Genomic DNA, 56567 nt, shown 5'->3' with positions numbered 1-56567 from the left:
ACGCCGGTGGCTGCACCCATCCATCAGAGATGAAGACACTGTGCCGTTTTCACCATCTGCTCAAGACCTATAGTGACTGGCTCGATGACCAGTACCCCGACCCGAGCACGGGACGGACCCGGCTGATCTTCACCACCCCCGAACGCCGGCACTATCACGGTCCGGGATGGACCGGCGACGATCTCTTTCCGACGTTGAGGTTGATAGCCTTCGACAACCAACGCGGCTCACCAAGCCGGCCACAACCGCCGATAGCACCGCCAAGATCGCAGTCGCGCACCGCTGCCAAACACGCACGCCGGCAACAAGAACGAATCGCCAACCGACGGCAGCGCGAACTGGCAGAGCAACTCAACCGGGAACGCCGCGAAGAACGAGGAAGGAACGAACCGCCACCGACCTACTGATTTCGATCCCGGGGAACGGGCTTGTGATCGACGTGACTAGGCGAGCCAGGTGCGCTGGGGTGTCCAGGACGGGCCGGCGTCAGGTGCGTCGTCGCGGGTGACCGTCGCCTGGATCAGGCCGTAGGGCCGGTCGTCGGCGTTGAACACCTCGTTGTTGTTCTCGAGGCCGAACTTGGAGAGGTCGTAGACAAAATGGTGGATGTTCGGCGCCGACAACTTCACCTCGGCGATGTAGTCGAAGGCCTCCAGAATCCCTTTGCCGATCTGGAACAGTGTCTGCTGCAGGGCCAATGAATGCACCGTGGCGAACTTCTCGATGATGATCTGCCTGATCGCCGGATACACCGCCTCCCAGTCGACGTCGGTGGTGGTGAAGCGCCACTTGGCGACAAGGGAGGTCGACATCACCCGGTCGTTGGTCGGCTCCAGCACGGTGTACTCGTCCTCGAGGAAGTCGTGGAACTCCGAGCCGGTCGACTTGAGGACCACGAGATCCTTCAAACCGCCGATGACCCAGGTCTTTTGATCATCGCCCTTGCCTTCGACGGTGATGTCCGCGGTGCGGACCTCCTGTCCGTTACGGACCCAGGTGTGATCGTGTTCGACACCGTTGACAACTGCCCGCTCCCAGCTGTATTCCTCGACCTCGATCCGCGCGCCGATCACCGGTTCGGTGTTGTCGACGAATCGGTGGGCGAGTGCGAGAGCGTACTTCTCGATGCTCTCGATGCCTTTTTCCTTCGCGTACGCGTAAGCGGTCTGCTTCTGGGTATCGGTGGGCAACACCGTCCGCTGGTCACCGTCGGTGTGGGCGGCCGCGAAATCACCGCGCAGCGAGGTCCCTACGTTGATGTCCTTGATCTCGTGGCGGGGCGAATCCCGATAGATCCGAACAACCCGGTTCTCGGCTTTTCCGTATTGGTTTTCGCCAAGGATGATGCCCATGGGTCTGTGTCACTCACTTTCGGATCAGCTACCCCGATAGGTGGAGTAGGCAAAAGGGCTGAGCAGCAACGGCACATGGTAGTGCCGCGAGGTGTCGGTCACCGCGAAAGCGATCGACACCTCCGGGTAGAAATGCTCAATGTGCCGGGCGGCAAACCATGTTCCGGTGTCGAAGGTCAGTCGGTACGTGCCTGCGACGAGGTCATCGTCGCCGATCGACTGTATCCGGCCATCGGAATCGGTTGTTCCAGACGCTATCTTGACTCCGTCGGATGTGCTGAGTGTGACTTCCACGTCGGCTGCCGGCAGTCCCGTGACCGCGTCGAGCACGTGGGTACTCAAGCTGCTCACCTTGTCACTTCGATCGTCCGCATACTCCAGATCACTCCCAACTCATCGGTGTCGTGATTCTGATCACGAGGTGTACGCATCTTCCTCGGAGGCATATCGCACCGCCGGTTCCAGCATGGCAGTCAGGCGCCGCCGATTGATCTTCGACAGCTCGGTCCGCATCACGCGCCGCTCGGTCTCCGGGCTGTTGCTCATCCGTTCTTTGAGGATTGCCAACAGTTCTCCGGCCGGCCGGCCGTTGGCGAAAACCAGATAGACGTGTCCGAACTTGGCCTCGTACTCGGCATTGCGCTGCCTGAGTTCATCGAGGATCTCCGTGTCCGCGCCCACGACACCGGACTGCTCACTGGCCGAGGAGGCATTGTCAGGTTTGTCGCCGATCCGGGGATGCCCTTCGAGGGCCTCATCGAGGTCGGCTTCGGTGAGTTCGGCCGTGATCATGTCGGCGCGGGCGAACAGCGCCTCTTCATCGGCATAGGGACGCCCGGCAGCCACCCGGAGCGCCCAGATCGTGGACGTACAACATTGGTACAGGGCGTGAATCGCCTGACTCTGCCGCAAACCGTTGAAGCTCTCCAGGCCCCGCCAGTCAACTCGTAGCAAGTTCTGATCCCCTCGTCTCGAAGCCCGTGCGAAGTACCATTCTGCCGCAGACCGACGGCACGAGCGCGGTGATGAGTTCGGTATGCGCGGGACGGTGGTGGTGCGAGGGCGTCATCGTGTGTGATGGGTCGGCGACAGTTCTTGTCGCATCGGCGGACTGATGAGGGGTTGGCGGTGAGTCGCGTGGGAGTCGGTGACGACGAGCGAACCGAGGTGCCGGTAGTGGTCGGTGTGCTGCTGGCGGCCGGTGCGGGAACTCGATACGGGGGACCGAAAATACTTGCCGCAGAAGGGGAATGGCTTCGCTGCGGCGTTCGCGCGCTGGCTGATGGCGGGTGCTCGGAAGTGCTGGTGACCGTGGGTGCTGCCGAGCCAGACCTGCCGGTACCGGCCCGGGAGGTACGGGTGCCGCGATGGCAGGCCGGGCTGAGCGAATCGGTGCGCGCAGGCCTGATTCGGGCCGGTGACCGCAGAGGTTTGACCGGCGTGGTTTTACATGTTGTTGACATCCCGGATGTCACCGCGGGGCAGGTCGCCAGACTGTTGGCGGCGGCAGGTCCGACTCCGGCCTCGCTCGCGCGGGCAACTCACGCCGGGAAGGCCGGACACCCGGTGTACATCGGTGCCGACCACCTCGAGGCCGTGCTCGATTCCCTCTCCGGCGATCGTGGCGCCGGACGGTACCTCGCCACCCGGGACGACGTGATCGACGTCGACTGCGGCGACCTCGGCACCGGCCTGGACCACGACTACCCGGACCACGACCACCCGGACCACGACTACCCGGACCTCTGATTCCAGAAAAACAAAAACCACATGTTCCGGTCCTTCCCGGTTGCGCTGCAACTCGGGGAGATGACCGGAACATGTGGTTTCAGAGAGCCTCAGCCCCGGATGGTGAACCCGAGGGCGCCTTCACCGAAGCGGCGGACCACGACCTTGGCGGCTTCGAGCGGTACCTCGAAGCCGTCTCGGGCGAATCCGGTCAGCGTCGCGAAGTACGTGTCGCCGGTGGGTTCGAGCGCGACCTCGGCGAGCATCTCGCCGGTGGTCGGCTCGCAGACCGCCCAGGTGAACCGCGTTTCGTCGGCCCAGCCCTTTTCACACGATCGGACGTAGTCGGGGTCGGTGATACCGGCCAGCGCCAACGCCGGCCGGTCCGACACCCGCTCGTCATCGCGGTACGCGCGCAGATACCACGCGCCCGCGTTGATCTCGACCGCTTCGATGGCTGCGGTCCTACTTGAGCTCGAACAGGACGGTGCCCTGCGTGACGGCTGCGCCGGCTTCGATGCTCAGGCCGGTGACGACGCCGTCCTTGTGGGCGGTGACGGGGTTTTCCATCTTCATGGCCTCGAGCACGACGACCAGTTCACCGGCCGCGACTTCCTGACCTTCGACGACAGCCACCTTGACCACGGTGCCCTGCATCGGAGCGGTGACGGAATCACCTGAGGCGGCAGAAGCGCCACCCTTGGCACGGGTACGCGACTTCGGCTTCTTCTTGACCGCGCCGTTGCCACCACCGTTGCCGATGGCCAGATCGCCGGGCAGGGAGACCTCGAGGCGGCGTCCACCGACCTCGACGACAACCGTCTTGCGGGGCTCGGTCTCGTCCTCTTCGATCGGCTGTGCGCCGGCGTAGGGTTCGATCTGGTTGTCCCAGTCGGTTTCGATCCACTTGGTGTAGATGTCGAAGCCCTGGCCGTCGCCGATGAACGCGGGGTTGGACACGATGTGGCGATGGAACGGCAGCACGGTGGCCAGACCCTCTACCTGGAACTCGGCCAGTGCGCGACGTGACCGCTCCAGTGCCTGCTCGCGGTTCTCGCCGGTGACGATCAGCTTGGCCAGCATGGAGTCGAACTGTCCGCCGATGACGTCGCCTTCGACCACACCGGAGTCGACGCGCACGCCGGGGCCGGTCGGCTCCTTGTAGACGCTGATCGGTCCGGGGGCGGGCAGGAAGCCGCGACCGGCGTCCTCACCGTTGATGCGGAACTCGAACGAATGCCCACGCGGTGTGGGATCCTCGGTGAACTCGAGCTTCTCGCCGGCGGCGATCCGGAACTGCTGGCGCACGAGGTCGATGCCCGCGGTCTCCTCGGTGACCGGATGCTCGACCTGCAGGCGGGTGTTGACCTCGAGGAACGAGACCAGTCCGTCGTTGCTGACCAGGAACTCCACGGTGCCGGCGCCGTAGTAGCCGGCCTCCTTGCAGATGGCCTTGGCGGAGGAATGGATGCGTTCGCGCTGCTCGGCGGTCAGGAACGGGGCCGGTGCTTCTTCGACCAGTTTCTGGAAGCGGCGCTGCAGCGAGCAGTCGCGGGTGCCGGCGACGATGACGTTGCCGTGCTGGTCGGCGATGACCTGGGCCTCGACGTGGCGGGCCTTGTCGAGGTAGCGCTCGACGAAGCACTCGCCGCGACCGAAGGCCGAGATGGCCTCACGGGTGGCCGAGTCGAACAGTTCGGGGATCTCTTCGATCGTGTAGGCGACCTTCATGCCACGGCCGCCGCCGCCGAATGCGGCCTTGATGGCCACGGGCACGCCGTGTTCCTCGGCGAAGGCGACGATCTCGTCGGCATTCTTGACCGGATCCTTGGTGCCCGGTGCCATCGGCGCGTCGGCCTTCAACGCGATGTGGCGCGCGGTGACCTTGTCGCCGAGGTCGCGGATGGACTGCGGCGAGGGGCCGATCCAGGTGAGCCCGGCGTCGATGACGGCCTGGGCGAACTCGGCGTTTTCGGAAAGGAATCCGTACCCGGGGTGGATCGCGTCGGCGCCGGACTTGGCAGCGGCGTCGAGGATCTTGTCGAACACGAGGTAGGACTCGGCCGATGTCTGTCCACCGAGGGCGAACGCCTCGTCGGCAAGCTTCACGAAGAGAGCATCCGCATCGGGTTCTGCGTACACCGCGACGCTGGTCAGTCCGGCGTCTTTCGCGGCGCGGATGACGCGGACCGCAATTTCACCGCGGTTGGCGATGAGGACTTTCGTGAGTGCTGTGCTGGCGTGACTTGGCACTGGATCTCCTGTCGGGCGCTGATGTCTGCGCGTTGGTGACACTGTGTTGGATATCGATGTTGGATATCGACGTCTTGTGGTGTGGCGCACTGGTCCATCTGTGGATGGACGACAGCACTCCAGAGGAGTCTAAGCACCTCTTGGATCTGTCTCGACTCCAACCCACGGATCGCTCGTTCGGTCCGCTTTAGCTACTCGTGAGTAACCGAGAAGGCGGTTGTTCGGTCACGTTTCCCTACTCGCGGGTAAGGATCCGAATGTGCTCTGATCACCGATCTGCTTGAGAAAGTCACCGAACCGGGACAGATAACGACCGACCTGGTTATGGGTCCGGCCCTGCGACGGGAACCGGGCCGAGATACGCAGACCAGAGGCCGTCCGGTTGATCCAGATGTACACCTCGTCGCTGGAATAGTTGTGGCTCCGCAGAACTCGTGCCCGACCGGCATCGGCCTCGGCGTGGCCGGGCGCGAAACGCAGATCGATGAACGACACCACGAACTTCGGCTCGGGAAAGTCCGCACCGGCCGCCGGCGACACCTGGCTTTCAGACGGTATCGAGCTCCGCTGCGCTTCGTCTCCTGTACGGGTCGAGCTCCGCTGCGCTTCGTCTCGCTTCACCTCCATGAGGATCTCGCCGACCCGGAGGAACGGGAGATTGGCCGCTTTGCGGACGCGCCGCATCTCCTCGGAGGCCCGCCCGATCAGCTGCCCGAAGTCGGAGACCCCGGACGTGTCGAGTCGGAAGGGGACGGTTGCCACGAACCAGCCCAGCGCGCCGAACCACTGTTGATCGCCGCGGGTATGGCGGGGAATCACACAGCGCAGGACCGGGCCGCCTCCGAGTTCTGCATAGACCGCGGCCAGTGCCGCGAGCACACCGGACATCAACGAGCCACCGGCCGCCGAACACACCGCGGTGAACCGGTTCGTCTGCTCGTCATCGAGCAGGGCGCCGGTCAGTGAGCCCTGCGGCACCAGGTCCGAGAGCGGATGCGTCGCACCGGTCTCATCTGAGCCGTCGGAGTACTCGGGGTCGTCGGCCAATTCGAAGGAAGGCAGCTTGCCGCCGGTGTCACGGAGGAAGTCGGCCCAGACCGCGACGGCTTCGTGATCGACGCCGGCGGCGTCGGCCTCACGCCGCTGATAGGCGCTGAAGTCGACGTAGGAACCCACCACCGGCAACGCATGATCGGTCCGGCGCCGCGCGGCCGAGTAGAGCGCGATCAGTTCGTGCTGCGCCATGATCAGCGAATAGCCGTCGACCAGTGAATGGTCCGCGGCGAACAACAGCGTGAACGACTTCTCCCGGGCAACGGTGGCGAAAATGTAGGCGGGCCACTGCAGCGGTGCGGTGGCCCGGTCGAATGTGCCGGCGAGCTGGTCGAGCAAGGGGGCTGCTTCGGAGTACCAGCCCACCCGGCCCATCTTGAGCTTGACCGTGCCCGGTCCGGTGGTCAGCCGGGACAGGTGGTCGCTCCAGATCACCACATGACTGCGCAGGACCTCGTGCCGGTCGATCCACATCGTCAGGGCGGCGCGGATGGCCGGAATCGAGAGCGGTTCGTCGAACTCGATCGCCAGTCCCAGCCAGGACTCGCGGCCACCTTCCCGGTGGGTCCGGAGCCGATGCTCGAACGCGCCGCGCAGATGGAGTTCATGATTGTGCGAGGTAGGACGCGAATCCTCTGTCCAGTGCACCATTCCGCCCTCGGTGTAAGGGCTCCATTCGACCAGCCCGCCCGGTTCGACGGGCTGGTCCATCATCTGGATGAACTTCATGACCCCATGGAGCGGGCGGGAGGTCTCAGATGTGCCTTGATCCGGGTGAGCATGGCGGACATCCCGCGCAATCGCAGCGGACTGATGGCCGAGTCGAGCCCGAGCCGCGTGTAGAAGTCGACCGGGATCGCGAGGATCTCCTCCGAGCTGGCGCCGTTGAGCCCCTGATACAGGATCGACGCGAAACCGCGGGTGGTCGGTGCCTGCGGCGGCGCGCTGAAGAACAGCCTCACCGAATCCGGGTCGCTGTTGTCGACCGAGAGGAACAGCGGGGACTGGCATTCGGGAACCGGTTCCATCGCCGCCTCGGCGAGGTGCTCGGGCAGTTCGGGAAGCTCGTCAGAGAACTCGAGAAGGAGCTGGATCTTCTCGGAATCCGACAGGGCGGCGAAATCCTCGACGATTTCGTCGAGCGCCGCGGTCATCTCTGGCCGCTTTGGGTGCCCGGTTCGTCGCCGGTCACGATGGGAGCGCGAACGGCGTTGCCCCATTCGGTCCACGATCCGTCGTAATTCCGGACCTTGGTGAATCCGAGTAGATGGGTGAGCACGAACCAGGTGTGCGACGACCGCTCACCGATGCGGCAGTAGACGACCGTGGGGTCGTCGGCGTCGAGGTCTGCGTAGATCTTGTCGAGTTCGGCACGGGACCTGAACCGGCCGTCGGGAGCGGCGGCCTTGGCCCACGGGATCGACACCGCGGTGGGGATGTGACCTCCGCGAAGTGCACCTTCCTGCGGGTACTCGGGCATATGGGTGCGCTCGCCGGTGTACTCCTGCGGCGACCGGACATCGATCAGGGGTTCGGTGCCGATGACTCCGTGGACCTGCGCGGCGAATGCTCGGATGACCGAGTCGTCGCGGGTCACGACCGGGTAATCGGATTCGGGGTAGGCGGGCACATCGAAGGTGATGTCGCGGTCCTCGGCGAACCAGGCGTCGCGGCCGCCGTCGAGCAGTCGGACGTCTTCGTGACCGAAGAGGGTGAACACCCAGAGCGCGTAGGCAGCCCACCAGTTGCTCTTGTCGCCGTAGATGACGACGGTGTCGTCGCGACGAATACCCTTGCTGCGCATCAGTTCTGCGAACTGCTCACCAGAAATGTAGTCGCGGATCACGGGGTCGTTGAGATGAAGGTGCCAATCGACCTTCTGTGCGGTCGGGATGTGCCCGATGTCGAACAGCAACACATCTTCGTCTGACTCGATGATCTTCAGGCCATCGGTCCCCAGGTGAGCGCTGAGCCATTCGGTGCTCACCAGGCGCTCCGGGTGTACGTACTCGGCGAAGCCGGGGTTGTTGTCGGTCTCGACGGTCACGGGATTACTCCAAATCGACTCAAGCATGGGTGGCTGGTTTACCCCATGAGACTAGTGCCCGCAGCGCGCGCTGGTTGCAGGGAGTTTGATGTCGGTCAGGAATCGGCCGAGTTCGTCGAGGAATTCGCCGATCACCGCCTGCGCGGCCGGTGTTCCGGGATAGCGCGTGCGCAACGAGAGCCCCCGGTCGGTGCGGGAGATCCAGAACTGTGCGTCGTCGGCCGTGGTGACGTTGGAGATGTGCTGCGCACTGATCTCCTCGTGCGCGGCCGAACCGGGCAGCGGGCGGTAGTCGACAAACGACACCATGAAGATGTCGTTGCGTTGCGGATTCAGACCGCCCATCGCGGCGAGGACGTGGGGCACCGGGACCTCACCGAGGCTGACCGCGGTACGCAGAGCCGGACCCGTCCGCTGAACCGATTCGACGAAGTCGTCGGTGGCGACCACCGTCAGTGGGGCGTTGGTGGTGAACCATCCGACGGCACCACGCCACTGTTCGGAGCGGCGGGTGTGCAGTGGGAAGAGTAGCGACATCTGCGGGCCGCCCCCGAGTCCGCGGATGCACCGCGCCATCGCCGCCAGGACGCCGGCGAACACCGTTGCGCCGTTGCGACGGCAGAACGCCTCGAACTCGGCGGTCGCCTCGGCGTCGAGCAGTTCGCGGAGGTCCACTGCCTGCGGCGCCACCTGCCCCTTCGGCAGGCCGAGGTCGAGGGGGAAGCCAGGCGGGGTGTTGTCGTGTTCGTCGAAGAACTTCAGCCAGGCGCGCATTCGCGGATCGCGGGGGCCGATGATGGCCGCTTCCGACTCGGCGGCGCAAAAATCGACGTAACTGCCGGCCATCGGCAAGGAGTCCGCTGCCGACCCATCGGGGTCGTCGAGGCAACCCTGATAGAGCTGATGGAGGTCGTCGATGATGATCGACATCGAATAGGCGTCGACGTGGACGTGGTCGAATCCGCAGATGATCGTGGACCGTTCGGTCCGGTCGATCGCCCCGAGCAAGAACGCCGGGTACTCGAAGGGATGGCAGGCGGTGTCGAGTGCATCGCGTAGTAATGCCTGCAATTCCTCGGATGTCGAGGTCGTCACCGTCGGAGTCGGCCGCAGGATCAGTCGCGCCGGGTCGTGGACCTCACGATCGATGTGATCATCACGACGGACGAAGGCGCTGTGCAACGTGCCGTGTCTGCTGATCAGCAGTCGGTAGGCGTGCTCGAGTGCGGCCGGGTCGATCGGTCCTTCCACATCGAAAGCCGCTGCCAGCCATACGCTTCCGTCTTCGACGGTGCTCAGATGGAACTGCTGGTTGAACGAGAGGGGTACCGGGGATCTGATCGCCGCGCTGTGTGTGGAGACCACCGTCCACCGCATCAACCCGCCGGGTGCGGGGGAGTAGTGGTCAATCGTGGTGACGTGCAAGCGTGGACTCCTCTGGGCAGCGTTCGGGTACAGCGTAGTCCCCGTCGCGGGCCACGCTGTTGATCACGTTCCGCAGGTGCTCGTGATATCGCTTGACCTGGAGTTGGGCGACCGTGGTGTCGGGTGTCTGGCTGCCGAGGTAGAGACGCGAGTCGTCGCGGTTGAACCACATCGACGCATTGGCCGTCCGACCTTCACCGGTGAAGAGGACGCCGCGGTCGTAGGCGGGTCGTCCGGCCCCGGGGAACCAGCGAAAGTCGATGTAGGACAGAAGATTCGGGCTCTTCACGACGTCTTCGGGTGAGGCGCCGGCCGCCAGGAGTGCGCCCAGGACCACGGGGGTCGGCACTGCGGCAAGGCGTTTCGCACGGGCGTAACCTGCCTGAGCGGTCGGCAGGAGGTCGGTGAACGAGCCGGACTCCGAGACGTTGAACGCCACCGGCGCGAAGGCGCAGAACCAGCCCTGGGACAGCGCGAAATCGTCGAGCATGCGGGTGTTCAGGACCGTGATGCCGAAGTAGTCCGCCCGAGAGGCCAATTCGTATTCGGTGATGGCCACCGCGGCGTAGATCCCACTGACCAGCGTGGTGCCGACGCCCTTGCAGACGTTGTCGAACCGCGCGATACCTTCCGAATCGAGCAGGTCGAGTTCGATGGGCCGAACCTGGGCCGTCTCGCCCGGATCGAGTCCGAGATCGAGGGGGAACCCCGGCATCCTCCGGTCATGCGCGGCGAAGATCTCGAGCCACTCCACCACCTCCGGCGAATCGGCGGTGAACGACTGTGCTGCTTCGGCTTCCATCCGCGTATAGTCGAGAAAACTCCCGGTCGGCGCAGATACGAATCCGGCTGGTTCGGCCGAACGGATCTCGGCGTCGTACAGCTCGGCGATCTCGGCGAGTGCGAGCGCCATCGATGCGCCGTCGGTCAGGGCGTGGTCGCAGCCGTAGTAGATGGTGAAGCTGCCCGGCCTGCTGATCGCGCCGAACGCGAACCCCGGCCAGTTGGTCGTGGTGGCCTCGGCTCCGAAGCGTCCGTGCAGGTACTCGCGGAACTGCGACTCCTCGCCGAACGAGCCTGCCACACTGACGTCGAAGTCGATCGCGGCCGGGTCGACAATGTAGCGGGTCACCTCGATCCCGTTGGTACCGAAGTAGGTTCGCAGCCCGTCGTGCCGGCGGACGAAGGCGCACAGTGCCCTGGTCATCGCGGCCTGATCGAGATCACCGTCGATCTCGGTGCCCGAGCCCAGGTATGCCTTGTGATCATCACCGGCACGGGCAACAGCGTGAGCGGCGCGGACGTGGTTCTCCTGCAGAAATGACACCGGACCCGCATCCGCCGGTGCCTGACCGGCGAGCCTGGCTGCGTCCCCGGTCGGATGCCATTCGAGCAGGGTGCCCCCGGCGGGTGTCCACCAGTCCATCGCAGTGATGATCACAGCTTCTAGCTCCTGTCCATGCCGGGAACTTGTCTCGCGTTCCGAGTGTCCGCGCAATCGGTCGGGTACCCCGCAACGCTTCGCGCCACACCGGACAGGAGGGAGGAACCGGCGAACCCGTTGCGGGCGGTGACCCGGTTCGAGCCGTCGAAAGTGCAAGGCGGCGTTCACTGCATCGACGGAGATCAAACGGCAGGCGGGCCACTGGGGGATACGGGGCTGCTGCACGAGCCGATCGGCAGAGGATCGACCACCTGGGGGACTGCACCACCGGTTTCTGGTGAACGGGGGCAGGTGGTTATATGTTCGGCCCGGACCACAGGTCGGTGACACTGACGCCCACCCGATCGAGCAGGGTGCGCACCAGTGGCAGGCTGATCCCGATCACCGAGGACGGGTCGCCGTCGATGCCGTCGATGAACCAGCCACCGAGACCGTCGAGGGTGAATGCCCCGGCGACCTGCAGTGGCTCACCGGTGGCGACGTACGCGTCGATCTGGGCATCGGTGGGGGAACCGAAGCGAATGGTGGTTGTGACGCTGCCGGTTTCGGTGGAGGCGATCTCACCGTCGACCAGCCGCAGCAGACAATGTCCGGTGATCAACTGGGCCACGGTGCCGCGCATGTCGGCCCACTGGGCGCGAGCGACCTGCGCGGAATGTGGTTTGCCGCTGAGCGCCCCATCGCGGAGCAACATGGAATCGCAACCGATGAGAACAGAATCCGCAGTCAGATCGGTGTCGAGGCGGCCGACCACGTCGAGCGCCTTGGCGCGGGCCAGCATCGTCACGATCGCCGAGGGCGAGGACGCGTTGCCCGCTTTTGCGAGCAGCGCGTCCTCATCGACCTCGGAGACCGACACCACCGGGCTGATCCCGGCGGCGTCGAGAATCTTACGACGCGCGGGTGACGCCGATGCCAGGACGAACCGGGTCATCGGCGGTCACCGCGCGTCATGGGAGATCAGTAGTCCCAGCGCAGGTTCGGGAAAGCGCTGGGCGCCAACCCACCGGCCGGCCGAAGCCGGTCGGTGTGGGATCCCCAGAGATTGCGGGGGCCGGGGTCGGCAGGCTCGCCCGATCCGCTTGCCGCGGCGAGCACGCCGACCAGGGCGGCGACCTCGACGTCGGTCGGGTTGCCCTTGACCACGGTGAGGAATGGTGCTGCGGGAGCGGCGGTCTCGTCGCCCGCTGGTGTGGTGTGTTCGCTCATAGGGGGATGTTTCCGTGCTTCTTCGGCGGCATGTTCACCATCTTGCGCTCGAGGAGCTTGAGCGCGGTGGCGATCTGGCCGCGGGTGTGCGACGGCGGGATCACCGCGTCGACGTATCCGCGCTCGGCGGCGACGTACGGATTGACGAGGGTGTCCTCGTACTCCTGCTGGAGCTGCAGGCGCAGCGCATCGACGTCCTCGCCGTTGGCGGCGGCATCCTTGAGCTTGCCGCGGTAGACGAAGCCCACCGCGCCCGAAGCGCCCATGACAGCGATCTGCGCGGTCGGCCACGCCAGGTTCACGTCGGCACCCATGTGCTTGGAGCCCATGACGTCGTACGCGCCGCCGTAAGCCTTACGGGTGATGACGGTGATCTTGCCGACCGTGGCCTCGCCGTAGGCGTAGAGGAGCTTGGCGCCGCGACGGATGATGCCGTTGTATTCCTGTTCGGTTCCGGGCAGGAAGCCCGGGACGTCGACCAGGGTGATGATCGGAACGTTGAACGCGTCGCAGGTGCGCACGAACCGAGCGGCCTTCTCGGAGGCGTCGATGTCGAGGCAACCGGCGAACTGGGTCGGCTGGTTGGCGACGATGCCGACGCTGCGTCCGTCGACGCGACCGAACCCGACGATGATGTTCATCGCGCGCTCGGCCTGCACCTCGAGGAATTCGTCGTCGTCGAGGATGCGGCGGATGACCTCGTGCATGTCGTACGGCTGGTTCGGGGAGTCCGGGATGAGGGTGTCGAGCTCGAGATCCTCATCGGTCAGGGTGTCCTCGATCGAACCGGCGGCAGGCGCGGCGACCGGCAGGCGGGGGGCTTCGCCGCGGTTGTTGCTGGGCAGGTAGCCCAACAGTTCCTTGACGTAATCCAGGGCGTCCTCTTCGTCGGTGCCGACGTAGTGCGCCACACCGGATTTCGCCATGTGGGTGTGGGCGCCACCGAGGTCTTCCATCGTGACGTCCTCACCGGTGACGGTCTTGATCACGTCGGGACCGGTGACGAACATCTGGCTGGTCTTGTCGACCATCACGACGAAGTCGGTGAGTGCGGGGGAGTACACGTGTCCGCCGGCCGCGGCACCCATGATCAGCGAGATCTGGGGGATGACGCCGGAGGCGCGCACGTTGCGGTGGAAGATCTCGCCGTACAGACCCAGGGAGACAACGCCTTCCTGGATGCGCGCGCCGGCGCCTTCGTTGATGCCGACCAGCGGGCGGCCGGTCTTGATCGCCAGGTCCATCACCTTGACGATCTTCTCGCCGTAGACCTCGCCGAGGCTGCCGCCGAAGACGGTGACGTCCTGGCTGAAGATGCAGACCTCGCGGCCGTCGATGGTGCCGTAGCCGGTGACCACGCCGTCGCCGACCGGACGGCGATCACCCAGTCCGAAGTTGGTGCTGCGGTGGCGTGCCAGGGCATCGAGTTCGACAAACGAACCGTCATCGAGAAGGTGCGTGATGCGCTCACGTGCAGTGAGCTTGCCCTTCTCGTGGGTTTTCTCAACTGCTGCCTCGCCGACCGGGTGCTTTGCCTCGGCCAGGCGATTGTGCAGGTCAGTGAGCTTTCCGGCAGTTGTGTGGATGTCCGGCGCCGCTTGCGCGTCCTGGGGGGAACTCGTCATGGCCTTGATGCTATCCACACTGTGTGAAGGGGGTGCGCGCCGGGCTAACCTGAGGGTTGACTCACATTTGAGGTGGTACCGCAGAACACAGATGTTTCGGCGTGGTCGAAACGCCGGGTGAGCGCCGGGTATCGCCTGGCGGAGCACCCTTACGCTGATGGCATGAACCAGGCAGTCCGACGTGACCCGATCGATGAACCAGCTCTCCGAGAGGCGGTGGCCGGGACCCGATGGAGTTCTGTGAGCGTGGTCGAGGAGACCGGTTCGACCAATGCGGATCTGGTGGCACTGGCCGCAACGTCGGACTGTGCCGGGTCGGTGATTGTCGCCGAACACCAGAGTGCGGGTCGCGGTCGCCACACCCGGCAGTGGGTGAGCCCGCCACGCTCACAGGTGGCGATGTCGGTGGCGGTGGCCGCCGATGGCCGCAACGCTCCGGCCGCGCTCGGCTGGTTGCCGCTGCTGGCCGGTCTCGCCGTGGTCGAGGGCATCGGGGCGGTCACCGACCTCGAACCGGTGCTCAAATGGCCCAACGACGTCCTGCTGCCCGCACCCGGCGGCACCACCGAGGGCATCGGCGGACGGAAGGTGTGCGGCATCCTCGCCGAACTGACCCGCGGGCCGTCCGGCGCGGTGGCGATCGTCGGGATGGGGATCAACGTCAGCCTCACCGAGGCCGAACTCCCGGTCCCCACGGCGATCTCGCTCGATCTCGCGGGCGCCGATGTGAACAGAGCGGATCTTGCCGCGGCCGTGCTCATCGCCCTGGATCGCCGGTTGCGCCAGTGGCCGGACGACATCGACGGACTCCGGCAGGACTATCGCGAGCGCTGTGCCACGCTCGGTCACCACGTGCGGGTGGAATTGCCGCTGGACAGACAACTCGAGGGGGTGGCGGTCGAGATCGACACCACCGGGCGGGTCGTCGTGCAGGATGCGGACGGAGACCGGGTCGCGGTCTCGGCCGGCGACGTGACCCACCTGCGCATCACCGACTGACCCCCCGGTCCCGCGAGCTCGTGGCGAGCTCGCGGGAGGGGCGATCAGATCAGGGGCGTTCCATGCTCTTGGTGCCCATCGCGGGGATCAGGAACATGATCGGCAGCCCGATCACGGCGTGGACGATCGCGGTCGAGATGCCGGTGGTCCATTCGCGCGAGAGCAGCAGCGGGATCAGGATCGCCGCGACGACGAGCAGGCCAACGATCCACTTGAAGAAGTCGTTGGGCGCCGGCGTCGCGAGCTGCAGGACGTACCAGAGCGCGCCCGCGAAGAGCGCGCAGAGGAATGCCACGACGGCGAACCAGTATTCGTCGTTGGCCATCGGATTCCAGACACCGAGCGCGCCGGTTTCGTTCACCCGCGTGATGATGAGCCGGATGATCCAGGCGACGAGCCAGGCCGCGAGGCCGGTGACCACGGCGGTGGCCAGGACGCCACCGACGAACATCGTCGGATTGACCTGTGGCCGATTGGGTTTCGGACGCCGCTTCGGCGCTGCCGGCCGCGCCACCGGCGCCTGATCGTCCCGGTATTGCTCGGCGGGATACTGCTCGTAGGGTTGCTGGTAGCCCTGTTCGGGGTACGCCTGGCTGTATGCCTGCGGATCGGGGTCCTGTCCGTGGTCGTAACGCCGGGTGCGTGGGTTGTTGGGGTCATTCGGGTACATCGGGCACCTCCCTGCAGGTGAGTCTACTGATCACCGACACCTGCGGTGTTCAATGATGAGGCGACAACCGTAACCCCTTCCAGAGCTCGCACCTCGCGTCAGGTGTGGCCGGCGGGTGGTTTGATTGCGGCACGTCCAGATGTGGCGCACCGGCGCGTCGGCTTACATGCGTATCGAGAGGGAAGGCCTGTTGATGGGGTATCCGGAGAGCATCCTGGCGCAGGGTGAGCGCGTCGTCCTGCACCATCACCCGCATTGGAAATGCCTGCTGATGCCGACCGTGGTGTTCGTTCTGGGCACGGCCCTGGCGGGTGTGGCGGGCGGATACCTGTCGACCTCGGATGTCAGCTCGTCCACGAAGACGGTCCTGGGCATCATCCTCGCGGTGGCGTGGCTCGCGGTGGTGCTCTGGTTCTTCGTCCGTCCGTTCATCAGCTGGCGGACCACACACTTCGTGCTCACCGACCGTCGCGTGACCTACCGCAACGGCATCCTGACCCGATCCGGGATCGACATCCCGGTTCAGCGCATCAACTCCGTCGAGTTCCGGCACGGCATCATCGACCGGATCTTGCGGACCGGGACGCTGATCATCGAGTCGGCCTCCGAGGATCCGCTCGAGTTCACCGACATCCCGCAGGTCGAGCGCGTCCATTCCCTGCTCTATCACGAGGTCTTCGACACCGCCGACGGCGACGACTTCCGTGGGCGCCGGTGAGTGTCGTCGCCGACTTTTCGGGCACGGACATGAGCGTTGACGGCCCATCCGGGCGCGGTGGGCCTAAGTTGATCAGGTGACCGACGTTCTGCTCGCCGAAGACGATGAAGCGATATCCGCGCCGCTGGCGCGTGCGCTGACCCGCGAGGGTTACGGCTGCGAGGTTGTCACCACCGGGACCGACGCACTCGAACGCGCCGCCAGTGGGCGGTTCGAGCTGCTGGTGCTCGACCTCGGCCTACCCGAGATGGATGGTCTCGAGGTGTGCCGCCGCATCCGGCAGACCCGGCCACAACTGGCCGTGCTGATGCTCACCGCCCGCACCGATGAGGTCGACTTCGTCGTCGGTCTCGATGCAGGGGCAGACGACTACGTCGGGAAGCCGTTCCGGCTCGCCGAACTGCTGGCCCGGGTCCGGGCGTTGTTGCGCCGCAAGCACACCGCCGATGTCGTGCTCGAGGCCGGTGACATCCACCTCGACGCCCGCGGACGACGCGTCCAGGTCTCCGGCGTGGACACGACACTGGCCAACCGGGAATTCGACCTGCTGCGCTATCTGATGGAGCGGGCCGGCGAGGTGGTCAGCCGGGAGGAGATCCTGACCGAGGTCTGGGGCACCCCGGATCTGTTGTCGTCCAAGACGCTCGACATGCACATCTCCTGGTTACGGCGAAAGATCGGCGACGACCAGCCCAACCGGCGCAAGCGGATCGTCACCGTCCGCGGTGTCGGCTTCCGCTTCGATCCCGACTAGACCGTGCGCGGTCGCATACTCCGATCGATGATCGGCATGGTCGTGGGCATCGGGTTGCTCCTCGGCGTGCCACTGATGGTCACTGCGTGGTGGTGGGTGGGTGACACCGCGCAACAGGACCTCGACGATCGGCTCAAACGCATCTCCACAGAACTGCTCCTCCAGGAGGGCTCGGACGGCACGATCACCGGGGGTCTGGACCGGGAGAAGTTCCGTCTGCTGATCCCGCCCGAGGGTCGGTTGGTGATCACGTATCCGGTGAGGACGCCGACCGGGACCGAACAACGCGAGGTCGGCATCGGCACCGAGTTCGATGAAGAGCCCGCCACCGAATCGCTCGCCCTGGGCGAGGCCGGGTCATTGACCCTGTCGATCCCGCAGAACCAGGTGCGCAGCAGGCAGTGGGCTGCCGTGGGCGTCGTGTCGCTGGTCGTGACGATGTCGGTGATCGCCGGGATGGTGGTCGCGGCGGTCACCGCCGGGCGCCTGGCCGATCCACTCGAAGACGTCGCGAAGCGGGCGGCGCGGATGGCACAGGGCGACTACGGGACCGAGGGCCGGCACTACGACATCGAGGAGCTCGACCGGATGTCGTCTGCACTCGACGCCGCGAACCGGGAGATCATCACCCGGCTCGAACGCGAGGGCCGGATCGTCGGTGAGGTGTCCCATCAGCTCCGTAGTCGGCTCACCGCGATCCGGTTACGGCTCGAGGAGTTGTCGATCCATCCCGACACCGATGTCGTACATGAAGCGGAAGCGGCTTTGGCACAGGTGGAACGACTGACCAGTGAGCTCGACGAGTTGATCACCGCGGCCCGCGGCGAACAGGTCGCGATGCTCGAACCGGTCGACATCTCGAAGCAGGTCGCTCTGGTGGTATCCGACTTCCAGCAGGCGTTCGCGGTCGAGGGCCGTGAGTTGATCGCGCAGACGAGCGGGCACGCCGAAGCCCGGGCGACCCCCACCCGGTTGCGGGAGGCGCTGGCGGTGCTCGTCGACAACGCACTGCAGCACGGTCAGGGCAGGACCGTCGTCGACACCCAGGAGTTGCCGGGCAGCGGAATGATCCGGATCTCGGTGTCGGATGAGGGGCCGGGCGTGACCGACGAGAGTGCACCGCACGTATTCCAGCGGGGCTATTCGGAGGGAGGCTCGAGTGGCGTCGGACTGTCGCTGGCGAGGTCGCTCATCGAGGCCGACGGCGGCCGGCTCGATCTGCTGTATCGCCGTCCACCGACGTTCGCGATCGTCGTGCCCCGATATGACATCGGGGAGCACGGTACGGATGCATCGCGCAGCCGGGCCGAACCCAGGTGAAACCGGGGAACGTTCAGCTGTGGCCGAGTTCGCGGGGTGTCGGTTCGAGGCCGGGGGTCACCGATTCGGCCGCATCCAGGTCGGATTCGGGGAAGGCGAAGCGGCGCAGTGCCCAGAAGCGGAAGGCCATCTGGATCAGGTTGCCGATGATGTAGCCCAGGACGAAGTCCATGATGACCAGTTTGGTGACGTCCACCGAGCTACGGATGTCGAAGAGGTTGTTGGCGACGAACAGGGGGGCCGCCTGTAACACGACACCGACGCCACTGATCGCGAAGAACAGCATGGCCTCGTGGTGTGTTTCGCGTCCGCCACGATTCTTGAACGCCCACTCGCGGTTCAGGACGTAGCTGACGATCGTGGCCAGTACGCCGGAGATGATCTTGGCGATGACCGGCTTGGTGTCCAGGACGGTCAGGCTCAGCGAATAGAAGATCGCCATGTCGAGGATCATCATCGATCCGCCGATGATCGCGAACTTGATCAGCTCGTGGTGACGCATCGCCAGCGCTCGGATCGGCGCTGGAGTACGGGACAGCAGCCCGTCGATGAATGACACAAGGATGCAGTCTACGAAATAACCACCCGTCGAAACGAATCTCCGAGCGTATGGGCTGCCCGTGTCATCCATCGAGGTCCGAACATGACACGATTGGTAGCCGTGACGAGTGATCGAAACCCAGCCCCCGAATCGATCGTGGCAACGGTTCCGCCGGCGCCCGCCCCGGCATCGGCAGGACGCGGGACCGCGGCGAGCGGAAGCCGGACCGCGGCGGCCTCGGGCATGCCGGTGGTGACCATGATCGGTGGCGGTCAGCTCGCCCGGATGACCCATCAGGCAGCGATCGCGCTCGGACAGCGGCTGCGGGTTCTGGCCGCCTCCGCCGACGAACCCGCCGGTCAGGTGACCCCCGACCTGGTTGTGGGTTCACACACCGACCTCGACGATCTCCGGGCCGCCGCTGCGGGCTCCCATGCGCTGACCTTCGACCACGAAGGTGTACCCGTAGAACTTCTCGAGGTTCTGGTCTCCGAAGGCGTCAAGGTCCTGCCGCCGCCGACGGCGTTGATCTACGCCCAGGACAAACTGAAGATGCGCCGCAAACTGGCCTCGCTCGGCGCGCCGATTCCCGATTACGTCGAATTGGCCGGCCCCGATCTGCAGGCTGCGCTCATCGAATTCGGTGACCGACATCACTGGGAGATCGTCCTCAAGGCGATCCGCGGCGGCTACGACGGGCGGGGTGTCTGGCTGATCGAGAATCGGGAACAGGCGCTCGAGGTCCTGGCGAAGGCACCCGAGGGAACCGCACTGATGGCCGAGCAGAAGGTGGCGCTACGTCGGGAACTGTCCGCGATGGTCGGGCGCTCGCCCTTCGGGCAGGGTGCGGTCTGGCCGGTCGTCGAAACCGTGCAGCGCAAGGGTCAGTGTGCCGTCGTGATCGCGCCGGCACCCTCCTTGGACGCCGACGTCGCGGCACAGGCGCAGCGCCTGGCGTTGTCGCTCGCCGCCGAATTGGGTGTCGTCGGTGTGATGGCGGTGGAGTTGTTCGAGACGCGCGATGGCGACCTGCTGGTGAACGAGCTGGCGATGCGTCCGCACAACAGTGGTCACTGGAGCATGGACGGCGCGGTGACCGGGCAGTTCGAACAGCATCTGCGAGCCGTGCTCGATTACCCGCTCGGTGACACCGGCACCCTCGCGCCGATCACCGTGATGGCGAACATCCTCGGGGCCGAGGAGGCGCCGGAGATGTCCATGGACGAACGGCTGCATCACCTGTTCGCCCGGATTCCGCAGGCCAAGGTGCACCTCTACGGCAAGGGCGAGCGGCCGGACCGCAAGATCGGGCACATCAATGTGCTCGGCGCGGCGTCGGACGACATCGACGACCCGGCCGATGTGGCACGCGTGCGGGAGATCGCCGAACGGGCGGCACACTGGATGTCGACCGGGATCTGGACAGATGGATGGGATGTGCACGGTGAGTGAAACTGCAGGGGCGGCCTCGGGGCCGCGTGTCGGCCTGATCATGGGCAGTGATTCCGACTGGCCGACGATGGAGGCCGCCGCCGAGGCGCTCGCTGAGTTCGGGGTCCGATTCGAGGTCGGCGTCATCTCGGCGCACCGCACACCGCAACGCATGCTCGACTACGCCAGAGATGCTGCCGGTCGCGGCCTTTCGGTGATCATCGCCGGCGCCGGTGGCGCCGCCCACCTGCCCGGCATGGTGGCGTCGGCAACCCCGCTGCCGGTCATCGGTGTGCCGGTGCCGCTCAAGTATCTCGACGGCATGGATTCTCTGCTGTCGATCGTGCAGATGCCCGCCGGGGTACCGGTGGCCACCGTGTCGATCGGTGGGGCGCGCAATGCCGGCCTGCTGGCTGTGCGCATCCTGGCCGCGTCCGATCCGGCTCTGCGGGTCAGGATGGAACGGTTCCAGGCCGATCTGCACGACATGGTCCTGGCGAAAGATCAAGCGTTGCAGGAGAATCTGCTCGGCGGATAGCGCCGAACGACACTCGCCCAAATCAACTCGACCCGGTGATCAAACGTCGACGGAACAGGTCGAGTACGTCGTCGAGCGCCTGCCGCGTGGGTTGGCCGGGCTCGTCGATGAGGTGCTCGGTCAAGGGCGAGTGCGGTGGCATCGGCGACGGCCCGGCCGCACTGTCGTCGAGTTCGATCGCCACGAACGCATCGCCGAGTTCTCTGCGCAGGTATTCGAAGCGTCGTGGGGGACAGATGCGGTCGCCTTTGAATCGGACGCCGAGCACCTGAAGTCCGTTCGCGCATCGCCGCTTGACGGTCTCGAGTTCTTCGGGCGAGATGTCGATGTTGCCGGCCAGTGCGTTGACCGGCCGAAAAGGCAGCGACGGCTGGGCCAGCACGGGTGCCAGCAGCCGGTCGTCGGTGGCCATCGCCAATGCGAATCCGCCGGTGAAACACATGCCGATCGCGCCGACGCCGGGCCCACCGCAACGAGTGTGTTCGTGGGCGGCGAGGGCGCGTAGCCAGGTGACGACAGGTGAGGACTTCCCGGTTGCCAGAGTGGTGAACTCGCTGCTGATGCAGGTCGGGACGAGCGTTGCGGCCATTTTCGCCAGGTCTGCGGGTCCGGAGTTGTTCGGATCCAGCCCATCGATTCCGAAAAGGCTGGGAAGTACTGCGGTGCAGCCGATCTCGGATACCTTGCGAGCGAAGTCGAGCACCTTCGGCGTGATGCCCGGCATTTCGGCGACGATGATGACCGCGGGCCCGCGCCCGCGCCGGTAGATGGTCCTGGTCTCGCCGAAGTGCGTGAAATCGGTCATCTCGAAATCGGAGAGTGCAGCTGCCGGTGAGGTCTGTTCGCTCATCTGATGATCGCCTTTCGACAGCCGGTCCTCGGGTGCGCCCAAGGCTAGCTTTCGGCGCTGCCCGGTGGGGCTCGAACAGACTTCAGTTACCCGGCAGTAACTGAATCTATCGCCGGTATTAGAATTGCGGCGAAGGAAAATCGCACTGGCGCCTACTAGGAGTGTTCTGATGGCCGGCAATCCCGACTTCGATCTGTTCAAGCTCGCTGAAGAGCACGATGAGCTGCGTTCCGCGATCCGGGCGCTTTCGGAAAAGGAGATCGAACCGCACGCGGCGGACGTCGATGAGAAGTCGCGCTTCCCGGAAGAGGCCCTCACCGCGCTGACCGCCTCGGGATTCAACGCCATCCACGTGCCCGAGGAATACGACGGCCAGGGCGGTGACTCGGTCGCGGCATGCATCGTGATCGAAGAGGTCGCCCGGGTGTGCGCATCGTCCTCGCTGATCCCGGCCGTGAACAAGCTCGGCACGATGGGGTTGATCCTCAAGGGCTCCGAGGAGCTCAAGCGGCAGGTCCTGCCGACCCTTGCCAGCGGCGAGGCGATGGCTTCCTACGCGCTCTCCGAGCGTGAAGCGGGTTCCGACGCCGCCTCGATGAAGACCCGCGCCAAGGCGGTCGGCGACGACTGGGTGCTCAACGGATCCAAATGCTGGATCACCAACGGTGGTAAGTCCACCTGGTACACCGTCATGGCCGTCACCGATCCCGACAAGGGCGCCAACGGCATCTCCTCGTTCATCGTCCACAAGGACGACCCCGGCTTCACCGTCGGGCCGCTGGAGAAGAAGCTCGGCATCAAGGGTTCGCCGACCGCCGAGCTGTACTTCGAGAACTGCACCATCCCGGGTGACCGCATCATCGGCGAGCCGGGCACCGGTTTCAAGACCGCGCTCGAGACCCTCGACCACACCCGCCCGACCATCGGTGCACAGGCCGTCGGTATCGCACAGGGCGCGTTGGATCAGGCGATCGCCTACACCAAGGACCGTAAGCAGTTCGGCAAGTCGATCAGCACCTTCCAGGGTGTGGAGTTCATGCTCGCCGACATGGCGATGAAGGTGGAGGCCGCCCGTCTGATGGTCTACACCTCGGCAGCACGCGCCGAGCGTGGCGAGAAGAACCTCGGGTTCATCTCGGCCGCTGCCAAGTGCTTCGCCTCGGATGTGGCCATGGAGGTCACCACCGACGCGGTGCAACTCTTCGGCGGCGCCGGTTACACCCGCGACTTCCCGGTCGAGCGGATGATGCGCGATGCAAAGATCACCCAGATCTACGAAGGCACCAACCAGATCCAGCGCGTCGTGATGTCGCGCGCGCTGCTGCGCTGACGCCCGCGGTTTCGGTGTTCTCTGGTCCACCCGTGGTCTGATGCGACAGACCGCGGGTGGGCACTAGATTGGGCCAGATGAGCACCCAGCGGATACTCGAGCGCTGGCACAGATTTGCCGAGCCGCGGCGTCTCCTGCTCGATACCCTGTTGGCCGGTGCCATCGCACTGTTGACCGTCGTTCCCGAGTTGTGGGAAGAGATGGGCGATCGGGTTCTCTGGCGGATCCTGCTGGGAGCCATCGCCTGTGCGGCGCTGGCGTTCCGCCGAACCAGTCCCGACATCGCCGGTCTGGCGATCGCCGGTGTCTCGTTTGTACATGTCGCGGTTGACCAGAACCTGAGTCCGGCGGTCGGTACGGCCGCGCTGATCGGTCTGTATTCGATGGCCGCCTACGGCTCGGTCCGGGGCACCGGCGCCGCGTTGGTTCTCGGGATATGCGGCGGCGTCGCGGCTTCGGGCCGGTTCTTCTCCGCTGCCAGGGAAACACCGGAATTCGACTACAGCCTGGTCGACGCCGCATTCTTGGCCGCGTTCGCCGCCGGTGTGTGGGCGGTCGGGATGCTGCGCCGGACGCGGATGCGTGAGGTCGCGACATTGCGGGAGCGGGCGCGGCTGCTGGAACTGGAGCGGGCCCAGGAGGCCGAACTCGCCGCGGTCGGTGAACGCACCCGCATCGCGCGCGAGATGCACGACATCATCGCCCACACCCTGACCGTTGTTATCGCCCAGGCAGATGGCGGACGCTATGCGGCCCAGCAGGATCCGGACGTGGCGGTCAAGGTGCTCGCGACGATCGCCGACAACGGCAGGCAGGCGTTGGCGGATATGCGAGCGCTGCTCGGGGTCTTGCGAGATGACGGTCCGCGCGACATCCGTGCGATTCCGGGCATCGCCGATCTCGAGGACCTGGTGGCGACGGTGCGGTCGGGCGGATTGCCGGTCCGGTTCCAGACGATCGGTGAACCCCGCGACGTGTCGGCGGGGTGTGGGCTGACCGCCTACCGGGTCGTCCAGGAATCCCTGACCAACATTCTCAAACACGCCGGCGATGGAGCCCGCGCCGACATCGAATTGCACTGGGGAGATGAGGAATTGACGATCACGGTCACAGACGATGGCCGCGGGCGCGGGGACGCCGTCGTCGACGGTGGGGGCAAAGGCGTGCTGGGGATGCGGGAACGCGCTGAATTGCACGGTGGCTCACTGCAGGTCGGCAACCGCGCGGACGGAGCCGGCCATGAAGTACGCGCGATCCTTCCGTTGGGCGATTCCCGATGACCGAATCGATCCGGGTCGGCCTCGTCGACGATCAGGCGCTGGTACGGGCGGGCTTCGGCATGGTCATCAACTCACAACCCGACATGGCCGTGGTGATGGAGGCCGCAGACGGCGCCCAAACCCTGGCCCGTCTGACCGAATGCGACGCCGATGTCCTGCTCATGGATGTCCAGATGCCCGGGGTCGACGGGATCTCGGCGACCCGGCAGATCCTGGAGTCCGGTGGCCCGGCGCCGAAGGTCCTGATCCTGACCACCTTCGACACCGACGAGTATCTCTTTGCGGCGATCGCCGCCGGAGCCAGCGGCTTCCTGCTCAAGGATGCCCAGCCCGAAGAACTACTCGCGGCGATCCGCACCGTACACGCCGGTGACGCCGTGATCGCGCCCCGATCGACGCGGCGTCTGCTCGAACATGTGGCCGGAACCGTATCCGGGCGATCGGAACCGGCGGCGCAGTGGTCATCACCGCCGGTACCGGCAGACCTGATCGATGCCCTCACCCCGCGCGAAACCGAAGTCCTGCAGGCGATCGCGATCGGCAAGACGAACGGCGAGATCGCAGCCGACTTCCACCTGTCCCTGGCGACGGTGAAAACGCACGTCGGCCGGATCCTCGCGAAGACCGGATCCCGCGACCGGGTTCAGGTGGTGCTGTTCGCGTTCCGCACCGGCATGGTGGGGATCGACGACATTCTCCGGCTGCACGCGTAGTCGCATCAGCCGACATCAGACCCCGGTCTGATGGTCGGTTGACGCACAAATCCGCCTTCGCGCCGATGTCTGCGCACAACTCTCGGCAATACGTTTGTCCGACAGGTCATTTGACCATGCAGCGGACAATGGGAGGTTGGGCAATGTCAGAAGCAGTCGCCGCGCGGGCGATAGGTGTACGCAAGTCGTACGGCCAGGGCGATGCGGTGGTCCACGCACTGCGTGATGTGAGTATCGAGGTGCCGGCCGGCCGGTTCACGGCGATCATGGGGCCATCGGGTTCGGGAAAATCGACTCTCATGCATTGCCTGGCCGGACTCGACACCCCGACCTCGGGAACGGTGCGGATCGGCGAGGTGGATCTGGGGCACAGCGGCGACTCCGAGCGAACGCGGCTGCGGCGCAGGGAACTCGGCTTCGTCTTCCAGGCGTTCAATCTGCTGCCGGCACTGACCGCCCGAGCCAACATCGTCCTGCCACTGACCCTTGATCGGCGCACACCCGATCAGGCCTGGTTCGACGAACTCGTCGACGTGCTCGGCATCGCAGATCGCCTCGACCACAGGCCGAGTGAACTCTCCGGCGGCCAACAGCAACGCGTCGCGATCGCGCGGGCGCTGCTGGGCCGGCCCCGGCTCGTCCTGGCCGATGAGCCCACCGGCAACCTCGACAGCACGTCCGGGGCGCAGGTTCTGTCCCTGCTGCGTGACAGCAGCCGCCACGGCGGACAGACCATCGTCATGGTGACGCACGATCCGGTCGCGGCGAGCTACTGCGATCAGGTCTTGGTGATGGCAGATGGGCGACTGGTCGATCACATCGATTCACCCACTGCGGATTCCGTTCTCGACTCGATGGTTCGGCTTGGTCCGGCAGCAGCGCGGACGGCCGGTGGGTTGTGATGAGGGCGTTTGTTCTGGCGCAGATGCGGATGCACCGGGGCCGGTATGTGGCCTCGGCTCTGGCAGTGGTGTCCTCCGTCGCGTTCGTGGCAGCGACGTTGACGCTGACGGCGAGCGCCACCGCGTCGATGCGGGATTCGGTTGCCGGGCAGTTCTCCGGCGTCGACGCCGCGGTCCTGGTCCCGGGCGAGTTCGCCGAACGCACCACCTCGCAGGTCGCCGCCGTGCCCGGTGTCGCTGCGGTGGCGCTCGACCGGGAGCGTCTGGTCAGTGTGACCAGCGGCGACAAGTCGTACAACCAGGTGAACCTCGGCACGATGGCGCGCGATGAGGGGCTCCGCCGGCAACAACTCTCGGTCGGACTGATGCCCAAGGGGCCGTCGCAGGTGGTGGCCTACGCGGGATCGAATTTCGCGCTCGGACAACGGCTCTATGTCCGGCCCGATGTCGGCGCGGGCGCCGACCGGGTCGCCACCGAGATGACTGTGGTGGGGTTGCTGAGATCCGATGGCGCGGCGGCCGGCCCCACGCAACTCTTCGGGTCCCCGGAAGCGGTGTCGGCGGTCGCTCCCGGACGGGCGGACGAGCGGGCCCAGGATGTGGTCATCCGGATCGCCTTCGACGGATCCGCTGATCCCGTTGTCGTTCTCGGCACCCTCCGGGCACAGGTCGCGCCGGTACCCGGCGCCGAGGTGGTCACCGGAACCGAGGCCGCCGACAGGGTTCTGGCCCGATATACCGGCGAGAACGATCTGTTGGCCACCGTCCTGTTGGGCTTCGCCGCCATCACCGCCCTGGTGGCCTGCCTGGTCATCTCCAATACCTTTGCGGTGCTGGTCTCTTCGCGTACCCGTGAGCTGGCGCTGTTGCGTTGCATCGGTGCCGAGGTGTCGCAGGTGCGTGCTGTGGTGCGGCTGGAGGCCCTGGTCCTGGGCGTGGTCGCCGCGGCAGGCGGTGTGGTGCTCGGCATCGGAGGGGCGGCCGCGGCCACGGCGATCGTCCGGATGACGGGTGCTGCGATACCGCTGACCGACCTGTCGATCCCGCTCGCGGCGACGGTGGTGCCGCTCCTGCTCGGAGTGGTGATGACGCTGGTGGCCGCCTCGGTACCGGTCCGTTCGGCCACCAGGATCCCGCCACTGGCCGCATTCGCCACCGGTGACGAGAGCGCGGCGGGCGGCGGGAGGCCGGTTGTTCGCCTGTGGTGCGCCGGGGTACTCGGGATCGCGGGTGGTTCGACCCTGGTACTCGGACTCGTCCTCGGATCAGGTGTGGTGGCCGGTGTCGGAGGTGCGATGACATTTCTGGCGGTGATGCAGGCCGGCGTCGTGGTGTTCCCGCCGCTGATCCGCAGCGTCGGTCTTGTCGGCGCGCGGGCCCTTCGGCGGACCGCGGCCGGCCCGGTTGCCGAACTCGCGGCCGCGAATGCCGGCAGGTCACCGCGCCGGACAGCGGCCACGGCATCGGCGTTGATCATCGGGATCACGCTGACCACCATGATGGTGACCGGTGCACAGACGGTCCGGTCGAGCGCCACCGCACTCATCTCCGATATGCACCCGGTCGACCTGATCGTCTCCTCGGGTTCGCCACTGTCCGGTGAACTCGTCAACGCGATCAGGAAGACGCCGGGCGTGGCCGGCGCGGTCACGGTGACCCGCACGGACATCATGGTGAACGGCGTCCCGCTGGCGGTGGGCGCCGTGGATCCGGTGCACTTACAACAGGTCATGCGCAGTGACCGGGCCCCGTCCCCGGATGAGATCGCGGTGGAGCCCGAAGACCGGTCGCTCGTGGGTGTCGCGGTGGGGCAGCAGGTTTCGGTGATGGCCGGTGGCCTGAACCGGATGATGACGGTGGTCGACGGCGAGAGCGGTTCCTTCGCGGACCGGGACGTCGTGCGCGCGGCGCCCGTGCCCACCGGACTCGCGATCCGGCTCGACTCGGTCGGCGCCGAGGGGGAACGGGTTGTCACCGCGCTGCGTGATCTGGTCGCGGGCAGCGCGCCGGACGCGACATTTTCCGGTGGTGCCGAGATCGCGCAGCAACTGGACGAGGTCGTCACACTCGTCCTGCGAATCGTGTTGGCACTGTTGGCCGTCGCGGTGGTGGTGGCTCTGATCGGGGTGGGGAACACGATGGCGCTGTCGGTGATCGAGCGTCGACGGGAGAACGCGCTGCTGCGGGTGGTCGGGCTCAGCCGCCGCGGGGTCGCGGCCATGTTGCTGGGGGAGGCCGCGACGATCGCCGCGGTGGCCTCGGCCGTGGGTGTGGCCCTGGGAACCGGATACGGTCTGGCCGGCGCGGCCGCGGTGCTCGGACCCGACCGCTTCGCCGCGCCGGATATGCCCTGGGGCGTACTGGTGGGGATCGTGGTGATCGGTGGGATGGCCGGTCTCCTCGCCGCGGCGCTGCCGGCCCGGCAGGCGCTGCGGGCGGATCCGGCTGCCGCACTGTGACATCTGGGGTGTTCAGGACTTGACATCGAATAGAACGGATGTTCGACTGGTCACATGCGATGGGACGGGCAACTCCTCGACGCCGAACCCGAAGCGGGTGAGGACTCGGCCGCTCCGGCCCTACCGGGACTGGAGCGGGCCGGTCTGGTCAGATCGGTACAGACGCCTGACTTCGACGGTGTGACATTCCACGAAGTCCTCTGCAAGAGCGCACTCAACAAGGTGCCCGAGGCGTCGCAGGCTCCGTTTCGGTGGACCATCAATCCGATGCGAGGATGCCTGCACCAATGCGTGTACTGCTTCGCGCGGGGGACACACGAGTACCTCGATCTCGACGCCGGACGCGACTTCGACACCCAGATCGTGGTGAAGATGAATGTGGCCGCGGTCTTGCGTAAAGAGCTCTCGCGCAGGGGCTGGAAGCGGGAACCGGTGGCACTCGGCACCAACTCCGACCCGTACCACCGGGCTGAAGGACGCTATCGGCTGATGCCGGGGATCATCGGCGCGCTGGCCGATTCCGGGACGCCGATGTCGATCCTCACCAAGGGGACACTGCTGCGGCGCGACCTGCCGCTGTTGTCGCTTGCGGCGCAGAAGGTTCCGGTGTCGATCGGGATCTCGTTGGCGTTGCTCGACGAAGACCTGCGTAAGCAGGTCGAGCCCGGCGCCCCGTCGGCCCGGGCCCGACTGGACCTGATCACCGCAGTCCGTGACGCCGGATTGGATTGCCACGTGATGGCTGCGCCGATCCTGCCGCAGCTGACCGATTCGCGCGGGGCACTCGATGAATTGTTCGGAGCGCTGGCCTCCGCCGGCGCCACCTCGGTGACCGCATTCCCGATGCATCTGCGTGGCCCCACGCGGAACTGGTATCTGACGTGGCTCGGCGAGAACCATCCGGCACTGATGAAGAGCTACCGCCAGATCTACGGGCGCGGGGCCTATCCGGCGCCGGAATACCAGCGGTGGCTGCGCGACCGCACGGCTCCGCTGATCGAGAAGCATGGACTCTCCGCGACTCCGGACGATGTTTCCGGGGACGTCGCGCACAACCCCCTTCGGGGCGCGGCGTCGGCACCCGCGCCGGCGAACGAGCCAGAGCCCACGCTGTTCTGAACGCGCTCGGTTCAGCCGGACCCGGGTCAGACCAGCGTGATGGTGACCTTCTCCGTGGTGACCCGCGCGGCCAGCTTGTCGTCGTCGGGATGGGCCACCTGCACCAGCGAACCGCCGGCGACCAGTGGCATCAGCAGATTGGTGATCAGGTGGTCGGTGGTGTCCCAGGTTCCCGTGGTCATGACCCGTGAGCCCGCCCCGATGCCGAGATCGGCGGCAGAAGCGGTGGCCGCAGAGACGATCTGCGCCACGGTTCGATCGTCGAGAGCCGGATCGGCCGGTCCACCCGGACGGAACTGGTCGCCGTGTACCCGCACCGATGCCGCATAGTCGGTCAGGCCGATCGGCAGATCACGCATCGGCATCCCGAACGGGTCGAGCGAGACCACTGCGATCTCGGGCGCCTGCTCCATCGTGTCGAGGGTGTCCATCGAGCAGAACGCCAGTGCCGCATCGTCGCTGTATCCCAGGCGTACGTGCATTCCGGCCCACCACGCGCCGAGCAGAACCCCGGCGGTCTGCCAGTGTGCGGGCAGATCGACGGCCACGACATCTCCTGGTATCAATCCGAACTCGTCGCGAATCATGTTCGCGGTCTTGGCCGCCCAGTTGGCAGCGGTCAGACCGGACAGTTCGGTCCGTTCACCGGTGGCGTCGTTGTAGTAGGTCAGGAGCGGCTGGGTGCCGTCTCTGGTCAGCGCCGGACTCAGGGCGGCGTCTGCAAGGGTCATCAATTGACACACTCCGGGCCGGTTCCACCGGCGGTGATTCGAGGGGCGGCTGGGGCAGGGGGTGCGGTGTCGCCGGTGGATTCCCGGGGCTCCGGTGAGCCGGAGTCATTGATCGAACCCGGTCCGGTGTAGCTGTCGGTCAGCAGGACCCGCACCGTGTTCGGCGGCAGCGACGGATCGGCGACGATCTGCAGTCCACCGAGGTCCTTGGCCACGGCCTTCGCGCCCGAGTCGTCGGCGTCCGCCGCGAGTACCCGGCTCTCGACGGTGTCGTCGAGGTCGTTACCCGTCTCGCCGGGGAGGTATCCCTTACCGGCGACGATCCGCGAGACGTTGGTGGCCAGTCCGTCGACCGTGCCGGTGTTGATGACGTCGACGGTGTAGTCGGCGGCCACAAACGTGGTCTTGCCGGAGGCGTCCTTGTCGCCGAGCAAACCGGCGGTGAAGGTCTTGACCGCGGCCGGGTCGACCTCGACCACACTCTGCAGTCCGTCGTCGCTCCAGCCCTGTTCCGTGACCACCGGGATGGTGGCGAACTGGACGCGGCCCCCGGACAGATCCTTGAGCTGCTCGACGAACTTGATGACGTCCCAGTTCTGGTCGATCACCACCGACCGCGACACCGCGTCCTGCAGGTCGGACAGTTTGCCGGGGCTCGACAGGGTGCCGGCGGAGAGGACCTTCTGTGCCAGCGACGCCATGAAGACCTGTTGGCGCACGATGCGGTCGAGGTCGCCGCGTGGCAGGTCGTGGCGCTGACGGACAAAACTCAGGGCCTGCGATCCGTCCAGGGTCTGCTCTCCGGCGGGGAAGTCGGCACCCGAGAAAGGTTCGGAGACGGGCGCTTTGAGACAGACGTCGACTCCACCGACCGCGTTGGTGAGCAGGACGAATCCGAGCAGGCCGATTTCGGCGTAGTGGTCGACCTCGACGCCGGTGAGATCGGTGACGGTGTCGATCAGGGCGTCGCGTCCGGCCTCCACCGACTTCTTGTCGGCTTCCTCGAGATCCATACCGTCGTTGACCAGCTCGCCCCGTCGTTCCTCCTTGGCGGAGCCGTACGCGGAGTTGATCTTGGTCATCCCGACACCGGGGACGTCGACGTACGAGTCGCGGGGAATCGAGATCGCCGTGGCCGAGGATCCGTCGTTGGGGATCCGGATGAGCAGGATCGTGTCGGTGTTGGTGCCGACATCGGCGGCGGAGTGCAGCTGCGCCAGTTCCTTCTCCGAGAGAGGGTTGCCGCGGGCGTCGGTGCGGGAGTCGGTGCCGACCATCAAGATGTCGACGGCGCCGTCCTTGCCGCTGCCCAGGCTCAAACCGTCGAGCTTGGTGATGCTGTTCTCGAGGTTGGTCATCTGGTTCCAGGCGAATCCGGTCGCCACCAGAACGGCGACCGAGACCGCGGCCACCGCGATCCGGGTGATCGAACGGGCCGGCTTGTTGTCCTCGACGGTCTCACCCGTGACCGGGGTGTCCGATGTCGGGGGAGCCGCCTTCGGCCGACGACCGTCGGGTGTGGTGGGGCGGCCTCTGCGGGCCTTCTGTGGTGGCTCGCCGGCCCCCTCGCGCAACGGTCGCCGGGGGCGATCGACGTCGTCCTGTCGGCGCCGGGGCCGTCGCTGTTCGGGGGGCACTGCGTCCCGAGGATCGGTCGGCGAGGCGCGCCGGCGCCCACCCGGCGGAACGGGCTGGTCCGAAGCGGCGCGTTGTGGGCGGCCTTCGCGCGGTGATCCGCTGCGACGCTCACCTGACGGTCGATCCGAAGAGGGACGGTCCACGGCGGGCGGCGCTCCTAGTCTCTGTGCTGGGGTCGAGCAGGTACGGGCAATGCTCTGGCGGCGCGCTGTGAACGCGGACCGCCAGTTCGACTTTTGCAATGCTACGTGCGAATGTCACGCCGTCGCCGGAGCTGTACCGGCGCGCCCGTGATGATGTTGTTCACGTTGGTGAATCGGGCCTCGATGCGCGGAGCCCGACCGAACCGGACATGATGGTCCGTATGCAAAGGCAATTGGGATCTGTGGTGGTGACGGGTGGCGGCGGTCAGTTGGGCAGCCGGTTACGTGTTCAGGGGGGCGCTCTCGTACGCCCTCTGACCTCGGCAGATCTGGACATCACGGACCCGGTGGCGGTGGATTCCGTGCTGGGCGGTCTCGGACCGGACGACGTGGTCATCAACTGCGCTGCCTATACCGCCGTCGACGCCGCCGAGACGGATCGGGACCGCGCCCACGCGATCAACGTCACCGGGCCCGCCAACCTGGCGGCCCTGACCGCCTATACCGGCGCCCACCTGATCCACATCTCGACCGACTACGTCTTCACCGGTGTCGCCGACCGTCCGATGGAACCGGACGATCCGACCGGACCCAAGTCGGTCTACGGCCAGACCAAGCTCGCCGGAGAGGTCGCGGTCCGCGCCGGCGACCCGTCGGCCACCGTGGTCCGCACGGCGTGGGTGTACACCGGCGCGCCCGGCTGCAATGACTTCGTCGCGACCATGCGCCGCCTCGAGGGCGAACGCGACACGGTGTCGGTGGTGACCGACCAGGTCGGATCACCGACCTACTCGGCGGACCTGGCCGACGGTCTGCTGCAGCTCGCCGCACAGATCTGCGCCGGCGGGTCACCGGCGACCGGAACGATCCTGCACGCCACGAACGCCGGCAGTTGCAGCTGGTTCGACCTGGCACAGGCCGTTTTCGCGGAGATCGGCGCCGACCCGGCGCGGGTGCTGCCCACCACGTCGGAAGCCTTCCCGCGCCCGGCGCCACGTCCGGCGTACTCGGTGTTGTCCGGTCAGTCCTGGCAGAAGGCCGGATTGACACCCCTGCGGGACTGGCGCTCGGCTCTGGCCGCCGCGGTCCGCGCTTGACCGGCGGGCAGGGCGTGATGGGTGGGACTCACGAGGTGTCCGGCTACCCTGTGGCGGTGACTGATGAGCAGGTTTCCGACCGCGTCGCAGTGGTGACCGTGACGTATTCGTCCGGCGACTACCTGGCGCGATTCATCCAGACGCTCGATGACGCGATGACCGGTACGCCGGCGGTGATCATGGCAGACAACGGATCTGATGACGGTGCGCCCGAGCTGGCCGCCGAGAGGTACGACCACGTCTCGCTGCTGCACACCGGCGGCAACATCGGCTACGGCGGAGCGGTCAACCGCGCCGTTGCCGAGGTGGATCCGGCCATCGAATACGTGATCGTGGCGAACCCCGATGTCGAGTGGGCGCCGGGTTCGATCGACCGGTTGTTGGACGCGGCGGATCGCTGGCCGCGGGCCGGGGCACTGGGCCCATTGATCCGCGAACCGGACGGCACGATCTATCCGTCGGCGCGGCGGGTTCCGAACCTGGTCTCCGGAACCGGACATGCGATCTTGGGGACGATCTGGAAGTCCAATCCCTGGACCGCGGCGTACCGGCAGGATGCCGTCGACGTGTCCGAGCGCGCCGTGGGGTGGTTGTCCGGGTCGTGCCTGCTGGTGCGGCGTGAGGCCTTCGATTCCATCGGCGGTTTCGATTCCCGCTATTTCATGTACATGGAGGACGTCGATCTCGGTGACCGGCTCGGCCGGGCCGGCTGGCTCAACGTGTTCGTACCCGACGCGGAGGTTCTGCACACGAAAGGCCATGCGGCCGGACGTGATCCGGGAAAGATGTTGCCTGCACACCATCGCAGCGCGTATCGGTTCCAGGCCGATCGGCACCCGCACTGGTGGCAGGCGCCGCTGCGGCTCGCCCTGCGCGCAGGACTCGCGGCGCGCTCGGCGGTGGTTGTTGCGGCGGCCAAACATGCTGCCCGCAAGGAAAATTCAGTAAACAGCTCGACGACCGACAGCTCGACGAAAGGTGCAAAGTGACCCCAGATGATGGTGTGACATCCCCGGCGACCGACGCCCTGACAGATGATGTCCAGGCCGTTATCTTGGTCGGCGGCAAGGGAACTCGCCTGCGTCCGCTGACGTTGTCGGCGCCCAAGCCGATGTTGCCGACGGCGGGTGTGCCGTTCCTGACCCACCTGCTCGCCCGTATCAAAGCGGCCGGGATCAAACAGGTCGTGCTGGGAACCTCGTTCAAATCGGAGGTCTTCGAACAGCATTTCGGCGACGGGTCGAAGATGGGCTTGTCGATCACCTACGTGCACGAGGCCGAACCGATGGGTACCGGTGGCGGTATCCGTAACGTGCTCGGGCACTTGACCGCCAAGACCATCCTGGTCTTCAACGGCGACGTCCTGTGTGGCACCGATGTCCGCTCCATCATCGACACCCATCAGACCTCCGGCGCCGAGGTGACGTTGCATCTGGTGCGGGTCGGGGATCCACGGGCATTCGGTTGTGTGCCAACCGACGAGACGGGCCGGGTCACCGCGTTTCTCGAGAAGACCCAGGATCCGCCCACCGATCAGATCAATGCCGGCTGTTACGTCTTCAACCGTTCGGTCATCGAGCAGATCCCCGCCGACCGGCCCGTCTCGGTGGAACGCGAGGTCTTCCCCGGACTGCTTGCCGACGGGGCGCATGTGCAGAGCTACGTCGACTCCGGTTACTGGCGCGACATGGGTACCCCCGAGGACTTCGTCCGCGGCAGTGCCGATCTGGTGCGCGGTATCGCGCCGTCGCCGGCGCTGAGCGGGCCTCGCGGTGAATACCTGGTCCACGAGGGCGCCGGTGTGGCCCCGGGAGCGTTGCTCATCGGCGGCACGGTCGTCGGCCGTGGGGCCGAGATCGGTGCCGGCGCACGACTCGACGGCGCCGTCATCTTCGATGGTGCGGTGGTCGAGGCCGGCGCGGTGATCGAACGCTCGATCATCGGCTTCGGGGTCCGGGTCGGACCGCGTGCCCTGATCCGGGATGGCGTGATCGGCGACGGCGCCGACATCGGGGCCCGCTGCGAACTGCTTCGCGGGGCGCGGGTCTGGCCAGGGGTGAAGATCCCCGATGGTGGAATCAGGTTCTCGACAGATGTCTGACACCGTCGCCTCGCCATCGTTCAAACGCTTTGTCGTCCTCGGTGATTCGTTTGGCGAGGGTGTGGGCGACGTCGAGCCCCGCTGCCCGAACGGGGTGCGGGGCTGGGCTGATCGGGTGGCCGAGGTGATGGCCCGTGCCGATCCGGAGTTCCGGTATGCGAACCTGGCGATCCGCGGGCGGCTGTTGTCGGCGGTCGTGTCCGAACAGCTCGGTCCGGCCGTGGAGATGAAGCCGGACCTGGTCGCCATCAGTGCCGGCGCCAGCGACCTGTTGCGGCCGAACGTCGACATCGACACGCTGATCGAGGATTACGACGCAGCGATCGGCCGGTTGCAGGACACCGGCGCGAGGGTGGTCACCTTCACGGTCCACGACACCGGTAACAAGCCGGTGTTCGGGGCGCTGCGTGGCCGATTCGCGGTTTACAACGAGTTGCTGCGCGAGGTCGTCGACCGTCGCAACCTCACGCTGGTCGACTTCTGGCGGATGCGGGCGTTCCGCGAACGCGGTATGTGGGAGTTCGACCGGATGCACATGTCGACGGCCGGACACGTGTACATGGCCATCGAAGTGCTCGACGCGCTCGGCGTCGAACACGATCTGGTTCCGGTGGAACTCGGTCCGCCACAACCGGTCTCGCCGACACAGCGGCGTCGGGACAGTCGGCAGTGGACGGTCGAGCACGCGATGCCCTGGGTGGGCCGCCGGCTCCTGGGCGTGTCCACCGGCGACACGATCGCACCCAAATACCCCGAACTCACCGCGATGACACCGAGCACCTGACCACACGGCGCCCAGCCAAAACCGGGTGGCTAGTCGGCGGCGGGTGCCTTGGCCGCTGCCAGGAGTCCCCGGCCGAGTGGGATGACCACCGGCAGCAGCGAATCGTCGTCGGCGATGAGCATTGCCGCTTCGCGCGCCGCGAGCGCCGCCTGATCGGACGTGGCCGGGTCGGCGACGGTCCCGTCGGCCGAGGCGTTGTGGACGACCAGTACCCCGCCATCGCGCAGCAGTCGGAGTCCTTCGGCGACAAACCGCGGCTGGTCGGTGACCGCGCCATCGATGAACACCAGGTCGTAGCCGCCGTCGGAGAGGCGGGGGAGCACCTCGGCCGCGCGGCCGTTGATCAGCCGAGTGCGACCGGGACTGATGCCCGCGGTGTTGAACGACATCTTTGCCGCGCGGTGGTACTCGCCTTCGGAATCGATGGTGGTCAGCACGCCGTCGGTGCGCATGCCGTTGAGGAGCCACAGTCCGCTGATCCCGGCGCCGGTGCCGACCTCGACCACGGATTTCGCGTCGACCAACCGGGCCAACAGCGACAGTGCGGCACCCACGGCCGGGGTGATCGAGGGCGCTCCGAGTTCGTCGGAACGCTCGCGGGCCAGGCGTAGCGCCTCGTCTTCGACGATCGCGGCCTCGGCGTAGCTGCTCAGCACTGCTGGGTCGATGACAGGCGGCGGGGAATCGGTGTTGGCGGGCTGGCTCTCATCGGACACAGATCTGAGGTTAGCGCCGCCCGCCGGATTGGCCGCCTAGGCGCGCTGAGCAGCGGTATCCGAAGTCGATCGCCATGGTCGCGGGACTCTCAGGGAACACTCAGGCCGCTCATAGTGCGTACACACCCCGGTCGGACAGGGTCAGGGGGAACAACCGGCCAGGTGTCGGCGTTGCCTCCGGTAACAAATCTCGACTATCAGTGCGCGTATCAAATGGCCGGAGCATTCCACCGGTCCTGGGAAGAGAGTTGATCAGATCGTGACAGAGACCAACCGCGAAGACGGTAACGGGACTCTCGCTGTGTTCGACACCAACGATTTTTCAACAGAAGCACAGGCCGGGACGGCGCGTTTCGACGCCACCGGCGACGCGAACCTGATGCCGGCCTGGGATGAGCTGGTTCGGGAACACGCCGATCGGGTCTACCGGTTGGCCTACCGGCTCTCCGGCAATCAGCATGACGCCGAGGATCTGACACAGGAGACCTTCATCAGGGTCTTCCGGTCACTCTCGAGCTACAAGGCCGGCACATTCGAGGGCTGGCTTCATCGCATCACCACCAATCTGTTCCTCGACATGGTCCGGCGCCGGAACAAGATCCGGATGGAAGCGCTTCCCGAAGACTACGACCGGGTACCGGGCAACGACCCGGATCCCGAACAGATCTTCAATGACGCCAACCTCGACCCCGATCTGCAGAGCGCTCTTGACTCCCTGGCGCCCGAATTCCGTGCTGCGGTGGTCCTGTGTGACATCGAAGGTTTGTCGTACGAGGAAATCGCCGCAACCCTGGGCGTCAAGCTCGGCACGGTTCGCAGCCGCATCCACCGTGGCCGGCAGGCCATCCGCGGACACCTCGCGGCGAGTGGTCACCACTCGGGGAGATCGGTGATGACGCCGGACTCCTGATCCACCTGCCCGACCGGGAACCCGAGGGGATGTGAATTCGTTATCGATGTTGGACGTGGACGCGGCAAGATTGCGTCCGAGTCCGTAGAGTCGAGGCGAATTGTCGAGATGCCCCGCGGGATTGTCCTGTCCGTCAAGGAATCCGGTGGGCACGGAAGAGGAAGGAGTGATTGCGGTGAGTGAACGCACACCCGAAGACTCCGGCCCCGCAGATTCGAACGGCGCCGAACCAACGGGCAACGGGGATCGTCCCGAGGCCATGCGGAACCGGCGACGGTCGCTGGGATGGTTCCCGGCGTCGTCGATGGTCTCGGCCAACAAGAACTATCGAGCACCCGGCAGTATCGGCGGACGTCGATTCCTGTCCACCGAGCATCTCGCCACCGAGGCGGTGGCCGCCTACGTGGACGGCGAGCTGCGGATGAATGCCTACATGCGTGCCTCTCAACATCTGGAGTTGTGCGCGCAATGCCGCGCAGAAGTCGATGCGCAGAGTTCGGCGCGCGCCGCACTGCGACGCTCCGGAGAAATCGTCATGCCCGCAGGTCTGCTGGGCGCGCTCAACCAGATCCCGACCCGCGAGATCGACCTGCGCGCGACCGCCGATCCGTCGCACGCCGCGCCCGACGAGTCGCTGCGCGATGCGCCGTCCTTTCCCCCGCATCGGGACCAGCGCCGGCGTAACCGCTGACGATGGCCGCCGCGATTGTCCGCTGCGGCGGTGCCGCGATTGTCCGCTGCGGCGGTGCCGCGATTGTCCGCTGCGGCGGTGCCGCGATTGTCCGCTGCGGCGGTGCCGCGATTGTCCGCTGCGGCGGTGCCGCGATTGTCCGCTGCGGCGGCGCCGCGATTGTTTTGTGCTGACCGCCGGGTAGCCTCGGTGAGGATCGATCGGCGGTGCCGGTGGGTCTGCGACCGAATAGCCGCGAGCGAGGGGTTCGAGTTTTTCATGAGACCGGATGACCGGGCGGCCCAGTGACCGACACTGACAAGTACGGCCCCGGCGCAACACCTCCTTCCTCCTCGCCGGACAACATCGGCGAGGCCCCACGTCTGGGTCCGCGACCCAACGAGCGTCCACCCGTGCCGCCGCAGACCGCCGCGGTGTTCGGGCGACCGGAGGGTGTCAGCGGCGCGTTCGCGCCGTCGGAGAACACTCCGTCGCGCAGCCCCCAGCCGGTCGTGTCGAATCCCGATCCGGTGTTGCGCGAGGCGTTTTCCCGGCCCGACGGCGCAGACTCCCTGCAGCGAGACCCGGACGAGGTCGCGGGTGAGGTGGACGCTCGATCCGAACCCGAGGACCCGTGGCGCGATCCCGATGCCGCTGCCGGCCTCGGTGCACCGGCCGTGCAGACCGAGGTGCCCCCGGAACCGACCACACCCGGCCCGAAGCTCGGTGTACGCGAAGTCCTCTTCGACCGGAAGGTCAGCTGGCAGGCCCTGGCAGTGCTCGCCGTCATCGCAGTGCTCGTCGGCGTGGTCGGCGGACTGATCGGCCGACTGACGGCGGAGGTCACCTCACCACTGCACTCGGACACGGTGAGCCTGTCCGGTGGCGACGACGACAACGAGGCCGAACCACGCAGCCAGGTGGCGCGCGTGGCCAAAGCCGTCGAGAAGTCGGTGGTCATGGTCGACGTGCGGCTGCCCAACGGTGGTGGCACCGGGTCCGGCGTTGTCATCGACGACGAGGGGTACATCGTCACCAACAACCACGTGATCTCGATGGCCGCCAACGACAGCAACGCCAAACTCGAGGTGGTCTTCTCCGACGGCACCCGCGTGCCGGCGCGCATCGTCGGCCGCGACATCCGTACCGACCTCGCGGTCCTCAAGGTCGACAACGTCGACAACCTCACCGTCGCGAAGCTGGGCGACTCGGACAAACTGCAGATCGGCGAAGAGGTGGTGGCTTTCGGAGCACCCCTGGGCCTTGATCGCACGGTCACCAGCGGCATCATCAGCGCCATCGATCGTGCCGTACCGCTTCGGCCGGACGAGACGTCGGACACCGATGCGGTCATCGATGCCATCCAGACCGACGCCGCCATCAATCCCGGCAACTCCGGTGGTCCACTGGTCGACGACCAGGGCCGGGTCATCGGCATCAACACCGCTGGCCTGGCACCGAACGGCGGTTCGATCGGCCTCGGCTTCGCCATCCCGGTCAACGAGTTCCTGCCGGTGGCGCAGGCGCTGATCAAGGATGGCCGGGTGGTCCACGCCCAGATCGGTGTGAATGCGAGTTCCGTCCGCAACGACCAGGTTCTCGGGGCCCAGATCCGCAATGTCGTCGAGGGTTCGCCCGCGGCGCGGGCGGGAATCCGCGAAGGCGACGTGATCACCGAGTTCGACGGCCGGGTGACCGACGACGCCGACGAACTGACGGTGGCCGTTCGCACATCCGAGATCGGCAAGCCGGTGAAGTTCGAATACTGGCGCGACGGCCGGACCTTCGAGGGAACCGTCACCCCCGCCTCTGACTGAGAGCCGGTGACCGAGTCCCGGACAGCTCCTCCGATTCAGAGGTTCTCTGGCAGGTTCCTGTCAGATCGCCCGGTCGATTCGACAGCGGCTCACTTACCAGTAATCTGGAACCCGTGTTCAGCAGCGTTGGGTGGGGCGAAATCCTGATCTTGATGATCGCGGGTCTGGTGATCCTCGGTCCCGAGCGGCTGCCCGATGCGCTGAAGTGGACGCTGAAGTCGGTGCGCCAGGCCCGTGACTACGCCACCGGCGCCACCAGTCAGCTCAAAGAAGACCTCGGGGCTGATTTCGAGGACCTGCGCAAGCCGCTGGCAGAACTCAACGAACTGCGGGGGATGAGCCCTCGCAAGGTCATCACCAAGCATCTGCTCGACGGTGACGATTCGTTCTTCACCGGCAATTTCGACGCGCAGACCAAGGTCAAACCGGTATCCCAGCCGTTGCCCACCACCGACGAGAACGCCAAGGTCCTCTCGCCGGGTTCCCTCGAGAAGCCTGCCGCGCCGTCGTTGTCCAAGACGCCGACTGCGGCGCCCGCCCCGGCTGTCGAGGCGACCGGCGTGGACCGCTGGGACGCCACCTGATCGGTCGTCGGGCTTCTCTGATCCGTACGCGGTACCGGGATGCGTGAAGGGTTTCGCCGTACACCCCACGGGATAGTGTGGACCGATGGATGATTCGCCGGGCCCGTCGGAAGTCGACCGGACGCTGGGGCTGCTCTGGCGCCATCAGGTAGGTCGGCCTCAGGGGTCGCGCGGACCGAGACAGCGCGTCAGCGTCGACGAGGTGATCGCAGCCGCCATCGCACTGGCCGACGAGGAGGGGCTCGCGGCACTGTCGATGCGGAAGGTCGCCCAACGGCTCGGACTGGGGGCGATGTCGATCTACACCTACGTCCCGGGCAAGAACGAACTCATCGGACTGATGGTCGACGAGGTCGCCGGAGAGGTCGACTACCCGGCCCACACCGGTGATCTACGAGATCGAATGGTCGCGGTCGCCCGGCAGTTGTGGGACGAATACCACCGGCACCCATGGCTTTTGCACGCGCAGAGGGCCAGGCCGTGGATCGGCCCCAACGGGTCGGCGCGCTTCGAATGGCAACTCGAGGCGATTGAAGGAGTGGGCCTGGACGATCTGGAGATGGACAACACGATCGCGGTACTGACCGGCTTCGCCGAGAGTTCGGCCCGCGCGTCCATCGAAGCGGCCGGTGCGCGCACCGAATCCGGGATGACCGACGTCCAGTGGTGGGAGATCAATGCGCCCGTCCTGCAGCGGCTGATGGCCGGAAGCGACTACCCGATCTCGCGGCGGGTGGGGCAGGCCGCCGGCCAGGCCTACGAATCGATGGGCGATCCGGCCCGGTCGTTCGAGTTCGGCCTCGCGCGGATCATCGACGGAGTGGAACTGCTGCTCCGCCGATGACCGCGGTCCGGCCCCGGCGGGTCAGAGTAGCGGTTTGCCGACGCTGCGGGCGGTGTCGATGCCGAGGTTCATGCCGGCCAGGCCCCGTTTGCGGACGGCGATCTTGTCGGCCACCTGACGGAGTGCGGCACCGGCCGCGGATTCGGGAGCCGAGAGCACCAGCGGCACACCCTCGTCGCCGCCTTCGCGCAGGGCGGGGTCGAGCGGGATCTGGCCCAGCAGAGGCACCTCGGCGCCGACCGCGATGGTGAGTCGTTCGGCGACCTTGGCGCCGCCACCGGAACCGAACGGCTCCATCCGGCTGCCGTCGGGAAGCTCCATCCACGACATGTTCTCCACGACACCCAGGATCTTCTGTCGCGTCTGCAGAGCAATCGCGCCGGCGCGCTCGGCGACCTCGGCGGCGGCCTGTTGCGGGGTGGTGACCACCAGGATCTCGGCACCGGGGATGAGCTGTGCCACCGAGATGGCCACGTCGCCGGTGCCCGGCGGGAGGTCGAGCAGCAGGATGTCCAGGTCGCCCCAGAACACGTCGGCGAGGAACTGCTGCAGTGCCCGGTGCAGCATCGGCCCACGCCAGACGACCGGGGTGTTGCCGCTGGTGAACTGGGCGATCGAGATGAACTTCACGTTGTGGCTGATCGGCGGCAAGATCATCTTCTCGACCTGCGTCGGCTTGGCGTCATTGCCCAGCATCCGGGGGACCGAGTGACCGTAGATGTCAGCATCGAGCACACCGACCTTCAACCCGCGATCAGCCAGCGCCGCGGCCAGGTTGACGGTGATGCTCGATTTACCGACACCGCCCTTGCCGGAGGCGACGGCGTACACGCGCGTCAGCGAACCAGGCTGGGCAAACGGGATGACCGGCTCGGCGCGGTCGCCACGCAGGCTCTTACGCAGTTCGGTGCGTTGCTCGTCGTTCATCACGTCGAGTTCCACCGACACCGTTCCGACACCGGGCACGTCGGCGGCGGCGGTGCTCACGCGCTGCGTGATCTCGGTGCGTAGCGGACAGGCGGACGTGGTCAGGTAGATCTCGATGGCCACGCTTGCGTCGGCGGCGATCGAAATCGATTTGACCATGCCCAGGTCGGTGATGGGTTTACCGATCTCGGGGTCGTTCACTTTGGCCAGAGCTGCGCGAATCGCTGACTCGGTCGGCAATGTTGCTTGTGTCATCAGGCGATCAGTTTACGCGCGCACCGAAACTCGCCGGATCCGGCCGGTCGGGACGGGGCCCAGCGGGCCACCATCGATCAAGGAGCGGGCAGCGTCGGCAGCAGCGACTGCAGTTCCGGTGGGAGGCAGACGATCACGCATGGCCCGGGTGTGGGCGGCGGTGACGAGCTCGAAGATGAACTGCTGCTCGGGCTCTCCGACGGGCTGGAGCTGCTGGAGGAGGACGACGAAGACGACGAAGACGACGAACTCGAGCTCGAACTCGGCGGTCGGGGATCCGGCAGCGGGCCCGTTTCGGTGGGCGCGGCGTTGGTGGCGTATCCGGTGGCCCAGGAGAGCACGTTGGCCACGTACTCCATCGAATTGTTGTACCGGAGCACCGCGCTGACCCGCACCTTCTCCGACATGATGTCGGTGACCCCGGAACAGAGGTAACGGCCGGCGGAGTACGTGGCGTCGAAGATGTTGTTGGGATTGACGATGCCGTCGCCGTTGGCGTCCGAGCCCCAGGCGGCCCAGGTCGACGGGATGAACTGCATCGGGCCCATCGCCCGGTCATGTTTGATGTCGCCGTCCACACGCCCGCCGTCCGTGTCGGTGATCACGGCATTGCCGGCCACCGTGCCGTTGAGCACGGGACCGGCGATCGTGGTCAGCGTGGTACCGGAACTGTCGACGTTGCCGCCCCCGGCATGTCCGGATTCGATTCGGCCGATGGCCGCGAGCAGGAACCACGGCAGCTTGCACTGCGGGGTTTCGGCACCGACTCGTTGCTCGGCGAGTTTGTAGGCGTGCAGAACGATCCCCGGGATCCCGAGCGGTCCGGCCGGGAGCGCTGCGGCGGGTATTCGTTGGGGTTCTGCCGCCGAGGTGGGTGCTGCGGCGGCCTCGGGCGGCGGAGGCGGCGGAGTGAAGGCCAGATCAGGACGAGCGGCCGCGGGCAGTATCTCCGCGGCCAGGACGACGTCGTCCACCTCGGTGTCGGCAGACAACGCCGGCGCCGGACCGATCTGGGAACTCGAAGTGACCGCAGCCAGCACCCCGACACCGATGACCGCACAACCGGTCAGCATCTGGATTCGACCCCACTGCACGCGAATGCTCCTGGTTCATCTCCCCGACACCCGGAATGGAACCGGGCGAATGTGAACCACGATACATATTTGTTACTGACGTGCATGTGAAAATCGATTTGTCACGGGTGGACAACTATTGGCGATCCTGCGGTTGGGCGAGACCGCCGGGCCGGACGTCAATCGGGATGCGGGGCACCGGTTTTCCTGGACTCCTCGGCTTTGGCCTTCTCGCCGAGTATGCGCTCGGACAATTCGGTCAGCAGATCGTCCAGTTCGCGCCGCAGGTAGTCGCGGGTGACGGTGTCGCCGACCGCGAGCCGGACCGCGGCCAGCTCCCTGGCCAGGAACTCGGTGTCGGCCTTGGTCTGCTCGGCCCGGACCCGGTCTTCCTCGAGCGAGACCTTGTCGCGGTTCTCCTGACGATTCTGGGCCAACAGGATCAACGGGGCGGCGTAGGCGGCCTGGGTGGAGAACGCCAGGTTGAGCAGGATGAACGGGTACGGGTCCCACTGCAGCGTGACAACCGCGAGATTCAGGAAGATCCAGACGATGACGAGGATCGTCTGGATGGCGAGGTAACGCCCGGTGCCGAGGAACCGGGCGACGCGTTCGCTGTAGACGCCGACCACGTCCGAATCGAGATTCAGACTCCACCGGTGCCGCTCCCCGGGGGTGTCCAGCCGACGTGCCGACCGTGCACTCTGCCGCTCGGCACGGTCCTTCACACGAGGCTCCGACCCGTTTGAACTCATCACCGCATCCTTTCGGTGGTGGCGTCATCGTCGACATCGTCGTCGGCCTCGGTCTCGCGCCAGTCCTCGGGCAGCAGATGGTCGAGGAGATCGTCCACCGTGACCGCGCCGATGAGATGCCCGTCGTCGTCGAGAACCGGTCCGCAGACGAGGTTGTAGGTCGCGAAGTAGCGGGTCACCTTCTCCAGGGAATCCTCGGACCCCAGGCAGGGGAGCCGATCGTCGAGGATGCCACCGACCAGATTGGCCGGCGGCTCTCGCAGAAGCGCCTGGATGTGCACACAGCCGAGATACTTGCCGGTCGGTGTGGAGGTGGGTGGCCGCACCACGAAGGTGAGGGACGCCGAGGCGGGGGTCAGGTCGGGGTCGCGGGCCCGGGCCAGCGCCTCGGCGATCGTCGTGGAGGCGGTCACCACGAGTGGTTCGGTGGTCATCATGCCGCCGGCGGTGTCGGGTGAGTGGCGCATGAGCCGGCGCACCGGTTCGGATTCCTGCGGATCCATCAGCTGCAGCAACACCTCGGCCTCGGTGTCGGGCAGGTCGCCGAGCAGGTCGGCCGCGTCGTCGGGGTCCATGGCCTCGAGGACGTCGGCGGCCCGCTCGACCTTCATATGGGTGAGCAATTCGGTCTGGTCGTCCGAGGGCAGTTCCTGGACGACGTCGGCCAGGCGCTCGTCGTCCAGCGCGGAGGCGATCTCCAGGCGGCGTTTGGCGGGGAGTTCGCGCAGCGCATGGGCGACATCGGCGGCCCGCATGCCATCGAACTGCGAGAGGATCTGGGCCACACCCTGCCCGGGCAACGCCAGTGCGCTCTGCGTCAGGCCGAGGACGTGGTTCCACTCGACCACATGGGTCTCACCACGTCGGCCGAGCCGGGTCCGCGCGCCGCGGACCGCCACCCGGGAGATCACCCAGTCCCGCGTGCGTCGGCGCTCGATCGCCACGTCGACGACCGTCAGATCCTCACCGTGCAGATGCTCGAGGTCCGGATCATCAACACGTACACGCGATTCGACGATCTGGCCGAGGACGAGCGCTTCACCCGGACGGATGATCAGGCGGCGCAGGCTCACGGTACCGGTGCTCAGTGTCACGGAGTTGGGTTCGATGGCGGTGACCCGCGGCATCGGTACAAAAATGCGACGCCGAGTGGTCAATTCCACCGCCAGTCCCAGGACCCTGGGTTGTCCGGTGCCGAACCTGATCGAGACCACCACGTCGCGGACCCGACCGATGGATTCACCATCCGGTCCGATCACCGCCAGACCGGCCAGCCTGGCCACGAATGCCTTGCTCACCGCTGCCATGGACGTAAGGGTAGTTGGGCACCTTCGGCCTTCCCGGTAGCGCCACCGGTACGGCCACGTTCATGACGGATATCGGCGCCGGGCAGAATCGGACATGCGCAGAATCAATCCCGGGCAGAATCAGACGTGGTCGCATCGAGCATCCCCGTTCGGACCACCCGGGGTGTGATCCTGCGTAGCTCTTGTCGCCAGCAACTGAACGAACGCCACGCCATCGTCCCGAGGAGTCACATGCCCGCCGCCGCCCGCCGGTCCATTCTCGCCGTCCCCGCCAGCAGTTCGCGGATGCTCGAGAAGGCCCGTGGTCTGCCCGCCGACGAGATCTTCCTCGACCTCGAGGACGCCGTGGCACCCGGTGCGAAGGCGGACGGGCGTGCTGCCGTGGTCGCGGCGCTCGGGGCCTCCGACTGGGCGGGACAGGCCAGGGTCGTCCGGGTCAATGACTGGACCACACCGTGGACCCTCGACGACGTGGTGACCGTGGTCCGCGGTGCCGGTGCCCACCTGGATTCGATCCTGCTCCCGAAGGTGACATCGGCCGCGCAGGTGACCGCACTGGACCTGCTGCTGCGCCAACTGGAGATCAACGCCGGACTGCCGGTCGGCGAGATCGGTGTGCAGGCGCAGATCGAGAATGCCCAGGGGTTGGCGGCCATCAACGAAATCGCCTCGGCCAGTGACCGATTGCGTTCGCTGGTACTCGGCCCGGCCGACATGATGGCCTCCCTGGGCATGCGCAGCCTGGCGGTGGGCGAACAACCGCAGGGCTACACCCGGGGAGATGCGCATCATCACGTGTTGATGACGATCCTGGTCGCGGCCCGCGCACACGGTCTGACGGCCATCGACGGGCCCTACCTGAAAATCGATGACGCGCAGGGCTTCCGGGCGGTCGCCGAGGCGTCGGCGGCGCTCGGCTACGACGGCAAGTGGGTGGTCCATCCGAGCCAGATCGAGATCGCGAACGAGGTCTTCAGTCCGCGGCAGTCCGACTACGACACCGCTGAGAACCTGCTCGAGGCGTACGCGCACGCCACGTCGGCCGCCGGTGGCGAACGTGGTGCGGTCCGCTTCGAAGGTGAGATGATTGACGAGGCGAGCCGGAAGATGGCCGAGGTGATCGCCGCCAAGGGGCGGGCCGCGGGCATGACCCGGACATCCGCCGACGCGTCCTCGACGAACTGAAGCAGCATCCGGGCCGACCGAGTACGCAGACCCGATAACCAGACCCCCGAGCACCCAGACCCCCGAGCACCTCGACCAAGGACACGGTGACGATGAGCAATCCGATGCGACCCACTCCACGACCAGGGCTGCCCACACCGCCGAAGGGGTGGCCGATCGGTTCGTACACGACCTACGCCGAAGCCCAACGCGCGGTCGACTTCCTCGCCGACGAGAACTTCGAGGTTCAGGACGTCACCATCGTCGGCGTCGACCTGATGCAGGTCGAACGCGTCCTGGGGCGACTGACCTGGGGCAAGGTGATCGGTGGCGGGATCGTCTCCGGCGCCTGGCTCGGTCTGTTCTTCGGCCTGCTGGTGGGAATCGTGGTCGAGGATCCCTTGATGCCGTTGATCGTTGGCCTCGTCGGCGGCGTCATCTTCGGTGTCGTGTCGACGTCGATCCCGTATGCCGCCACCAGGGGGCAACGGGATTTCGCGTCGACGATGCAATTGGTCGCCGGCCGCTACGACGTGCTGTGCGATCCGAAGAGTGCCGAACGGGCCCGCGACATGTTGACCCGCCTTCAGCCGTAGCCGGATCCCGGCCCACGGGGGGTCCGCCCGATCCGCCGAATACGCTGCGACACGCCTGGAACGACGTGGCCTTGCCCTGGACGACCACTTCTGGGTACAACTATGTCCATAGTGCTGCGCGTCACTATTTGACGCCTATAACGTGAGTGCTGGGCATTCAGGTGTGTGCTTGGAAGACCGCACGCACCTCCAACGCATCGAGGAGGCTGCGTGAAGCGCACAGGCGATCGCCCCGTGGACGGGAAATTGTCCACCGGTTTTGACGGAGCGGCGTCCCAGGGTCCGGGGACGAAGAAATACGGCGGACTCAAGAAATTCGGATTGTCGTGCGCTGCAATCGCTGTGGCTCTCCCGGTGATCAGCGCCTGCAGTTCCGGTTATACCGCCGGAACGATCAACATATATGCGCCAGCGGACGGCGCCACATTCATCGAAGAGGCCGCAAATACCTGCACCGCGAACTCGAATGGCGAATACAAGATCAAGACGGTCGCCCTTCCCAAGGCCGCCGACGACCAGCGGTTGCAGTTGGCGCGCAGGCTCGCCGGGAACGACAAGGGCCTCGACCTCATGGGTATGGACGTGGTGTGGACCGCCGAGTTCGCCGACGCGGGCTGGATCGAGCCGGTCCCAGATGACCTGGCCGCCAAGGTCACCGAGACCACGCTCGGCGGTCCCGTCGAGACCGCCTTGTGGAAGACCGACGACGACGAGCAGAAGCGTCTCTACGCGATCCCGACCTGGACCAACACCCAGCTGCTCTGGTACCGCAAAGACGTTCTGCAGCAATATCTGAACCGGCCCACCCCGCCGGCCACGTGGGATCAGATGCTGGTCGAGAACGAAGAGATCCGCAAAGCCGGTGGGCCGAGCTACATCATGGTGCAGGGCAAGCAGTACGAGGGACTGATGGTGTGGTTCAACTCGGTTCTGGTCAGCGCCGGGGGACAGGTCCTCGATCCCGACGACCCGGAGAAGCAGACCCTCAATGACACCCCCGAGCACCGGGCCGCCACCCTGAAGGCGTTGCAGACGCTCAAAGCCGTTGCCACCGCGCCGGGCCGGGATCCCTCGATCACGAACAGCGACGAGTCTTCGGCGCGGCTCGGGATGGAAAGCGGCCTGGCCACCTTCGAGGTCAACTGGCCGTTCGTGTTCCCGTCGATGCGGTCGAACTCCGCCGCCGGAGACGTTGCATTCCTGAAAGAGGTGCAGCAGCAGTACGGACCGATGTTCGCCGATCCGGACAACCCTCCTGCCGATTCGGAACTCGCACCGGCCAACGAGCTCGTGCAGACGAAGTTCGATTTCGCCCGCTACCCGGGTGTGGAGGCCGACCAGCCGTCGAGGGTGACGCTCGGCGGGGTCAACATCGCGGTCGCCGACACCTCGCAACAGAAAGAGTTGGCGTTCAAGGCCGCTGAGTGCCTGACCGACGAGCAGTCCCAGAAGCTGTACTCGATCAGCGGTGGTACGCCTCCCACGATCGAGTCCATCTACAGTGACCCCGAGTTCCAGGCCGCCTACCCGATGGGCGACGCGATCAAGGCGCAGCTGGAGACAGATTCGGCCGCACTGCGACCGGCCTCGCCTGATTACCAGGCGATTTCGACGCTGATCACCGCAAAACTCAGTCCGGTCGGCTCGTGGGATCCGGAACCGATGGTCGACATACTCGCCGAGCAGGTCGACAAGGCCATCCAAGGGGAGGGACTGATCCCATGACCGCAACTCTGGACCGGGAATCCGCGCCGAGCAAGAAAAAGAAGAAGCCGCCGCTCAGTGAGGGCAAACGGGCCGAGCGGCGCCTCGGCCTCTGGCTGATCACCCCGGCGGTGATCATGATGATCCTGGTCACCGGTTACCCGATCGTGTACGCCTTCTGGCTCAGTCTGCAGAAGGCCAGCCTGTCGGCGCCCGGCGACGACGAGTTCATCTGGTTCACCAATTACGGAACCGTCCTGACCGACAGCTATTGGTGGACGGCACTGAGCATCACCCTGTTCATCACCGTGGTGTCGGTCGCCATCGAGTTGGTTCTCGGCATGGCGATCGCACTTGTCATGCACCGCACTCTCTTTGCCAAGGGCGCGATCCGCACAGTGGTGCTGATCCCGTACGGCATCGTCACCGTGGTCGCGGCGTTCTCGTGGTACTACGCGTGGACGCCGGGTACGGGTTACCTGGCGAATCTCCTGCCGGAGGGCAGCGCCCCGCTCACCGAGCAGTGGCCTTCGCTGGCGATCATCATCCTCGCCGAGGTCTGGAAGACAACACCTTTCATGGCCTTGCTGCTCCTGGCCGGACTCGCGTTGGTCCCGGACGATCTGCTCAAGGCGGCGCAGATGGACGGTGCCGGGGCATGGACCCGGTTGTGGCGCATCATTCTTCCGTTGATGAAGCCCGCGATCCTGGTGGCATTGCTGTTCCGCACGCTCGATGCCTTCCGCGTGTTCGACAACATCTACATCCTGACCAGGGGCAGCAACAACACCTATTCGGTCTCGATGTTGGGTTACGACAACCTCTTCAAGGCGTTCAACCTGGGAGTCGGCTCCGCGATCAGCGTGCTGATCTTCCTGTGCGTGGCGATCATCGCGTTCATCTTCATCAAGTTGTTCGGGGCCTCGGCGCCCGGCTCTGACAACGAGGGGCGGTAGGCACCGGTGAATATTCTGATGGGACGCCGGATCGGATGGTCGGTCGTCAACCTGCTGGTACTGGTGTACGCGCTGATCCCGGTCCTGTGGATCGTGAGTCTGTCGTTCAAACCGCCGGGCTCGGTGAAGGACGGCAACTTCATCCCGACCGAGTGGACCTGGGACAACTATTCCAGCATCTTCGAGACCAGCGCATTCACCTCGGCGCTGCGTAACTCGATCGGCATCGGGTTGATCACCACGGTGATCGCCGTGGCGCTGGGCACGATGGCCGCCTATGCCATTGCCCGCCTGGACTTCCCGGGCAAGAAGACGCTGGTGGGCGCGGCGCTCTTGATCGCGATGTTCCCGCAGATCTCGTTGGTGACGCCGCTGTTCAACATCGAGCGCCGGCTCGGACTGTTCGACACCTGGGCCGGTTTGATCCTGCCCTACATCACCTTTGCGTTGCCGCTCGCGATCTACACGTTGTCGGCGTTCTTCCGGGAGATTCCCTGGGAGCTGGAGAAGGCCGCGAAGATGGACGGTGCCACCCCGGCACAGGCCTTCCGCAAGGTCATCGCCCCGCTGGCCGCACCGGGCATCGTGACCGCGGCGATCCTGGTCTTCATCTTCGCCTGGAACGATCTGTTGCTGGCGATCTCGTTGACGTCGACGGAGAGGTCGATCACGGCTCCGGTGGCGATCGCGAACTTCACCGGCAGCAGCCAATTCGAAGAACCCACAGGATCGATCGCGGCCGCGGCTGTTGTCATCACGATCCCGATCATCATCTTTGTCCTTCTGTTCCAACGTCGAATCGTTGCCGGTCTGACCTCCGGCGCTGTGAAGGGATAACCAATGGCCGATATCGTGCTGGATCAGGTGACCAAGAAATTTCCAGATGGTTCTGTGGCCGTCAACGATGTGAACATCAACATCGCCGACGGCGAGTTCGTCATTCTGGTCGGCCCTTCCGGCTGCGGAAAGTCGACAACCCTCAACATGATCGCCGGCCTCGAGGACATCACCTCGGGGGAATTGCGGATCGCCGGCGAGCGGGTCAACGAGAAGGCGCCCAAGGACCGCGACATCGCGATGGTGTTCCAGTCGTATGCGCTGTACCCGCATATGACGGTGCGTCAGAACATCGCGTTCCCGTTGACCCTGGCGAAGATGTCCAAGGCCGAGGTCGCGGAGAAGGTCGACGAAGCCGCGCGCATCCTCGACCTGGGTCAGTACCTGGACCGCAAGCCCTCGAACCTGTCCGGTGGTCAACGGCAGCGGGTGGCGATGGGCCGGGCGATCGTTCGTTCGCCCAAGGCCTTCCTGATGGACGAGCCGCTGTCGAACCTCGATGCGAAGCTGCGCGTGCAGATGCGGACCGAGATCGCGGTTCTGCAGCAGCGCCTGGGAACCACCACGGTTTACGTGACCCACGACCAGACCGAGGCCATGACCCTCGGTGACCGGGTCGTGGTGCTGCGGGCGGGCAACGTCCAGCAGATCGGTACACCCTCCGAGCTCTACAATTCGCCGGCGAATCTGTTCGTCGCCGGATTCATCGGGTCCCCGTCGATGAACTTCCTTCCGGGGCGATTGACCCAGACCGGAATCGAGACCGCGATCGGGGAGGTCGTCCCGACCGAGATGGGCAAGGTCGTCGACAACGCGAAGCAGGTCAAGAGCAACGGTGAGGTGCTGATCGGTATCCGGCCCGAACATTTCGAGGACGCGAGTCTGGTTGACGCGATCGCGAAGTCGCGGGGTGCGACATTCGACGCAAAGATCACGGTGCTCGAGTCGATGGGTTCGGACAACTACGCGTACTTCAACATCGAGGGTGGACAGGCATCATCGGCCGCGCTGGCCGAGATCGCGGCCGACGCCGGATCGGAGATGGGTAGCGGTCAGTTGATCGCGCGGCTCTCGCCCGAATCGCCGATAGCCAAGGGACAGCAGGCGGAACTGTACTACGACACCTCGAAGGTGCTGGTGTTCGACCAGCACAGCGGCGCGAACCTCAGCCTGTAGAGCTACCGGCCGGTCAGGGAAGTTTGCGTCGACGGCGTGAGTGGGTGAGGAGTTCATCGATGATCTCCTCGTCCCACACGTGTCTGCGCACCAGGCGGTAGCGCTCGCAGGCCAGCCACAGATACAGTTCGGCGTCGCTCTCGATGTCGGGCAGGACATTTGCGCGTCGAGCCATCCTGACCACCGGTAGGAACTCCTCTCCGAACCACCGGCGCGCGACCTCGACGCGGTGGAGGAAGTTTCCGGTTTCCTGACTGAGGCGAAAGCCCCACGCTTCGACGTTCTCGGCCAGCTCGGCGTAGTCGAAAGGGTCGTCGAACGAGATCGCCTCGCGCTGTCTGCCTTCCAAGGGGACCCGGGACAGGAAGAGCCGTCGGTGATCCTTCATGATCAGGTCGGAGCGGGCGGTGATCCCTTCCGGTGAGATCCGGGTGTGGATTTCGGTGACATAGGCGTCGATCGTGGTGAACTTCCGGGCGATCGCAATCGACACCCGATGATGACCGTCGATGACGAAATGCATTCTGCCGATGCGATACAGCTGGACCGGCGGTACGGATTCGCCTCGGCGTTGAGCGGTGGCCAGACGTTGCCACCGTTCCCTGATCCGGGCCGACGTCGGCCGGAAGTTGCGGTCGAAGTCGCGGGTACGATCGACGCTGCCGACAATCGTGGCGACCTCCACCGCGACCAGCCCGAGATAGGTTTCTCCGGTCTTGCCCAGTGCGGCAACGACTTCGTCGAACGGCAGAACCGTGTTGACGTCGGCCGGTTGCCGGGTCAGCCAGGCCGACAGGCGCGCCAGTTCGGCTTTACGCCGTTGTCTGCTGAAGTCGTTTTCTGCGTCGGGGCCGGGAAATCCGGTGTCACGAGCCATGTCGCCTCCGCTGGATCACGATCTCGCCGCCGCCCGGTTCGATGTCGAAGACGCTGTACCCGACGGTGTTCATCGCGATCGTGCTCGAACGCAGCGTTCCGCCGAGCTTGCGCTTCTTGTGCAGGATCGTGTGGTCCATCGGCGTCTGCCCATGCGGGTGGATGTGCCCGTGCACCAACAGTTGTGGGCGCAGGCGGTAGATCAGCGGAAGGTAGCACCGGAAGCCGCGATGGGGTCCGTCTTCGGCATCTCCGATACCGCGTGGTGGGCTGTGTGTCAGCAGGATGTCGATACCGGACCCCGGGCGCAGGCGGTAGCGGAATCGTTGCAATGCCAGCCGTTTGGCTCGCCGGCGCTGAGTGACCTCGCGGTACTGGTTGGGTCCTTCGTTGTAGCGGATGCTGCCGCCGAGCCCGGCTATCCGCAGCCCGGCGACCGTCACGATTCGGCCGTCGGCGTTCACCGCGCCCTGCGGACCGGGGTCCGTGGTCGGTAGCCCGGCCCGGGTCCAGCCGCTACGTGTGCGTTTGAAACCGGTCAGGTCGCGGTCGTGATTACCCGGCACGAAGACGCAGGGTGCCTCGAACCGGGTCATCAGCTTTTCGAGATAGTCGAAGGGAAGGTCCCCGGCAGCGATGATGAGGTCGGGCGCGAGATCGTCGGCCACCCCATGCCCGAGGCTGTCGACGACTTCGTCCGAGACCGCGAGTACACGTACCACTTCACCGACCTTAGCCATCTCATCGACCCTAGCCCCGTGGGGCCGTCGGGATGCCGAAGATGATGGTGTTTTACTGGTGTTTGCGACTTTAGGGAGTGTGATGAGCGATTCTGCGGTGTCGGTGATCGAAGTGGTGTCGGCGCACCTTCAGCAGGCATTCTCCGGTTCGCAGCCACAGCGGGCCTCGGTGACCTTTCTCGGTCTGGAATCCATTGATGTGCTGCGATTCACCGGTGGCGAACGTGATGGCGACGACGAGGTCGCCTATGTCTCACTGGGTTGCAGCCGTCACCCGATGGGGGAACCCGATCAGATGCTGGTCGATCCGACGGTCGGTCCGCGTGGTGAGATCGTGGTCCGGATGCACGCCTCGGGGCCATTGGCGGGACTGCATCGCAGCGTCGCGATGTTGGCGGCAGCACCCGCGGTCGAGGGTCTGGTGCTCACTGCCGACGGTCTGATCGATCTCGGTGAGCCGCTCTGGGAGGGTTCGAACTGCACCGCCGTGGTGTTGGAGGCCGATGTGATCGCGCCGTGCCCGCTGCCCGGCGACCTCGAAGACGTCAACTTCTTCCGGGCCATCCCGATCACGGCGAACGAGGCCGCATGGGTGCGGCTCAAAGGCCTCGACGCCCTGCGCAGTGCCTGGGCCGAAGCGGGCATCGACGTCCGCGATCCGGTCCGCGCGGGCGCCACCATCGGCTGACCCCTCGATGGGGGGTCAGAGCCGGGGCTGACCCACTCAGGAGTTGCGCGAGGACGTCGAGTCCTTCGTCGAGTGTCGCCGCTCGCACCGCGGGGTCGTTGCCGTCGCCGAATGCGGCGTAATCAGGCAAATACGGGTATCCGGCACCGACGCCCAGGGTCAGGCGTCCATCGGAGAGATGCTCCAGGGTGATCACCTCGCGGGCCGGTTTGCCCAGATGTCGCCGGGGGACCGGTGTGACGAGGGTGCCCAATCATCGGAGGAAGATGCTCGGGCGTGGAAGGCACGCGCCAGAATGTTACAGATATTTTGGAGCGTGAAAAGCGTTCAGAGCCAATGATTTTTGCGAAATGTCCGCCATAGTGCGGTGCAGACGCCGATCAGGAAGGCCAGCACGATGAAGTAGCTGTACTTCCATTGCAGCTCGGGGATGTTCTCGAAGTTCATCCCGTAGATGCCGGCGACCATCGTCGGCACCGACGCGATCGCAACCCACGCAGAGATCTTGCGCATGTCGGTGTTCTGCTGAATGCCCACCTTGGCCAGGGCGGCATCGATCAGTGAGGTCAGCACCTGGTCGTAGCTCGTGATCTGTTCGTTGACGCTGCTGTGGTGGTCCAGGACATCGCGGAAGTATCGGCGCACTTCCTTGGGCACCAGCTTGTCCTCGGAGCCGGTCAGGCGGCGCAGCGCCGCGTCGAGCGGATCCACCGCCCGCCGCAACTCCATCACCTCGCGCTTGAGCAGATACACCGGTTCGATCTCCACCCGCCGGCCAGGGGAGAAGATGACCTCTTCCATGGCGTCGACGTCCAGCTCGATCCTGGCCGTGACGTCGACGTATGTGTCGATCACGTGGTCGGCCACCGCGTGCATGACCGCGCTGGGCCCGAGCGCGAGAAGTTCGGGACGGGCTTCGAGATGCTTGCGGACCCCCGCCAGGCCGGTGTGGTCACCGTGGCGGACGGTGATGACGAAGTCCGGGCCCGAGATGACCATGATCTCACCCGTTTCGACCACTTCGTTGGAGACCTGAACTGTCTCGTATTCAACATATTTCACGGTTTTGAGAACCAGGAACAAGATGTTGTCGTACTGCTCGAGTTTGGGGCGCTGGTGGGCCAGGACGGCATCTTCGACGACGAGTTCGTGGAGGCCGTAAGCCCCTGCCACACCTTCCATCTGGCGGTTGTCCGGTGCATGCAGTCCGACCCAGACAAAACCGCGGCCATTCGTCCGGACCTCTTCGAGGGCACCGGCGAAAGTGCGCATACCGGGCAGACGGTGACCGTCGACATACACAGCGCAGTCCACCACCGCCCGGGACGGGGGAATCGGCACCGACGCCGAGGCTTTCGGTTCGACCGCGCCGGGGCGAAGATGTGGCCGCGAGGGCATGACTGTCTCCTTCGTTGCGGGTGTCGAACGCCGTTCGACCCCTCGAAGATGTTACGCCCCCCGCAACACCGGGCGACGTCACCGGCCGGGGCCGCGGCCCCGGTGAGAGACTGTGCGCCATGGGCTTCGACACCACGCTCTACCTGACGATGTTGATCACCCTCGTGGTGATCATGGATCCGCCCGGCCAGGTGCCGCTGTTCCTGTCGCTGGTGGGTCATCGTCCACCCGCGGTGCGCCACCGGGCCGCCTGGCAGGCGCCGGCTGTGAGTTTTCTGGTGATCACGGTGTTCGCGATCGCGGGGAACGCGATATTGAGT

58 protein-coding genes (2 of these 58 cut by a window edge) are annotated in these 56567 nt (G+C 65.9%); 31 read left to right on the top strand and 27 right to left on the bottom strand.

Annotated elements, in window-relative coordinates; translation table 11 throughout:
- On the top strand, positions 1–407 hold the end of the coding sequence (locus AC51GR_RS17875; RefSeq protein WP_496325994.1) for an HNH endonuclease signature motif containing protein. Its footprint begins 1300 nt before the window's first position; only the last 407 of its 1707 coding nucleotides appear in the window; its start codon lies off the left edge, out of view; it ends in the stop codon at positions 405–407.
- Positions 408–443: 36 nt separating this feature from the next.
- Here the strand turns inward: AC51GR_RS17875 and pucL are convergent, their stop codons facing one another.
- The 3 genes from pucL to uraD form a co-directional block, all read right to left on the bottom strand.
- A complete protein-coding gene (gene pucL, locus AC51GR_RS17870; protein ID WP_496325993.1) occupies positions 444–1352 on the bottom strand; it encodes a factor-independent urate hydroxylase in 909 nt (302 codons plus the stop codon).
- Between the two features lie 24 nt (positions 1353–1376).
- The gene (gene uraH / locus AC51GR_RS17865) at positions 1377–1703 is read right to left on the bottom strand and encodes a hydroxyisourate hydrolase (protein ID WP_496325992.1); all 327 of its coding nucleotides are present in this window, start codon (positions 1701–1703) and stop codon (positions 1377–1379) included.
- A 63-nt stretch (positions 1704–1766) separates the two neighbouring features.
- The gene (uraD, locus tag AC51GR_RS17860) at positions 1767–2306 is read right to left on the bottom strand and encodes a 2-oxo-4-hydroxy-4-carboxy-5-ureidoimidazoline decarboxylase (RefSeq protein WP_496325991.1); all 540 of its coding nucleotides are present in this window, start codon (positions 2304–2306) and stop codon (positions 1767–1769) included.
- 183 nt (positions 2307–2489) lie between these two features.
- Here uraD and AC51GR_RS17855 point away from each other — a divergent pair, with 183 nt between their 5' ends.
- Positions 2490–3101, top strand: coding sequence for a nucleotidyltransferase family protein (locus AC51GR_RS17855; protein ID WP_496326235.1), 612 nt, complete (start codon positions 2490–2492; stop codon positions 3099–3101).
- Between the two features lie 89 nt (positions 3102–3190).
- Here the strand turns inward: AC51GR_RS17855 and AC51GR_RS17850 are convergent, their stop codons facing one another.
- The 10 genes from AC51GR_RS17850 to AC51GR_RS17805 all read right to left on the bottom strand — a co-directional run bounded on the left by AC51GR_RS17850 (position 3191) and on the right by AC51GR_RS17805 (position 14136).
- Positions 3191–3535: a hypothetical protein gene (locus AC51GR_RS17850; RefSeq protein ID WP_496326234.1), complete on the bottom strand. Its 345-nt coding sequence runs from the start codon at positions 3533–3535 to the stop codon at positions 3191–3193.
- A 10-nt stretch (positions 3536–3545) separates the two neighbouring features.
- Positions 3546–5333, bottom strand: coding sequence for an acetyl/propionyl/methylcrotonyl-CoA carboxylase subunit alpha (locus tag AC51GR_RS17845; protein ID WP_496325990.1), 1788 nt, complete (start codon positions 5331–5333; stop codon positions 3546–3548).
- Positions 5334–5558: 225 nt separating this feature from the next.
- Positions 5559–7115, bottom strand: coding sequence for a condensation domain-containing protein (locus tag AC51GR_RS17840; RefSeq protein WP_496325989.1), 1557 nt, complete (start codon positions 7113–7115; stop codon positions 5559–5561).
- Entirely contained in the window at positions 7112–7540 is a 429-nt protein-coding gene (locus AC51GR_RS17835; RefSeq protein ID WP_496325988.1) for a SufE family protein, read from the bottom strand. Before AC51GR_RS17835 ends, AC51GR_RS17840 begins: the two co-directional genes overlap by 4 nt.
- Positions 7537–8433: a sulfurtransferase gene (locus AC51GR_RS17830; RefSeq protein ID WP_496325987.1), complete on the bottom strand. Its 897-nt coding sequence runs from the start codon at positions 8431–8433 to the stop codon at positions 7537–7539. The genes AC51GR_RS17835 and AC51GR_RS17830 overlap by 4 nt, the downstream gene beginning before the upstream one ends.
- A 51-nt stretch (positions 8434–8484) precedes the next feature.
- Positions 8485–9858: a condensation domain-containing protein gene (locus AC51GR_RS17825; protein ID WP_496325986.1), complete on the bottom strand. Its 1374-nt coding sequence runs from the start codon at positions 9856–9858 to the stop codon at positions 8485–8487.
- Positions 9839–11299 carry a condensation domain-containing protein gene (locus tag AC51GR_RS17820; protein WP_496325985.1) on the bottom strand — a complete coding sequence of 487 codons (1461 nt, stop codon included), beginning with the start codon at positions 11297–11299 and terminating at the stop codon, positions 9839–9841. Before AC51GR_RS17820 ends, AC51GR_RS17825 begins: the two co-directional genes overlap by 20 nt.
- Positions 11300–11597: 298 nt before the next feature.
- On the bottom strand, positions 11598–12236 hold the full coding sequence (locus AC51GR_RS17815) for a Maf family protein (protein WP_496325984.1): 639 nt from the start codon (positions 12234–12236) through the stop codon (positions 11598–11600).
- Between the two features lie 26 nt (positions 12237–12262).
- Entirely contained in the window at positions 12263–12511 is a 249-nt protein-coding gene (locus AC51GR_RS17810; RefSeq protein WP_496325983.1) for an acyl-CoA carboxylase subunit epsilon, read from the bottom strand.
- Positions 12508–14136, bottom strand: coding sequence for an acyl-CoA carboxylase subunit beta (locus tag AC51GR_RS17805; protein ID WP_496325982.1), 1629 nt, complete (start codon positions 14134–14136; stop codon positions 12508–12510). The genes AC51GR_RS17810 and AC51GR_RS17805 overlap by 4 nt, the downstream gene beginning before the upstream one ends.
- Before the next feature lie 162 nt (positions 14137–14298).
- On the opposite strand from AC51GR_RS17805, the gene AC51GR_RS17800 reads away from it, so the two are divergent.
- A complete protein-coding gene (locus tag AC51GR_RS17800) occupies positions 14299–15135 on the top strand; it encodes a biotin--[acetyl-CoA-carboxylase] ligase (protein ID WP_496325981.1) in 837 nt (278 codons plus the stop codon).
- A 49-nt stretch (positions 15136–15184) separates the two neighbouring features.
- Here AC51GR_RS17800 and AC51GR_RS17795 read toward each other — a convergent pair whose 3' ends face one another.
- Positions 15185–15805: a hypothetical protein gene (locus AC51GR_RS17795; RefSeq protein ID WP_496325980.1), complete on the bottom strand. Its 621-nt coding sequence runs from the start codon at positions 15803–15805 to the stop codon at positions 15185–15187.
- Between the two features lie 166 nt (positions 15806–15971).
- On the opposite strand from AC51GR_RS17795, the gene AC51GR_RS17790 reads away from it, so the two are divergent.
- The 3 genes from AC51GR_RS17790 (at position 15972) to AC51GR_RS17780 (ending at position 18597) form a co-directional block, all read left to right on the top strand.
- Positions 15972–16523 carry a PH domain-containing protein gene (locus AC51GR_RS17790; RefSeq protein WP_496325979.1) on the top strand — a complete coding sequence of 184 codons (552 nt, stop codon included), beginning with the start codon at positions 15972–15974 and terminating at the stop codon, positions 16521–16523.
- A 76-nt stretch (positions 16524–16599) separates the two neighbouring features.
- Positions 16600–17277, top strand: coding sequence for a response regulator transcription factor (locus tag AC51GR_RS17785; RefSeq protein WP_496325978.1), 678 nt, complete (start codon positions 16600–16602; stop codon positions 17275–17277).
- Positions 17278–17304: 27 nt separating this feature from the next.
- Entirely contained in the window at positions 17305–18597 is a 1293-nt protein-coding gene (locus AC51GR_RS17780) for a sensor histidine kinase (protein ID WP_496325977.1), read from the top strand.
- 13 nt (positions 18598–18610) lie between these two features.
- Here the strand turns inward: AC51GR_RS17780 and AC51GR_RS17775 are convergent, their stop codons facing one another.
- Positions 18611–19156, bottom strand: coding sequence for a GtrA family protein (locus AC51GR_RS17775; RefSeq protein WP_496325976.1), 546 nt, complete (start codon positions 19154–19156; stop codon positions 18611–18613).
- A gap of 84 nt (positions 19157–19240) precedes the next feature.
- On the opposite strand from AC51GR_RS17775, the gene AC51GR_RS17770 reads away from it, so the two are divergent.
- Together AC51GR_RS17770 and purE are read left to right on the top strand one after the other, a co-directional pair.
- A complete protein-coding gene (locus AC51GR_RS17770) occupies positions 19241–20590 on the top strand; it encodes a 5-(carboxyamino)imidazole ribonucleotide synthase (RefSeq protein WP_496325975.1) in 1350 nt (449 codons plus the stop codon).
- Positions 20574–21107 (top strand): 5-(carboxyamino)imidazole ribonucleotide mutase, encoded by a 534-nt coding sequence (gene purE / locus AC51GR_RS17765; protein WP_496325974.1) that lies wholly within the window; start codon positions 20574–20576, stop codon positions 21105–21107. Before AC51GR_RS17770 ends, purE begins: the two co-directional genes overlap by 17 nt.
- A 22-nt stretch (positions 21108–21129) precedes the next feature.
- On the opposite strand, the gene AC51GR_RS17760 is transcribed toward purE, so the two are convergent.
- Complete coding sequence (locus AC51GR_RS17760; RefSeq protein ID WP_496325973.1) at positions 21130–21957, bottom strand: dienelactone hydrolase family protein; 828 nt, start codon at positions 21955–21957, stop codon at positions 21130–21132.
- Positions 21958–22126: 169 nt separating this feature from the next.
- On the opposite strand from AC51GR_RS17760, the gene AC51GR_RS17755 reads away from it, so the two are divergent.
- The 6 genes from AC51GR_RS17755 (at position 22127) to AC51GR_RS17730 (ending at position 29760) form a co-directional block, all read left to right on the top strand.
- Positions 22127–23287, top strand: a complete 1161-nt coding sequence (locus AC51GR_RS17755; protein WP_496325972.1) for an acyl-CoA dehydrogenase — start codon at positions 22127–22129, stop codon at positions 23285–23287.
- Positions 23288–23364: 77 nt separating this feature from the next.
- Entirely contained in the window at positions 23365–24567 is a 1203-nt protein-coding gene (locus tag AC51GR_RS17750; protein ID WP_496325971.1) for a sensor histidine kinase, read from the top strand.
- On the top strand, positions 24564–25280 hold the full coding sequence (locus AC51GR_RS17745) for a response regulator transcription factor (RefSeq protein WP_496325970.1): 717 nt from the start codon (positions 24564–24566) through the stop codon (positions 25278–25280). Before AC51GR_RS17750 ends, AC51GR_RS17745 begins: the two co-directional genes overlap by 4 nt.
- A 143-nt stretch (positions 25281–25423) precedes the next feature.
- Positions 25424–26182, top strand: coding sequence for an ABC transporter ATP-binding protein (locus AC51GR_RS17740; protein ID WP_496325969.1), 759 nt, complete (start codon positions 25424–25426; stop codon positions 26180–26182).
- Positions 26182–28641 (top strand): FtsX-like permease family protein, encoded by a 2460-nt coding sequence (locus AC51GR_RS17735; RefSeq protein WP_496325968.1) that lies wholly within the window; start codon positions 26182–26184, stop codon positions 28639–28641. Before AC51GR_RS17740 ends, AC51GR_RS17735 begins: the two co-directional genes overlap by 1 nt.
- A gap of 54 nt (positions 28642–28695) precedes the next feature.
- On the top strand, positions 28696–29760 hold the full coding sequence (locus tag AC51GR_RS17730; RefSeq protein ID WP_496325967.1) for an Rv2578c family radical SAM protein: 1065 nt from the start codon (positions 28696–28698) through the stop codon (positions 29758–29760).
- A 26-nt stretch (positions 29761–29786) separates the two neighbouring features.
- Here AC51GR_RS17730 and AC51GR_RS17725 read toward each other — a convergent pair whose 3' ends face one another.
- Both AC51GR_RS17725 and AC51GR_RS17720 read right to left on the bottom strand, forming a co-directional pair.
- On the bottom strand, positions 29787–30491 hold the full coding sequence (locus AC51GR_RS17725) for a TIGR03089 family protein (RefSeq protein ID WP_496325966.1): 705 nt from the start codon (positions 30489–30491) through the stop codon (positions 29787–29789).
- Positions 30491–32128 (bottom strand): LCP family protein, encoded by a 1638-nt coding sequence (locus tag AC51GR_RS17720; RefSeq protein WP_496325965.1) that lies wholly within the window; start codon positions 32126–32128, stop codon positions 30491–30493. Before AC51GR_RS17720 ends, AC51GR_RS17725 begins: the two co-directional genes overlap by 1 nt.
- Before the next feature lie 356 nt (positions 32129–32484).
- Between AC51GR_RS17720 and rfbD the strand changes: the two genes are divergently transcribed.
- The 4 genes from rfbD to AC51GR_RS17700 are packed head-to-tail and all read left to right on the top strand — an operon-like array spanning position 32485 to position 36254.
- On the top strand, positions 32485–33369 hold the full coding sequence (gene rfbD / locus AC51GR_RS17715) for a dTDP-4-dehydrorhamnose reductase (RefSeq protein ID WP_496326233.1): 885 nt from the start codon (positions 32485–32487) through the stop codon (positions 33367–33369).
- 17 nt (positions 33370–33386) lie between these two features.
- Complete coding sequence (locus AC51GR_RS17710) at positions 33387–34358, top strand: glycosyltransferase family 2 protein (RefSeq protein ID WP_496326232.1); 972 nt, start codon at positions 33387–33389, stop codon at positions 34356–34358.
- A complete protein-coding gene (manB, locus tag AC51GR_RS17705; protein ID WP_496325964.1) occupies positions 34355–35470 on the top strand; it encodes a mannose-1-phosphate guanylyltransferase in 1116 nt (371 codons plus the stop codon). Before AC51GR_RS17710 ends, manB begins: the two co-directional genes overlap by 4 nt.
- Complete coding sequence (locus AC51GR_RS17700; RefSeq protein WP_496325963.1) at positions 35463–36254, top strand: SGNH/GDSL hydrolase family protein; 792 nt, start codon at positions 35463–35465, stop codon at positions 36252–36254. Before manB ends, AC51GR_RS17700 begins: the two co-directional genes overlap by 8 nt.
- A gap of 29 nt (positions 36255–36283) precedes the next feature.
- Here AC51GR_RS17700 and AC51GR_RS17695 read toward each other — a convergent pair whose 3' ends face one another.
- On the bottom strand, positions 36284–36970 hold the full coding sequence (locus AC51GR_RS17695; RefSeq protein WP_496325962.1) for an O-methyltransferase: 687 nt from the start codon (positions 36968–36970) through the stop codon (positions 36284–36286).
- Positions 36971–37271: 301 nt separating this feature from the next.
- On the opposite strand from AC51GR_RS17695, the gene sigE reads away from it, so the two are divergent.
- The 5 genes from sigE (at position 37272) to AC51GR_RS17670 (ending at position 41795) form a co-directional block, all read left to right on the top strand.
- Entirely contained in the window at positions 37272–37880 is a 609-nt protein-coding gene (gene sigE, locus AC51GR_RS17690) for an RNA polymerase sigma factor SigE (protein ID WP_496326231.1), read from the top strand.
- Between the two features lie 175 nt (positions 37881–38055).
- Complete coding sequence (locus AC51GR_RS17685) at positions 38056–38571, top strand: hypothetical protein (protein ID WP_496325961.1); 516 nt, start codon at positions 38056–38058, stop codon at positions 38569–38571.
- A gap of 284 nt (positions 38572–38855) precedes the next feature.
- Positions 38856–40367: a S1C family serine protease gene (locus AC51GR_RS17680; protein ID WP_496325960.1), complete on the top strand. Its 1512-nt coding sequence runs from the start codon at positions 38856–38858 to the stop codon at positions 40365–40367.
- A gap of 113 nt (positions 40368–40480) precedes the next feature.
- Entirely contained in the window at positions 40481–40951 is a 471-nt protein-coding gene (tatB, locus tag AC51GR_RS17675) for a Sec-independent protein translocase protein TatB (RefSeq protein WP_496325959.1), read from the top strand.
- An 85-nt stretch (positions 40952–41036) separates the two neighbouring features.
- Positions 41037–41795, top strand: coding sequence for a TetR/AcrR family transcriptional regulator (locus tag AC51GR_RS17670; RefSeq protein WP_496325958.1), 759 nt, complete (start codon positions 41037–41039; stop codon positions 41793–41795).
- A 21-nt stretch (positions 41796–41816) separates the two neighbouring features.
- On the opposite strand, the gene AC51GR_RS17665 is transcribed toward AC51GR_RS17670, so the two are convergent.
- From AC51GR_RS17665 to AC51GR_RS17650, 4 genes are all read right to left on the bottom strand, one after another.
- Positions 41817–42977, bottom strand: a complete 1161-nt coding sequence (locus tag AC51GR_RS17665; protein WP_496325957.1) for an Mrp/NBP35 family ATP-binding protein — start codon at positions 42975–42977, stop codon at positions 41817–41819.
- Positions 42978–43054: 77 nt separating this feature from the next.
- Positions 43055–44050, bottom strand: a complete 996-nt coding sequence (locus tag AC51GR_RS17660; protein ID WP_496326230.1) for a lytic transglycosylase domain-containing protein — start codon at positions 44048–44050, stop codon at positions 43055–43057.
- Positions 44051–44229: 179 nt separating this feature from the next.
- Positions 44230–44805 carry a DUF1003 domain-containing protein gene (locus AC51GR_RS17655; protein ID WP_496325956.1) on the bottom strand — a complete coding sequence of 192 codons (576 nt, stop codon included), beginning with the start codon at positions 44803–44805 and terminating at the stop codon, positions 44230–44232.
- Positions 44805–46112 (bottom strand): magnesium transporter MgtE N-terminal domain-containing protein, encoded by a 1308-nt coding sequence (locus AC51GR_RS17650; RefSeq protein WP_496325955.1) that lies wholly within the window; start codon positions 46110–46112, stop codon positions 44805–44807. Before AC51GR_RS17650 ends, AC51GR_RS17655 begins: the two co-directional genes overlap by 1 nt.
- Before the next feature lie 231 nt (positions 46113–46343).
- Here AC51GR_RS17650 and AC51GR_RS17645 point away from each other — a divergent pair, with 231 nt between their 5' ends.
- The 6 genes from AC51GR_RS17645 (at position 46344) to AC51GR_RS17620 (ending at position 52545) form a co-directional block, all read left to right on the top strand.
- On the top strand, positions 46344–47297 hold the full coding sequence (locus AC51GR_RS17645) for an HpcH/HpaI aldolase/citrate lyase family protein (protein WP_496325954.1): 954 nt from the start codon (positions 46344–46346) through the stop codon (positions 47295–47297).
- 92 nt (positions 47298–47389) lie between these two features.
- Entirely contained in the window at positions 47390–47872 is a 483-nt protein-coding gene (locus AC51GR_RS17640; RefSeq protein WP_496325953.1) for a YflT domain-containing protein, read from the top strand.
- A gap of 210 nt (positions 47873–48082) precedes the next feature.
- Positions 48083–49597, top strand: a complete 1515-nt coding sequence (locus AC51GR_RS17635; protein ID WP_496325952.1) for an ABC transporter substrate-binding protein — start codon at positions 48083–48085, stop codon at positions 49595–49597.
- A complete protein-coding gene (locus AC51GR_RS17630; RefSeq protein WP_496325951.1) occupies positions 49594–50532 on the top strand; it encodes a carbohydrate ABC transporter permease in 939 nt (312 codons plus the stop codon). The genes AC51GR_RS17635 and AC51GR_RS17630 overlap by 4 nt, the downstream gene beginning before the upstream one ends.
- Before the next feature lie 18 nt (positions 50533–50550).
- On the top strand, positions 50551–51369 hold the full coding sequence (locus tag AC51GR_RS17625; RefSeq protein ID WP_496326229.1) for a carbohydrate ABC transporter permease: 819 nt from the start codon (positions 50551–50553) through the stop codon (positions 51367–51369).
- Positions 51370–51372: 3 nt separating this feature from the next.
- Entirely contained in the window at positions 51373–52545 is a 1173-nt protein-coding gene (locus tag AC51GR_RS17620) for an ABC transporter ATP-binding protein (RefSeq protein WP_496325950.1), read from the top strand.
- A gap of 13 nt (positions 52546–52558) precedes the next feature.
- On the opposite strand, the gene AC51GR_RS17615 is transcribed toward AC51GR_RS17620, so the two are convergent.
- Both AC51GR_RS17615 and AC51GR_RS17610 read right to left on the bottom strand, forming a co-directional pair.
- On the bottom strand, positions 52559–53422 hold the full coding sequence (locus AC51GR_RS17615; protein ID WP_496325949.1) for a chromosome partitioning protein ParB: 864 nt from the start codon (positions 53420–53422) through the stop codon (positions 52559–52561).
- Entirely contained in the window at positions 53412–54143 is a 732-nt protein-coding gene (locus AC51GR_RS17610) for a metallophosphoesterase family protein (protein WP_496326228.1), read from the bottom strand. Before AC51GR_RS17610 ends, AC51GR_RS17615 begins: the two co-directional genes overlap by 11 nt.
- A gap of 100 nt (positions 54144–54243) precedes the next feature.
- Between AC51GR_RS17610 and AC51GR_RS17605 the strand changes: the two genes are divergently transcribed.
- A complete protein-coding gene (locus AC51GR_RS17605) occupies positions 54244–54849 on the top strand; it encodes a suppressor of fused domain protein (RefSeq protein WP_496325948.1) in 606 nt (201 codons plus the stop codon).
- On the opposite strand, the gene AC51GR_RS17600 is transcribed toward AC51GR_RS17605, so the two are convergent.
- Positions 54761–55102, bottom strand: a complete 342-nt coding sequence (locus tag AC51GR_RS17600) for an LLM class flavin-dependent oxidoreductase (RefSeq protein ID WP_496325947.1) — start codon at positions 55100–55102, stop codon at positions 54761–54763. The two genes, AC51GR_RS17605 and AC51GR_RS17600, sit on opposite strands and share 89 nt — an antisense overlap.
- A 74-nt stretch (positions 55103–55176) precedes the next feature.
- Positions 55177–56247, bottom strand: coding sequence for a magnesium and cobalt transport protein CorA (locus tag AC51GR_RS17595; protein ID WP_496325946.1), 1071 nt, complete (start codon positions 56245–56247; stop codon positions 55177–55179).
- Positions 56248–56366: 119 nt separating this feature from the next.
- Between AC51GR_RS17595 and AC51GR_RS17590 the strand changes: the two genes are divergently transcribed.
- A protein-coding gene (locus AC51GR_RS17590) for a MarC family protein (protein WP_496325945.1) crosses the window boundary here: on the top strand, positions 56367–56567 show its 5' end (the start). It continues 420 nt past the right edge of the window; 201 of the gene's 621 nt are visible here — the first part of the coding sequence; it begins with the start codon at positions 56367–56369; the stop codon falls past the right edge of the window.

The sequence above is a fragment of the Williamsia sp. z71 genome (genome assembly GCF_059553375.1).
This window is presented reverse-complemented; position numbering and strand designations above follow the sequence as displayed.

Bases quoted from the DNA above. Each gene is read 5' to 3' on its own strand.
- AC51GR_RS17760 (WP_496325973.1), bottom strand. From the start codon at position 21,957: ATGAGCGAACAGACCTCACCGGCAGCTGCACTCTCCGATTTCGAGATG.
- pucL (WP_496325993.1), bottom strand. From the start codon at position 1,352: ATGGGCATCATCCTTGGCGAAAACCAATACGGAAAAGCCGAGAACCGG.
- AC51GR_RS17800 (WP_496325981.1), top strand. From the start codon at position 14,299: ATGAACCAGGCAGTCCGACGTGACCCGATCGATGAACCAGCTCTCCGA.
- AC51GR_RS17670 (WP_496325958.1), top strand. From the start codon at position 41,037: ATGGATGATTCGCCGGGCCCGTCGGAAGTCGACCGGACGCTGGGGCTG.
- AC51GR_RS17630 (WP_496325951.1), top strand. From the start codon at position 49,594: ATGACCGCAACTCTGGACCGGGAATCCGCGCCGAGCAAGAAAAAGAAG.
- AC51GR_RS17710 (WP_496326232.1), top strand. From the start codon at position 33,387: ATGGGTGGGACTCACGAGGTGTCCGGCTACCCTGTGGCGGTGACTGAT.
- purE (WP_496325974.1), top strand. From the start codon at position 20,574: ATGTGCACGGTGAGTGAAACTGCAGGGGCGGCCTCGGGGCCGCGTGTC.
- AC51GR_RS17815 (WP_496325984.1), bottom strand. From the start codon at position 12,236: ATGACCCGGTTCGTCCTGGCATCGGCGTCACCCGCGCGTCGTAAGATT.
- AC51GR_RS17625 (WP_496326229.1), top strand. From the start codon at position 50,551: ATGGGACGCCGGATCGGATGGTCGGTCGTCAACCTGCTGGTACTGGTG.
- AC51GR_RS17700 (WP_496325963.1), top strand. From the start codon at position 35,463: ATGTCTGACACCGTCGCCTCGCCATCGTTCAAACGCTTTGTCGTCCTC.
- AC51GR_RS17665 (WP_496325957.1), bottom strand. From the start codon at position 42,977: ATGACACAAGCAACATTGCCGACCGAGTCAGCGATTCGCGCAGCTCTG.
- AC51GR_RS17725 (WP_496325966.1), bottom strand. From the start codon at position 30,491: ATGACCCTTGCAGACGCCGCCCTGAGTCCGGCGCTGACCAGAGACGGC.
- AC51GR_RS17770 (WP_496325975.1), top strand. From the start codon at position 19,241: ATGACACGATTGGTAGCCGTGACGAGTGATCGAAACCCAGCCCCCGAA.
- AC51GR_RS17790 (WP_496325979.1), top strand. From the start codon at position 15,972: ATGCGTATCGAGAGGGAAGGCCTGTTGATGGGGTATCCGGAGAGCATC.
- AC51GR_RS17740 (WP_496325969.1), top strand. From the start codon at position 25,424: ATGTCAGAAGCAGTCGCCGCGCGGGCGATAGGTGTACGCAAGTCGTAC.
- AC51GR_RS17730 (WP_496325967.1), top strand. From the start codon at position 28,696: ATGCGATGGGACGGGCAACTCCTCGACGCCGAACCCGAAGCGGGTGAG.
- AC51GR_RS17780 (WP_496325977.1), top strand. From the start codon at position 17,305: ATGATCGGCATGGTCGTGGGCATCGGGTTGCTCCTCGGCGTGCCACTG.
- AC51GR_RS17660 (WP_496326230.1), bottom strand. From the start codon at position 44,050: ATGCTGACCGGTTGTGCGGTCATCGGTGTCGGGGTGCTGGCTGCGGTC.
- AC51GR_RS17795 (WP_496325980.1), bottom strand. From the start codon at position 15,805: ATGTACCCGAATGACCCCAACAACCCACGCACCCGGCGTTACGACCAC.
- AC51GR_RS17595 (WP_496325946.1), bottom strand. From the start codon at position 56,247: ATGCCCTCGCGGCCACATCTTCGCCCCGGCGCGGTCGAACCGAAAGCC.
- AC51GR_RS17605 (WP_496325948.1), top strand. From the start codon at position 54,244: ATGAGCGATTCTGCGGTGTCGGTGATCGAAGTGGTGTCGGCGCACCTT.
- AC51GR_RS17615 (WP_496325949.1), bottom strand. From the start codon at position 53,422: ATGGCTCGTGACACCGGATTTCCCGGCCCCGACGCAGAAAACGACTTC.
- AC51GR_RS17735 (WP_496325968.1), top strand. From the start codon at position 26,182: ATGAGGGCGTTTGTTCTGGCGCAGATGCGGATGCACCGGGGCCGGTAT.
- AC51GR_RS17745 (WP_496325970.1), top strand. From the start codon at position 24,564: ATGACCGAATCGATCCGGGTCGGCCTCGTCGACGATCAGGCGCTGGTA.
- AC51GR_RS17805 (WP_496325982.1), bottom strand. From the start codon at position 14,136: ATGACGAGTTCCCCCCAGGACGCGCAAGCGGCGCCGGACATCCACACA.
- AC51GR_RS17655 (WP_496325956.1), bottom strand. From the start codon at position 44,805: ATGAGTTCAAACGGGTCGGAGCCTCGTGTGAAGGACCGTGCCGAGCGG.
- rfbD (WP_496326233.1), top strand. From the start codon at position 32,485: ATGGTCCGTATGCAAAGGCAATTGGGATCTGTGGTGGTGACGGGTGGC.
- AC51GR_RS17645 (WP_496325954.1), top strand. From the start codon at position 46,344: ATGCCCGCCGCCGCCCGCCGGTCCATTCTCGCCGTCCCCGCCAGCAGT.
- AC51GR_RS17640 (WP_496325953.1), top strand. From the start codon at position 47,390: ATGAGCAATCCGATGCGACCCACTCCACGACCAGGGCTGCCCACACCG.
- AC51GR_RS17840 (WP_496325989.1), bottom strand. From the start codon at position 7,115: ATGAAGTTCATCCAGATGATGGACCAGCCCGTCGAACCGGGCGGGCTG.
- AC51GR_RS17620 (WP_496325950.1), top strand. From the start codon at position 51,373: ATGGCCGATATCGTGCTGGATCAGGTGACCAAGAAATTTCCAGATGGT.
- AC51GR_RS17810 (WP_496325983.1), bottom strand. From the start codon at position 12,511: ATGAGCGAACACACCACACCAGCGGGCGACGAGACCGCCGCTCCCGCA.
- AC51GR_RS17750 (WP_496325971.1), top strand. From the start codon at position 23,365: ATGAGCACCCAGCGGATACTCGAGCGCTGGCACAGATTTGCCGAGCCG.
- AC51GR_RS17835 (WP_496325988.1), bottom strand. From the start codon at position 7,540: ATGACCGCGGCGCTCGACGAAATCGTCGAGGATTTCGCCGCCCTGTCG.
- AC51GR_RS17755 (WP_496325972.1), top strand. From the start codon at position 22,127: ATGGCCGGCAATCCCGACTTCGATCTGTTCAAGCTCGCTGAAGAGCAC.
- AC51GR_RS17650 (WP_496325955.1), bottom strand. From the start codon at position 46,112: ATGGCAGCGGTGAGCAAGGCATTCGTGGCCAGGCTGGCCGGTCTGGCG.